Raw genomic sequence first — 57,671 nt, 5'->3', positions numbered from 1 at the left:
GATTGCATCTTGCCCAGCTTCTGCTGATTGACCTGTAGCTGGTCAAGGGAACGTGCGTCCGGGTGCAGAGGGCGCTGCTTCAGGAATCTCACGGTGCCGTCGAGGACGCGTGACATGATGCCCAGGCCGACTGCCGCCAGATTGAGCCGCCCGTAGAGGGTGCTGCTGGCCTGCGCGACGTGCATGCCCTGGCCTTCGGCGCCGATGAGGTTCAACGCAGGGACTTCGCAGTCTTCGAAGCCGACATCGCCGAACGAGAATCCGTCGATGACGCGGGGCTCGCCGAGCACCACCCCGGGGCGATCGGCCTCCACCAGTAATGCGGTGAGCCCGGCGATGCCCGAGGTCCCGGGTGTACGGGCGATCACCCCGTGCAGATCCGCACCGTTGTGGCTGCCACCCACGAACGTTTTGCAGGCCAGTCCGACCCCGTTGAGGACATAGGTGTCTCCGCGCCGCTCGGCTGTGGCGCGGGTCTGGCCGATGTTGCCGCCCGCCCCGGGTTCGGTGACGGCGATGGTCGGCAAGCAGTCACCTCGGGCGATGGCCGGCAGCCACCGTCCCTGCTGGACGTCGGTGCCGTGGTGCAGGATCTTCGCTACGCCGAGGTAGTAGGCCTGGAACAAGTACCCCATCGGCGGTGAGACCTGGGAAATGGCCTCCAGAACAGCGGTTTTGGCCACCTGTCCTGCACCGATGCCGTCGTAGCGCGTGGGAATGGTGAGTCCGAACCAGCCGTGCTTGCCGAAACTCCGGGCAAGGTCCAGTTCGGGGACCGTGCTGCCTTCCAGATCACTGCTGCGGGCAGTGATCTCGTCGTCGACGAACGTTCGTGCCTGTTCGCGGACCTCTAAGTCGCGGTTGGTCATGAATAGCTGCTCAATGAGATCCGGCATCAGCCCGCCCTGCTCCTCCACCGGTTTTGTGACCAAGGAGCAACCATACTGATGCGGCGGAAGCTCCGACAGATTGAAGGATCAGAAAGCCAGCGTGGCCATGTGATGATCCCGACCGAAGTTCACTTGTTTGGGGCTATGCGGGCTGTGCGGGCGCGATAGACGTCCCTGCGCCGCGGCTTTAGCTGTGGCCGTAGGTCGCGAAGTCACCGCGGCGGAGCCGGTCGAGCGCGGCAGCCGGAAGCCCAGCCACCACACCGGTGCGCGCTCGTGCAGAAGGTACGAGAAGAACACCGCCAGGTCGTGCGGCGGGACCTGCAGATCGCAGGAACGCAGAACGCACCACCAAACGGAGAGCGCAGGTCCGAGTTGCGCGATGAGGGACACCGGGATTCCGCTGGGATCCGTGGTGCGCAGACCCGCGATCTCGGCGATCTCAACGCGCGAGGGGGCGGTTCCCCGGCAGCCAAACCGCGCGAGTCCGGTGGCCAAGGCGTGCAGAGCCTCTTCCGTAGCCACCTCGAAGGAGAGGTGGTTCAAACCGACCCTGCCGGGGTCGAACTCCGCAGCCTCCCAAGCCGGTCTCAGCCCCAGGAGCAGGCCGGTGGGATGAGCCATCAGAACGCCGCCCAACAACAGCAGTGAACCCGCGGGGAGACCCACATGGCGGGCCCCGGTCATCGACATAGGCACATACCCGCTGAATGAACGCCCTGAGCGGCACACATTCAGCCAGTGATCAGGATGTGCGGTCGGGGCACCGAGTCCCTCGCCACCAGCTCAAGAACAGTGGCAAGCCGATCGTGCAACCCCTCTCCTGGACACAACGTGGACTCAGTCCCACGCCGACATCACGTGCTTGATGCGCGTGTAGTCCTCCAGACCGTGGTGGCCGAAATCCCGCGCCGACGCCGAATGTTTGAAACCCGAATGCGGCATCTCGGCCACCAACAGGTCGTGGGTGTTGATCCACACCGTGCCCGCCTGCAACCGCCGCGACATCCGCATCGCCCGACCGTGATCACGCGTCCACACGCTCGCCGTCAACCCGTAGCGCACACCGTTGGCCAACTCCACCGCCTCCTGCTCGCCGGCGAAGGACTGCACCGTCACCAACGGCCCCAGAATCTCGTGCTGCACCAGCTCATCGTCCTGCCCGCACCCGTCGACCACCGTGGCCTCCAGGAAGAAACCCCGCTCACCGCGCCGCCGACCACCCGCCACCACCCGCGCATGCCCCGGCAACCGCTCCAACCGGCCCAGCACCAGCTCCAACTGCCCCTCGCTGTTGAGCGGACCGAACGCCGCGTCCGCGTCCTGCGGAGGCCCCGGCCGCAACCGCCCGGCCCACTCCACCAACCGCCCCACCAGCTCCTCGCGCACCTCGTCGGCCACCAGCACCCGGCTCGCCGCCGTGCAGCTCTGCCCCGCGTTGCCGAACGCCGCCGCCGCGATCCCCTCCGCAGCCCGATCCAGATCCGCATCCGCGAACACCACCGCAGGTGCCTTACCACCCAGCTGCAGATGCGCCCGCTTCAAATCCGCCGCCGCCGACCCCGCGACCTCCATCCCCGACCGCACCGTCCCGGTGATCGAGAACATCCCCGGCACCTCGTGAGCCACCATCGCCCGACCGCTGTCCCGATCACCGCACACCACGTTCACCACACCCGGCGGCACGAACTCACCCACCAGCTCACCCAGCAACACCGCGCTCACCGGCGTGGTCTCCGCGGGCTTGAGCACCACCACGTTGCCCGCTGCCACCGCAGGACCGATCTTCGCCGCCGCCTGCACCAGCGGATGCGTCCACGACGTCACCGCCGCGCACACCCCGATCGGCTCCCGCCGCGTGAACGACGTGTGCCCCTCCCGGTACTCACCACCCGCAGTGGCACCCTCCACCCGGGCCGCACCCGCGTAGAACCGCAGCAGATCCACCGCCATCGGCAGCTCCTCCGCCCGCACCACCTCGAACGGCTTACCGGTGTTGCGGCACTCGGCCAGCACCAGCTCCTCGCTGCGCGCCTCCACCGCATCGGCGATGCCCAGCAACGCCTCCTGCCGACGCCTCGGCGTGGCCTGCGACCAGGACTCGAACGCCCCGGCCGCCACCGGCATCACCGCATCGACATCCGCCCAGCGCGTCAACGGCGCTGTCGCGTACTGCTCACCCGTGCTGGGATCCACCACCGGCAACGTCGCACCATCCAGCGCCGCCACCGACTCGCCACCGACCAGGTTGTGCAGTTCCACGCTCACGCCTCCAAGCCATGCCGGCCGCCGCTGGCCGACCACGCACCCGAGGCTAACGCCGCGCGCTCACCGCAGGGCGCGGTCCCGCGACCACCACTGCGACGCGGTACCGATCACCAGCAGCGCCAGCACCGGCGCGAACGCCCACCGGTACCCCACCGCCGGATCCCACTCCGACACCAGCTCCAGCACACCACCGACCAGCAGCTGGATCAGCACCGCAGCGCTGAAACCACCCATGTTCACCACACCCGTGGCAGTACCGGAGCGGTGCTCGGCGTTGGCCGTGCGCGCACCGTCGAAGGCCAGCATCGCCGCACCACCGGCCACACCGACCGCCAGCAACGCCACCACCAGCACCGGCATCGGCAGCGCACCCGGCCAGCCGACCATCACCGCCCACACGACCACGACCATCGAGGACAACCCGAACGTGTAGCGCTCCCGGCGGCGCGGACGCCCCGACACGTACTGCCCGGCCACCCACGACCCCGCGATGAACCCGGCCACGCTCACCAGCAGCAGCGACCCGACCTCCGACTGGCCGTGCCCCTGCGCCGCGCTGAGCCACGGCCCGCCCCACAACGTGGTGATCGCGACGAACTGCGCCATGAGCACGAAGTGCGTCCAGAACGCGTGCCGGGTGCCGCGCTGCGCGGCCACCGCCCGCAGGCTGTGCCGGATCCGCTCCGACACCGGCTCGGACTCGGCGACGCGGGTGCGCGCCGAGGAGTCCCGATCGCGGATGATCAGCGCGGCCGCCAGCCCCAGCGCCGCGGTCAGCGCCGCAGCGCCCAGGAACGTCGGCACCCACCCCAGCGAGTGCAGCGACAGGCTCAGCGGCAGCGTGGACACGACCTGCCCGAGCCCGCCGGCCAGACCGGTCAGCGCGGCGACCTTGCCGTAGCGGTGCGGTGGGAACCAGTGCGCGGCCAGCCGCAGCACGTTGGTGAACATGAACGCGTCACCGAAACCGATGAGCATCCGCCCGGTGATCCCGCCGACGATCGAACCGCTCAGCGCGAACACCGCCGAGCCGATCGCCAGTGCGATCATGCCGCCGGTGATGACCTTGCGCGGTCCGAGGCGGTCGGCCAGCAGCCCGGCCGGGATCTGCAGCACCAGGTAGACGCCCAGCTGCAGCGCGGAGAACAGCGCCAGCACGCCCGGACCGGCGTCGAAGCGCTGCACCGCCTCGGGTGCGGCGACGCCGAGCCCGGCGCGGTGGAACAGCGCCGCGCAGTAGCACAGCGCTCCCACGCCCCAGACCAGCCACGCCATGCGGCTACCGGATCCTCGCCGCTGGGCGCCCGCCTGCTGCGGTGGCGCTTCGACCGTCGTGGACAACTGCGACCCCTCCCTGAAAGACTTGTATCCATCATAGATACAAGAGGGGTGGAAGTAGGATGCTCACGTGTCGAGCGCAACAGCATCCGAGACGCCGGCGGCCGACCGCGCGTACCAGCACGTCAAGGCCGGACTCCTCGACGGCAGCTTCCCCGACGGAGAGCTGCTCAGCGAGGGAGAAGTGGCCAACGCCCTCCAGATGTCGCGCACACCCGTCCGCGAGGCGTTCCTGCGCCTGCAATCGGAGGGATTCCTCAAGCTCTACCCCAAGCGCGGCGCCCTGGTCGTGCCCGTCAGCGCCGCCGAAGCCCGCGCCGCGATCGAGGCCCGCCTGGCGCTGGAGAGCTTCGCCATCGACAAGCTCGCCATCGAAGGCCCCGAGGCGATGACCGCCATCGGCCGCGAACTCGCCGGCCACCCCGCCTGCGACGGCACCGACCTCAGCGACGCCGAGATGCACGTCGCCGACCGCGCCTTCCACGCCACCCTGGTCGGCGCCGCGGGCAACCCGGTCGTCACCGACCTCTACAACACCCTGCGCGACAAGCAGATGCGCATCACCTCCACCGCGCGCACCCACTCCACGCGCGAGCGCATCACCCACCAGCACGCCCAACTCGCCCACACCCTCGCCACCGGCGAGGCCGAGCTGGCCAAGAAGCAGCTCCGCGAGCACCTCCTGGGCACCGTCCGCGCCCTCGGCATCGCAGGCGGCTCCTACCTCGACCCGACCGACGACGCCTGAAGCCGGTCTTTCCCGGCGACAGTCGTGTGCGGAACGGTGCGATGCGAAGTATTGATTTCGGCCCGCACTGAAACCACAGAGGCATTTAATCATCAACAGTGTGTTCCAGAAGGCGCTGATCCTCATCCGGCCGCATCATCTGGCCATGAACGACACCGCACACCGCTCAGCCATGGTCATCGCCGACCCCAGCGGCACGATCGTGCACTTCAACGCCGACGCCGAAGCCCTCTTCGGCCACCCCGCCCGCGACGCCGTCGGCGCCACCCTGGACCTCATCGTGCCCGCCGAGCACCAGCAGGCGCACTGGGCCGGATTCCACCGCGCCATGCGCACCGCCCACGCCGACCTCGAAGGCAACCCCATCAACCTGCCGGTGGTCTGCCACGACGGCCGGATCCGGGTCTTCCCCGGCGTGTTCGGCGTGCTGCGCGACCCCTACGGCAACGCCCAGGGCGCCGTGGCCACCTACGCCCCCGCCCGCGAAGGCGCGCAGCCGTTCACCCCCATCACCGCACCCGCCCAACAAGTACGTCCCGGCGCCGGATGACCGGCACCGGGACGTCACGAGCGCTGCCTCAGCCCTGTTCCGGCGGCTGCGCCATGTTCGCCGGCGGAACCTCCTTGCGGGCCACCGCCTCCGCAGCACGCACCGCTTCGGCGACCTCGGGGTTGGTGGAGGTGTCGAACCACGCCTGCACCGACTCCTCCACCGCCTCGGCCGGCGGAGCGTCGCTGGTGTCCTGCGACGGCTCGTAGCGGAACACCCCGTCCTCGCCCGGCTCACCGAGCATGCGGGCGAAGCCCTCCAACGACTTGCCGAAGTCGCTGGGCACCACCCACACCTTGTTGGCATCGCCCTGCGCCATCTGCGGCAACGTCTGCAGGTACTGGTAGGCCAGCAGCTCCGGGGTCGGCTTGGCGCGCTTGACGGCCGCGAAGACCTTCTCGATCGCCTTGGCCTGCCCCTGCGACTGCAGGTACTGGCTGGCCCGCTCACCCTGCGCCCGCAGGATGCTCGACTGCCGGTCCGCCTCGGCCTCGAGGATGGCCGCCTGCTTCTGGCCTTCCGCCGCGAGGATCGCCGACTGCTTCTGCCCCTCGGCGGTCTTGATCGCCGACTCCCGGGTGCCCTCGGCGTTGAGGATCATCGCGCGCTTCTCCCGGTCGGCGCGCATCTGCTTCTCCATCGAGTCCTTGATCGACGGCGGCGGGTCGATCGCTTTGAGCTCCACCCGCGCCACCCGGATGCCCCACCGGCCGGTCTCGGTGTCCAGCACCCCGCGCAGCTGAGTGTTGATCGCGTCCCGCGAGGTCAGCGTCTCCTCCAGGCTCATCGCACCGACCACGTTGCGCAGCGTCGTGGTGGTCAGCTGCTCCACCGCCACGATGTAGTTGGAGATCTCGTAGACCGCCGCCCGCGCATCGGTGACCTGGAAGTACACCACCGTGTCGATCGAGACGGTCAGGTTGTCCTGGGTGATCACCGGCTGCGGCGGGAACGACACCACCTGCTCGCGCAGATCGATGCGCGCCCGAACCCGGTCGAAGAACGGCACCAGCATGTTCAACCCCGGCTCGGCCACGGTCCGGAACCGGCCCAGCCGCTCCACCACCGCCGACTGCGCCTGCGGCACGACCATCACGGACTTCACCGCGACGATCAGCACCAGCAGCACCACGACCACCAGCACGATCACTTCAGCCATCTCCACGAAGCCTCATCTCCCTCAGGGCTCGGCCCACACCACCGCTGTGGCACCCGCGATCTCGATGACGGTGACCGTGCGACCGGCCTCGACGACCTGCGTCTCGTCCAAGGCCCGCGCCGACCACAACTGGCCGTCGATGCGGACCTGACCCCCCTGCGCATCCACTGCGGACTCCACGCGCGCCTGCTTGCCCACCAAGGCGTCCACGTTGGTCTTGAGCTCGCGCTGCTCGGTCATGCGCCGCTTGAGCGCAGGCCGCGCCAGCACCACCAGGCCCAGGGCCAGGACCGCGAACACCGCGACGTCCACGCCCAAGGGCATGCCCAGCGCCGAACTACCGGCGGCCCCCAGAGCCGCGGCGCCGATCATGACCAGCACGAAATCTCCGGACAGGACCTCGGCGCCGATCAGCAGCACCCCGGCGATCAGCCACAGCAGCGCAGGAGTCATGCATCCATCGTGGCACGCCCACCCCAGGCGCCACTGGCATTTCAGCCCACGTGATCAACGCGTGACCGCCGGATCACCCCTCCGCGGTGACGAAGTCGATCAGCTGTTCCACCGCGGTCAGCAGCGGCGTCTCGACGTCGCGGAAGCCGGAGGCACCGGCCAGCACCCGCCGCCAGCCCTCCGCCGGCTCGCCCCAGCCCAGCCGCGAGCACACGCCCTGCTTCCAGTCCTGCCCGCGCGGCACCGTCGGCCACTCGCGAATCCCCACCGCGGCGGGCTTGACCGCCTCCCAGATGTCCACGTACGGGTGACCGGTGATCATCACGTGCTCGTCGGTGATGCCCTCCACCAACCGCGATTCCTTGCTGCCCGCCACCAGGTGGTCCACCAGCACACCGACCCGGCGACCCCGCTCCGGCCCGAACTCGGCCAGCAAACCCGGCAGGTCGTCCACGCCGTGCAGCGGCTCGACGACGACGCCTTCCACCCGCAGGTCGTGACCCCAGATCCGCTCGACCAGCTCGGCGTCGTGGATGCCCTCCACCCAGATCCGGCTGCCGCGCGCCGTGCGGGCCCGCAGACCCTCGACCTTCACCGAACCCGACGCCGACCGCGCCGGAGCCGCCGGAGCGCTCGTGCGCGCCGGCACCAGCGTCGCGGGCTTGCCCTCGAACAGGAACGCCGCCGGGCGCATCGGGAACAGGCGCTGCTTGCCGTGCCGGTCCTCCAGCACGACGTTGTCCTTCTCCACCCGCAGCACCGCACCGCAGAACCCGCTGGCCGGGTCCTCGACCACCAGACCCGGCTCAGCCGGGACCTCCGGCACCTTCTTGCGCCGCGAGCCCGACAGGATGTCCCGTCCATAATCAACCGACCGCACGAACGGACACGGTAATCCGATCGTGGCCGACCGTCGTGCCGCCACGCCGCGCAACCACCCCATGGGCGGAGTCACACCACACCTCCCCCCGGGCGCGGCAAGGGTTTTCGATCCGTACCCTCTACCGACGTGCCATGCCCAAGCGCCACTTTGGTTGTCTGGTCGTCCGCCTGGCTGCACGGTGCGGCCGCGTCGGACGACGTGCTCGATGCCCTGCAGACCTGGGGCGAGGTGCAGGAGTTCCGCGCCGCCGACGACGAGCTCGCCGCGCGCCTGGACCTGCCCGGCCCCCACGACACCCCCGCCGGCCCCGCCCTGCTGCTGGCCGCGCTGCGCAAGGCCGGTGCCTCCACCGGCGAACTGGCGCTGCCCGTGCCCGGTGACGCCCGCGGCCTCGGCGGAGCCACCCCGTTCTCCAAGCTCGCGATGCGCATCGGCGAAGCCGCCGTGCTGCCCGAAGCCGGACTGGGACTGGTCCCCGAGCGCATCGCCGAAGGCATCCTGCGCTGGACGGTGTTCGAAACCGGCGAACTCCCGCCCGCCGAGCACCTGCCGATCGGCGAAGCAGAGCACGGCATGGCCTCCGCCATGCGGGAAGCGGCCACCGCCCTCATCGAGCTCGGCGTCGCCAAGCAGCGCCCCGGCGTGCGCGAGGAGATCGCCCAGACCATCGCCGCCAAGCCCACCCCGGACTGGCCGGAGACCATCCCCCAGCGCACCCTGCGGATCCTCCAGCGCGCCACCGAGGTCGAAGCCATCCTGTGGGTGGCCACCGACGACGCCCCCGGCGGCGCCCTGTCGGCCTCGGCGATGCGCAGCCGCACCGACGCCCTGCGCCCGCTGTTCGACGCCGTGCGCGCCGCCCGCCGCGCCTCGGTCGCCGAGATGGTCCGCGTCCTGGCCGACCAAGCCGCCCGCTCCTGACCCACGCCGATGGGGGTGCCCGCTCGGTGGAGCGGACACCCCCATCACCAGCTGGAAACCCTCAGCAGCACCCGGGAGCGCACAGCGCCCCGTTGACCGTCGACCCCGCCATCCGCAGCTCCGAGAGCTTGCACACCGGAGCATCATCGGTGTGCTCGGCGATGAGGTCCACGATCATCTTCACGAACCGCGGATCGGTCCCCGCCGTGGCCGCACGCGCGAAACCCATGCCCAACCCGGCAGCCGCCTCCGCCGCCTCGTTGTCCAGGTCCCACACGACCTCGAGGTGATCGGAGACGAACCCGATCGGGCTGACCACCACCGAGCCGACGCCCTTGGCGTGCAGGTCCTCCAGGTGATCGCAGATGTCGGGCTCCAGCCACGGCACCTGCGGCGGACCCGAACGCGACTGCCACACCACGTCGTAGGACTCCGCACCCACCTGCTCGGCCACCAGCCGCGCGGCCTCGGCGACCTGCCGCGAGTACCACTGCGGCCGCCCGTCCGCGCCCGGCCGATCATCCGCCCGCAGCGGGATGGAGTGCGCGGTGAACACCAACCGCGCCTGCTCGTCCCGCTCCTCCAGCTCGGCGTAGGCGGCGCGCACGGCGTCGGCGTTGGCCTCGACGAACAGCGGGTGGTCGAAGAACTGACGCAGCTTCACCAGCTCCGGCGCCCGCGACCCGACCGACTCCCGCGCCCGCACGATGTCCTCGTGGTATTGCTTGCAGCCCGAGTAACCGCCCCACGCCGAGGTCGCGAACACCAGGGCCCGCCGCACCCCGTCATCGGCCATCCGCGCGACGGTGTCCTCGATCATCGGGTGCCAGTTGCGGTTGCCGAAGTAGATCGGCAGATCCCGGCCCTGAGCGTCCAGCTCGGATCGCAACGCGGCCATGATGTCCTCGTTGAGCCGGTTGATCGGCGACACGCCACCGAAGTGCAGGTAGTGCTCGGCCACCTCGTCGAGGCGCTCCGGCGGCACTCCCCTGCCCCGGGTCACGTTCTCCAGGAACGGCCGCACTTCCTCCGGGCCCTCCGGCCCACCGAACGACAAGAACAGCAACGCATCAAAGCTCACCGAACCATCATCGCGCCGCTGATTCATCCCCGCGCAACCGGGGCGCACCCGATGTGAACCACGAGATGCCGGAAACGACGAGGGGCGCCCCGGACCATCTCCAGGGCGCCCCTCCACAAGACCGATCACACCCCCAGGGAGTGCACACCACCGTCGACCATGATCATCGAACCGGTCGTGGCGGGCAGCCAGTCCGACAGCACCGCGCAGATCGACTTGGCCACCGGCGTCGGGTCGTTGACGTCCCAGCCCAGCGGAGCCCGGTCACCCCAGCCCGCTTCCAGGTCCGCGAAACCCGGGATCGACTTGGCCGCCATCGTCCGCACCGGACCCGCCGACACCAGGTTCACCCGCACGCCCTTGGGCCCCAGCTCACGCGCCAGGTACCGCGACGTCGACTCCAGCGCCGCCTTCGCCACGCCCATCCAGTCGTAGGCCGGCCACGCCACGCGCGCGTCGAAGTCCATGCCCACGATCGAGGAGCCCTCGCTCAGCAGCGGCAGCGTCGCGGTGCTCAACGACTTCAACGAGTACGCCGAGATCTGCACCGCGGTGGACACGTCCTCCCACGGAGCCTCCAGGAAGTCCCCGCCGAGGCACGACGCCGGCGCGTAGCCGATCGAGTGCAGCACCCCGTCCAGACCGCTGACGTGCTGGCGCACCCGCTCCGGCAGCGTCTCCAGGTGCTCGGCGTTGGTGACGTCCAGCTCCAGCACCGGCGCCGGCTTCGGCAGCCGGTTGGCGATCCGCTCCACCAGGCTCAACCGGCCGAAACCGGTCAGCACCACCTCGGCGCCCTGCTCCTGAGCGGCCTTGGCCGCGTGGAACGCGATCGACGCGTCGGTGATCACCCCGGTGACCAGGATCCGCTTGCCTTCGAGCAATCCGCTCACGAATAAACCCCTTCGAAATCACATGCCGGGCGCCACGCACCCGAGGTGGCCGGCACCAGCGCTGTGCCGGAAGTCCCTTCACCCGCCGCCGAGCGGGTCAGTGCCCCATCCCGAGGCCGCCGTCGACCGGGATCACCGCACCGGTGACGTACCCGGCCTCGTCCGAGGCCAGCCAGCGCACCGCACCCGCGACCTCCTCCGGATCGGCCATCCGCGACAGCGGAACCTGCCCGAGGATCTCCTTCTTGCGCTCCTCGGGCAGCTCGTCGGTCATCTCGGTCTTGACGTAACCCGGCGCCACGACGTTCGCCGTGATGCTGCGCGAACCCAGCTCACGTGCGATCGAACGCGCCATGCCCACCAGACCGGCCTTGCTCGCCGCGTAGTTGACCTGCCCCGGACCACCGGAGAGCCCCACCACCGACGAGATGAAGATCATCCGCCCGAACCGGTTGCGCAGCATGCTGCTCGCCGCGCGCTTGGCCACCCGGTACGAACCGGCCAGGTTCGCGTCGATGACCCGGCCGAACTGCTCCTCGCTCATCCGCAGCAGCAGCGTGTCGTCGGTGATGCCCGCGTTGGCCACCAGCACCTCGACCCGCCCGTGCGCGGCCTCCACCTCGTCGAAGGCCGCCGCGACCTGGTCCGAGTCGGTGACGTCGCACTGGACGCCGAACAGGCCCTCGGGCGCACCCGATCCGCGGTGCGTGACCGCGACCTTGTCCCCGGCCGCCTGGAACGCCCTCGCGATGGCCAGGCCGATGCCGCGGTTACCGCCGGTCACCAGTACGGACCGTGCCACTGTGGATCTCCCATCGAACGGCTCAAGATTCGTTTCAGACGCGACATTATCGGCTCAGCGAGCCACACCGCTCATCGACTCCTTACACAAAAAGGGCCCCTTTCTGGTGGCGTGCCTACACACCGGGCCACCCGCGCACGACAGACCGCACCCGCGGCCAGTACGGTGGCCCACCACGCTCGCACTGATCACCACGAGCGTGGTGCAACCGACATGAACCTGGGGGAATGCGCGGTCCCGCGGCCGGCGTTGCCCGAGTACCTGCCCCACCATCCGAAGAGGGATCCAATGGCCACGGTCGAACTGACCAAGGACAACTTCGACGAGGTCGTCAGCGACGACAAGTTCGTCATCATCGACTTCTGGGCTTCCTGGTGCGGCCCGTGCAAGCAGTTCGCCCCGGTCTTCGAGAAGGGCTCGGAGACCCACGACGACATCGTCTTCGCCAAGGTCGACACCGAGGACCAGCCCGAGCTCGCCGCCGCCTTCGACGTCCAGTCGATCCCGACGCTGGCGATCATCCGGGACAAGGTCCTGGTCTTCCAGCAGCCCGGCGCCCTGCCCGAGAACGTCTTCGAAGACCTCGTCGGACAGGCCCGCGACCTCGACATGGACCAGATCAAGAAAGAAGCGGAGTGATCCGCCGGTGCCGGGCCCACGACCGGGCCCGGCACCGCCTCAGAACCCGCCCTCGGCCGAATCACCGGCCGCCGCGTGCAGCACGCCCGGCAACTCGCTGATCTCCTCCACCAGCGCCGCCACCGGCGTCTTGCCGCGCAGCCGCAGCGCCACCACCGCCGTGCGCTGCTCGTCGTCGGAATCCTCCCGCTCGACCTGCAGGTCCAGCAGCGCCCAACCCCGGCTGGTGCACATCGTCAGCACGCTGCGCAGCACCCCGTAGCCGTCCAGGTAGCCCACCCGCATCACCTGCGGCTCCCGCAACGCCGGGCGCAACACCCGCAGCAAGTACGGGAAGCCGATCGCCACCAGGAAGTGCACACCGGTCGTGGCCGCCGCCAGCACCACCAGCCCACCACCGCAAGCCATCCCCACCGCGGCCACCAACCACACCGAGGCCGCCGTGGTCAGACCGCGCACGGCATCCCGGCGCACGAAGATCAACCCGCCGCCGATGAACCCGATGCCCGAGACGATCTGGGCCGCGACCCGCGACGGGTCCAGCGACACCCGGTCGAACACCAGCAGATCACCGAAGGCGTACTTGGACACCAGCATGAACAGCGCCGCGCCCACACCCACCAGCGCGTGCGTGCGCATCCCGGCGCTCTTGGCCCGGATCTCCCGCTCCAGCCCGATCAGGCTGGAGAACAGCAACGCCGTCCCCAGCTCGATCAGCAGCGGTAATTCGTCCAGCCCGGACACCACGGCATCAGCAGGCATCCCAGCAACGTAACACCGCCCACGGCGGCGCGCGGCTACGACGAACGCGGCCTGCGTGCCAGGTACACCACCGCGGGCGGCAGGTTGCGCCACACCGTGCGGCTGACCACCGTCTCCTCGAACGTCGCCTTGAGGTCCGCGTGCTGCTTGCGCGCCGGCGGCGCCCACCGCGTCCAGGTGTAGGCGAACTGCGTGAACACCCCGTCCGCAGCCATCACCGACGCCAGCAGCTCCACCAGCGGAACCCCGTCGACCGGCGCGTGCGCCACCCACGGCAACCCGCTGACCACCACGTCGGCCTGAGCCAGTCCGCGCTCGGCCAGCAGTCCCGGAACGCTGCGGGCGTTCCCGCACACCGAGTCCACACCCGGGAACCGGTGCCCCAGATCAGCGGCCCAACCCTCGTTGAGCTCCACCGCCAGGTGCGTGCCGCGCCCGCCCAGGCGGCGCTGGATCACCTCGGTGAACGCACCCGTGCCCGGACCCAGCTCCACCACCACCGGATCCCCGGTCAGCGGAATCGGCGCCACCATCTGCTCGGCCAGCGCCCGCGAACTCGGGCCCACCGCGGCGGTCGTGGTCGGCGACTTGACGAACTCCCACAAGAAACGAGCTGCCGTGTTCAAGGGGACGAGACTCCTGTCGTCGGCTACGGCAATCGCCGGCCGGCGAACAACGAGATCCCGGCCGCGATGATCGCGCAGAGAGTACCCAGCACCAGCCACGGTTTGCTGGCGTCTGTGTGCTTGGTCTCGTAGCCGATCTGCTCGCCCAGCGTCTCGTAGACCTCGCGCAACTGCTCCGCGCTGGCGGCCTTGTGGAACTCACCGCCGGACAGGCGCGCGATCTCCTGCATCGCGTCGTCGTCGACCTCGACCCACTCCTGCTCGCCCTCGATCTCGATCGAACCGTGCTTGGTGCCGAAGGAGATCGTGGAGATCGGAACGCCGCCCTTCTTCGCCTCCAGGGCCTTCGTGTACGCCCCGCGCGGCGCGTCCATCTCGCGCGGAATCGTCTGCCCACCGTCGGCCATCAGCACGATCCGCGCGGGCGGAGCACCCGCCGGACCGCCGACCATCTTCCCGAACGAGTCGATGGCCTGCATCGACGCGTTGATCCCGTCACCGGTCGCGGTCGCCTCGGCCAGCTTGAGGGTGTCGATCGCCTGCTTGACGCTCGAACGATCCGTCGTCGGCATGACCAGCACCGTCGCCGTCCCGGCGAACGACACCAAGCCCAGGTTGATGCCGGGCGTGAGCTTGTCGGCGAACTCCTTGGCCGCGACCTTCGCCGCCTCCAACCGGTTCGGCTCCACGTCGGTGGCCTTCATCGACAACGACACGTCGATGGTCAGCATGACCGTCGCCCGGTTGCGCGGAATCCGCTGCTCGGCCGTCGGACCCGACAGCGCCACCGTCAGCAGGATCAGCGCCACCCCCAGCAACGCCGGCGGCACGTGCTTCCACCAGCCCTGCCTGCCCGAGGCGACCCGGTCCAGCACCTCCAGGTTCGAGAACTTCAGCGAATCCCGCTGCCTGCGCCGCATCGCCCACACGTAACCGGCGACCAGGCCGGCGACCACGAACAGCAGCAGGAACCACCACGGCGCGGTGAACCCGGTCAGACTCAACATCACCCTGCTCCTCCGCCGGACCAGCCGCGCTTGCGCGCCATCACGAACCGCACGACATCGGCGATCCAGTCGGAATCGGTGCGCAGCACCAGGTGAGCGCACCCGGCCCTGCGCAGAACCCTTGCCACGTCCTCGCGGTGCGCGGCCGCCGCGGCGGCGAACTCCTTGCGCAGCACCGGCGTCGTGTGCACCTCGCGCCGCCTGCCCGTCTCCGGGTCCGACAGCAGCACCGTGCCCACGTCCGGCAGCTCCACGTCGCGAGGATCGATCACCTCGATGGCCAGCAGCGAGTGCCGGGCGCCCAGCCCGCGCAGCGCGCGCTGCCAGTCGGTGGACCCCAGGAAGTCGGAGACCACCACCGCCAGTCCCCTGCGACGCGGAGGCCGCCGCAACGACTCCAGGAGCCCGGACAGATCTCCCCGGGTGCCCTCCGGGGCGCGCGGGGTCTCGGCGACCTTCTTCAGCAGCGCCCGAGCGTGCGCGGCACCGCCGCGCGCCGGCAGCCGATGCTGCCCGGTGCCGTTGTCCACCACCGCACCGATGCGGTTGCCGCCGCCGCTGGTCAGGAACATGACGGCGGCCAGCGCCGCCACGGCCAGCTCCCGCTTGTCGCAGGCGGCCGTGCCGAAGTCCAGGCTCGGCGAGAGGTCCATCGCCACCCACGTCTCCAGCTCGCGGTCGGCGACGGTCTGCCGGATGTGCGGCTCGGCCATGCGAGCCGTGACAGCCCAGTCCATCCGCCGCACGTCATCACCGGGCTGGTAAGCGCGGGCCTCCCCCGGCTCGCTGCCCGGACCGGGCACGAGACCGAGGTGATTGCCCTGCAGGAGACCGTCGAGCCGGCCGCGCACGCTCAGCTCCAGAGCGCGCAGCGCGACCTCCATCCGCCCGGTCTCCAGGGCCGGTGGCGCCCAGGCCGGGCGGTCACCGCCGGAGTCCGCGGGTGCCGCCACGTCTGCCCCTCCCCTCACTGGTGCGGTGGCATCGGCGGCTGGCCGTAACCGGGCTGCACGGCCGGACCGACCGGCGCGGCCTGCTGCTGACCGCCTTGCGGGCGGGCCGAGACCTGCGGCAGCGGCACGGTCTGCAGCACCCGGCCGACGATGTGCTCCACCGGGATGCCGTCGGCCAGCGCGTCGTAGGACAGCACGAGCCGGTGGCGCAGCACGTCCGGCACGACGTCCACCACGTCCTGCGGCAGCACGTAGTCGCGACCGCGCACCAGCGCCAGGGCGCGCGCGGCGGCGATGATGCCGAGGCTGGCGCGCGGCGAGGCGCCGTAGGAGACCCAGCCCGCGATGTCGGACAGGCCGTGGTCGTTGGGCATCCGGGTGGCGACCACCAGCCGGACCACGTAGTCGACCAGCGCGTGGTGCACGAACACCCCAGCGGCGACGTTCTGCAGCCGGATCAGCTCCTCGGGGTTGAGCACCCCGTTGGGCTCGGGCGGGGTGACGCCCATCCGGTAGATGATCTCGCGCTCCTCCTCCGCGGTCGGGTACTCGACCGGGAGCTTGAACAGGAAGCGGTCGCGCTGCGCCTCGGGCAGCGGGTAGACGCCCTCGTTCTCGATGGGGTTCTGGGTGGCCAGCACCAGGAACGGCGCGGGCATCGGGAAGCTCTCGCCGCCGATGGACACGTGCCGCTCGGCCATGACCTCCAGCAGCGCCGACTGCACCTTGGCGGGCGCGCGGTTGATCTCGTCGGCGAGCACGAAGTTGGCCAGCACCGGGCCGAGCTCGACGTCGAAGCGCTCGCTGCCCTGCCGGTAGATGCGGGTGCCGAGGATGTCGGCGGGCACCAGGTCGGGGGTGAACTGGAGCCGCGAGAACGAGCCGCCGACGACGCGGGCGAAGGTCTCCACCGCGAGGGTCTTGGCGACACCGGGCACGCCTTCGAGCAGGATGTGACCCTTGGCCAGCAGGCCGGTCAGCATCCGCTCGACCAGGCGGTCCTGGCCGACGATCACGCGCTTGACTTCGAAGACGGTGCGTTCGAGCAGCTGCGCGTCGCGCGCGGGAGTGCTCGACGAACCCGCCTGACCCGCTGGACGCGCCGCAGCCGCTCCGGCGCCCCCGCTCTCACCGTTGCCGGCCTCGGTCACTTCTCCCAGCCTCCTCGTCGATGCGGCCGTTTCGGGCCGATCAAGATCCTGGCACGCCGCTCGCTCCTCGCGCACGAGGGGGCGCATCGAACGCCCACTCAACCCCATCGGCGGTATGACCGCTGTGAAGCCGAGCCGCGTTCATCGTCTCTGCGGGTTCTGGGTCTTGCTCGAAGAGCATTGATTTCACTTGACACTGAAGTCATAGATGCTGTTAACGCTTCGGTCCGGCGCTCCCCCGATTTCGGCGACACCAGAGGGATCAGCGTTCCGGCGTGCGAGCCCGGCGCAGGTCGTGCGGGGTGTCCACATCGGATACCTCAGCTGTGGTGGCCTCGATCCGAAGTGGATCCAACGGCGCGAGAATGGCTCGCACCGGCCGGTTCCGGGTTTCCGCGGGCATCGCCTCGCGCAGGGACCGCAGGCGCCAGAGGCCGACGAGCCACTGCGCGCGACCGCCGGGCTCGGACAGGACCGCTCCCCCGGCCTCGGGATCCTCGCGCAGCGCGGCGCGCAACCGGGCCAGCGTGTCCTGGGTGAGGTGCGGGTGGTCAGCGGCGAGGACCGCGACCAACCCGTCGGCGTCGTCGATCAGGCGCAGCCCGGCCTCCACGGCCGCGAGAGGTCCTCCCCCGGCAGGTTCCTCGACCGTCCAGCGGACGGGCGTGGCCGTGGGCCGTTCGGGACCCACCACCACGACGGGATCGGCGCCTGCCACGGCGTCGAGCGTGCGGTCCAGCAACGTCCGGCCGGCCACCGGCAGCATCACCTTGTCCACGCCGCCGAGCCGGCTCGCTCCCCCACCGGCCAGCACCACCGCCGCGAAATCCGCCACGCGGCAATGCTTGCAGCACCGCCGGTCCGAAGACCAGCCGGGCCGTCAGAGCACTCGCACCGCGTAGGGCGTGATGCCGCCGTAGCGGACCGAGGTGACGCGGACCCGGGAACCCGAGTACGGCGCTTCGACCATCTTGCCGTTGCCCAGGTAGAGGGCCACGTGGTGGATGGCGCCGCCGTCGTCCCAGAACAGCATGTCGCCGCGGCGCATCTGCGACAGCGGGACGCGCTTGCCCGACTGGGCCTGGTACCCGCTGTAGTGATCCAGCGAGACGCCCGCACCGGCGAAGGCGTAGATCATCAGCCCGGAGCAGTCGAAGCCCGTCTTGGCGTAGTCGCCGTAGGAGTCGGCCACTCCCCCGTCCCGGATGCCGCGCGTCGGCCCGCGCGAGTTGCCGCCGCCCCACGCGTAGGGCATCCCCAGCTGCGACAGCGCCCGGGAGACCACCGTTTCGACGTCGCCGGAGACGGCCGGTGCGGAGCTGCCCGCCTGGTCGTCGTCGTTGGCGGCCGGCTGGGCAGCAGCGGCGGCTTCGGCAGCGGCCTGCTCCTCGCGGGCCTTGTCCTCCTGCCACTCCTGGTAGTCGGCGCGCTGCGCCTGCAGCCCGGTGACGCGGGAGCGAGCGGCGTCGAGCTCGGCCTGCACCGAGTCGCGGTCGGCCTGCAGGCCCTGGGCCTGCGCGGCCTGCTGCGCGCGGGCCTGGATCGCCGTCTGCTGCGCGGCTTCGGCGGTGGCGCGCGCCTCGTCGGCGGAACGGCGCTTGGCCTCGGCCTCGTCGAGGGCGGCACGGGTCAGGGAGTCCTTGTTGACCTTCTCGATGCGGGCGCGTTCGAGGTCGTCGAGGACGTCGAGCTGGGAGTCGCTGATGGCGTCGAGCAGCGAGGCCCGTTCGAGCATCTCCTGCGGGTCGCGGGCCCCGGCGTAGGCGGTGATCGAGCCCAGCTTGCTGCCCTGCCGGTAGCTGCTGGCGGCGAACTCGTCGAGCCGGTGGCGCTGCGCCTCGATCCGGCCTGCCGCCGAGCGCGCTTCGGCGGCCGCCGCGTCGGCGGCGGTGCGGGCCTGGCCGTAGGCGGCCTCGGCGCGCTGGAGGTCGACGCGCGCCTTGTTCGCGTCCTCCATCTTGACCTCGACCTGCGACTGCAGACCGACGAGCCGGGACTCGGCCTCGGCGAGTCGGTTGGCCAGTTCACCGGCCTGGCCCGCCGTGCGCTGGGCATCGGCCTTGCCCGCCTGGAGCTCGGCGTCGCTGGGGTTGGGCGGGGGCGGGGGGACGGCCACGCCGGTGCCGGCAGGCGCCAGGCCGACCGCGCACAGCAGCACCAGCACGCCGATCCTGCGTGCGCCTCTCGTCGTCGACAACACCCGTCACCTCCAGCAGATGCACCCGTTCGGTACCGAAACTTAGGCCGAACGGAGTCACAATTAGCCGGAGTTTGGCACTCCTACCCCAGGCGCACCACACGAAACGGGCGCTTCGCTTGCAACGTCAACCACTCGTGTCACATCTGTTCCCACGTGGTGGGATCTCCCCAGGTGCGCAGCGGCTCGGCGGAGTCGATCAGCGGCGCCGCCGCGAGACCGGGCAGCACCTCGGTGAGCGGGCCGCGCAGGACCGCGTCGGCGATCTCGTCGTACGGGGTGGGCTCGGCGTTGCAGATGATCAGCTTCGCGCCGGCCTTGGCCGCGAGCTCCGCGAAGGCCGCCGCCGGGTAGACGGTCAGCGACGTGCCGGCGGCGACGAACAGGTCGCAGTCCAGCGACGCGCGCCTGGCCTCCCGCAGCACGTCGGCGTCCAGCGCCTGGCCGAAGAACACCGTCGCCGACTTGAGGATTCCGCCGCACGAGCGGCAGTCCGGGTCACGCTCGCCCTCGGCGAGGCGCTGCAGTGCGTCGGTCATGGCGCCCGTGGCGCCGCAGTGCACGCACACCGTGCGGCGCATGGTGCCGTGCAGTTCCAGCACCCGGTCGCGGGCCAGACCCGCGCGCTGGTGCAGCTCGTCGATGTTCTGGGTCAGCAGCGCGCCCAGGCGCCCGGAGGCGTCGAGGTCGACGAAGGCCCGGTGCGCGGTGTTGGGTTCGGCGTGCCAGGCGGGGTTCTCGGCGCGGGCGCGCCACGCCTGCGCGCGGACGTCCTCGTCGGCGAGGTAGCTGTCGATGTCGCTGAGCCGGGCGGCCTGCGGGTTGCGGGTCCAGACCCCGTCCGGGCCCCGGAAATCGGGAATGCCGGAGGCGGTGGACACGCCCGCGCCGGTGAGCGCGGTGATGCGCCGGGCGGCGCCGAACAGTTCGCGAGCGCGCTGCCAGGTCGCGCTGTCGTCGGCCTCCGAGGCTCGTTCCGTCACCTCCACAAGGTGCCACGGGCGTAGTCGCCCGCGGAGCACCGGGCTGCCGTGTGTTGCCGGTCACGGCCGTTCTGACCGGGGGCGCAGCGATCATGTGAAGACCGTTTTTCCTGGCGGTAACGCGCGGCAAGCACCGGGGAAACAGCCGATTCCTACCTTCGGAGCAACCCGTTGAGAGGAGCCGCGTTGACCACGAACGCACGGGCCCCGAGAGGCCGCTGGATCGAGGGCTGGGACCCCGAGAACGAGGACCTCTGGGAATCCACCGGCAAGCACGTCGCGCGCCGGAACCTGATCTTCTCGATCATCTCCGAGCACATCGGCTTCTCCATCTGGAGCATCTGGTCGGTCCTGGTGCTGTTCATGGGCCCGGACATCGGCCTGCCGTTCAGCGCCTCCGAGAAGTTCCTGCTGGTGATCACGCCGAACCTGGTGGGCGCGGTGCTGCGGCTGCCCTACGCGGCCGCGGTGACCCGCTTCGGCGGTCGCAACTGGACGATCGTCAGCTCGGTGGCGCTGCTGGTGCCCGCCGGACTGGCCTTCCACTTCGTGCAGCAGCCGGGAACTCCGCTGTGGGTGTTCCTGCTCATCGGTGCCGCGGCCGGTGTGGGCGGCGGCAACTTCGCCTCGTCGATGACCAACATCACGATCTTCTTCCCGCAGCGGTTGCAGGGCTGGGCGCTGGGGCTCAACGCCGGTGGCGGCAACATCGGCGTCGCCACCATCCAGGTGGTCGGGCTGCTGGTGATCGCCTTCGCGGGCAACGCGCACCCGTCGTACGTGGCGGCGATCTACCTGCCGCTGATCGCGGTGTCGGCGGTGTGCGCGGCCCTGTTCATGGACAACGTCGACGCCATCAAGGCCAAGCCGGGCGCGCTGCTGGAGGCGTGCGGCAGCAGGCACACGTGGTGGATCTCCTCGCTGTACGTGGGCACCTTCGGCTCGTTCATCGGCTACAGCTTCGCCTTCGGGCTGGTGCTGCAGACCGAGTTCGGCTTCACCCCGCTGCAGGCGGCGAGCTGGACCTTCCTGGGCCCGCTGATGGGTTCGCTGTCGCGGCCGCTGGGCGGCTGGCTGGCCGACCGGATCGGCGGGGCGCGGGTGACGGCGTGGAACTTCGTGCTGATGGCCGTCGGGGTCGCGGTGCTGCTGGTGGCCTCGGCGCAGGGCTCGTTCGCGCTGTACGTCACGGCGTTCATCGCGCTGTTCCTGCTGACCGGCCTCGGCAACGGCTCGACCTACAAGATGATCCCGGCGGTCTACGCCGCCGAGGCCGAGGACGAGGTCACCTCCGGCGGCGAGGCCGTGGCCGCCTTCGCCAAGGCGCGGCGGCTCTCCGGTGCGGTGATCGGCATCGCGGGGGCGATCGGCGCGCTCGGCGGGGTGGGCATCAACCTGGCGTTCCGCGCCTCCTACGGCGGCGCCACGGCCAGCGGTGACGCCGCGCTGGCGGTGTTCCTCGCCTACTACGTGGTGTGCGTCCTGGTGACCTGGGCGGTGTACCTGCGGGGTTCGCTCAAGCCCGGGCAGTCCCCGGTGCGGACGCCGGAGAAGCGGACTGCGGAGGCCGGCCGTGCCTGAGGTGCGCACCGTGGCCACCCACTGCCCGTACTGCGCTCTGCAGTGCGGCACCCGGCTCACGCGCGAGCGGCGCGGGGTGTCGGTCCGGCCCACGGACTTCCCGGTCAACCGCGGCGGGCTGTGCCAGAAGGGGTGGACGGCTCCGGCGCTGCTGGACGTCGCCGACCGGCTGCGCCACCCGCTGCTGCGCCGCGACGGCGAGCTGGTCCCGGTGTCCTGGGAGACCGCGCTGGACACCATCGCCGCGCGCCTCCACGCCATCCGGGCCGAGTCCGGTCCGGACGCGGTCGGGGTGTTCGGCGGCGGCGGGCTGACCAACGAGAAGGCCTACCTGCTGGGCAAGTTCGCGCGGCTGGCGCTGGGCACGAGCCAGATCGACTACAACGGCCGGTTCTGCATGTCCTCGGCCGCGGCGGCGGGGACGGCGGCGTTCGGGCTGGACCGGGGGCTGCCGTTTCCGGTCACCGATCTCGGTGGCGCGGACGTCGTGCTGCTGGCCGGGGCGAACCCGGCGGAGACGATGCCGCCGCTGATGCAGCACCTGCGCTCGCCGGATCTGATCGTCATCGATCCGCGCAGGACGGCCACGGCCGAGCAGGCGGCGCTGCACCTGCAGCCGCTGCCGGGCACGGATCTCGCGCTGGCGCTGGGACTGGTGCACATCGCCGTGACCGACGGCTTCAGCGACACCGCGTTCATCCGCGAGCGCACCCAGGACTTCGACGCCGCCTGGCAGCGCGCGATGTCCTGGTGGCCGGAGCGGGTCGAGCGCGTCACCGGAGTCCCGGTGTCCGAGCAGCGCCGGGCGGTGCGGATGCTCGCCGAGGCGGGCAGCGCCTACGTGCTCACCGGTCGCGGCGCCGAACAGCACAGCAAGGGCGCGGACACCGTTGCCGGGTTCATCAACCTCGCGCTGGCACTGGGACTTCCGGGGCGGGCGGGTGCCGGCTACGGATGCCTGACCGGCCAGGGCAACGGGCAGGGCGGCCGGGAGCACGGGCAGAAGGCCGACCAGCTGCCCGGCTACCGGATGATCACCGATCAGGCCGCGCGCGAGCACGTCGCCGAGGTCTGGGGCGTGCTGCCGGAGGTGCTGCCCGGTCCGGGCCGCTCGGCCTACGAGCTGCTCGACGCGCTGGGCACCTCGGACGGCCCGCGCGCGCTGCTGGTCTTCGGCTCCAACCCGGCCGTGTCGGCACCGCGCGCCGAGCACGTCGTGTCCCGGTTGACGTCCCTGGACCTTCTGGTGGTGGCCGATTTCGTCCCCTCCGAGACCGTCGAGCTGGCCGACGTGGTGCTGCCGGTGACCCAGTGGGCCGAGGAGGAGGGCACCATGACCAACCTGGAGGGCCGCGTCCTGCGGCGCCGCCGGTTGCAGGTGCCACCGGGTCACGCGCGCAGCGACCTGGAGGTGCTGCACGGCCTCGCGACCCGGCTGGGCGAGCCCGGCCACCGCTACCCCACCACCGCGCGCGAGGTCTTCGACGAGCTGCGCCGCGCTTCGGCCGGTGGCAAGGCCGACTACTCCGGCATCAGCTACCAGCGCCTCGACGCCGGTGAGGCGCTGCACTGGCCGTGCCCGGACGGCGAGCACCCCGGCACGCCGCGGCTGTTCCTCGACGGGTTCGCCCACGCCGACGGGCGGGCGAGGTTCGCGGCGGTCGAGCACCGCGACGCCGGGGACGTCCCGGCGGAGGAGTTCCCGCTGACCGCCACCACCGGGCGGGTGCTGGCGCAGTACCAGTCCGGTGCGCAGACGCGCCGCGTCGCCGAGCTCAACGACGCCGCTCCCGAGGTGTTCGTCGAGGTCCACCCCGACACCGCCGCTCGCGCCGGGCTCGCCGAAGGCGCGCTGGCCCGGGTCTCCTCCTCGCGCGGCAGCACGATCGCCGCGGTGCGGCTGGTGCCGACGATGCGCACCGACACGGTGTTCCTGCCGTTCCACTTCCCCGGCGACGGGCGCGCCAACCTGCTCACCGGCGACGCGCTGGACCCGCGCAGCCGGATGCCGGAGTTCAAGGTCAGCGCGGTGCGCATCGAACCCCACCGGGAGGTGGCGCCATGAGCACCGCACCGCCCCTCAACCGCGTCGCCGGGCGGGTGGTCGTGGTCGGCAACGGCCCAGCCTCCCACCGGCTGGTCGAGCGGCTGCGCGCGCTGGGCCACGACGGCCCGATCACCGTGCTCGGTGCCGAGGAGCGCGGCGCTTACCACCGGGTGCTGCTCGGCTCGGTCCTCGACGGTTCGCTGCCGGCAGCCGCGGTGACCCTGCCGGATCTCGACGCCGAGGTGCACCAGGGTGCCGCGGTGACCGACGTGGATCGCGCGCAGCGGTCGGTGCGCACCGCCGACGGCCGCGAGTTCGGCTACGACGCGCTGGTGCTGGCCACCGGTTCCCGACCGCTGGTGCCCGAGATCCTCGGATTGGACGCCGACCGGCTCACCGCGCTGCGCACCCTCGCCGACTGCGCTCGTCTGGAGGCCTCGGCGGGCCCGGTCGCGGTGCTCGGCGGCGGGGCGCTCGGGGTCGAGACCGCGCGGGCGCTGCTGGCCCGCGGCCGTCAGGTGACGCTGGTGCACCGCGAGCCGCACCTGATGGACCGCCGGCTCGACGAGGCCGGTGGCCGGATGCTGGCCGAACGGCTGCGCGCGCTGGGCATCGACGTCCGGACCGGCGTGAAGGCCGCGTCCTACCGATCCGGGACGCTGCTGCTCGGTGACGGTTCCGAGGCGCCCGCAGAACTGGTCGTGGCCTGCACCGGGGTGTGGCCGGAGGTGGCGCTCGCGCAGCGCGCCGGGGTGTCGGTCAACCGCGGCGTGGTCGTCGACGACCGGCTGCGCACCAGCGACCCGCACGTGCACGCCATCGGCGACTGCGCCGAGCACCGCGGCACCACACCCGGTCTGATGGCCTCGGCGTGGGAGCAGGCCGAGGTGCTGGCCGCGCACCTGACCGGGCGCGAGGCCACCTACGGCGGCACGCCGGTGGTGTCGCGGCTGAAGGCTCGCGGCATCGACCTGGCCTCGGTCGGATCGGTGCGCGCCTTGAGCTCCGGCGACGCCGAGATCGTCACGCTCTCGGACCCCGCGCGCGGCCGCTACGCCAAGCTCGCGCTGCACTCCGGGCGGATCTCCGGCGCGGTCCTGCTGGGCTTCCCGGCCGCGATCGCCGCGATCGGCCAGCTGCACGACCGCGACCTGCCGATGCCGGCCGACCGGCTGTCACTGCTGCTGGGCACCCCGCCCGCGGTGCCCGGCGCACCGGTGGAGCTGCCCGAGGACGCGGTGCTGTGCCGCTGCAACAACGTCACCAAGAAGTCCCTGATCAGCGCCTGGCACGCCGGCGCCCGCTCGGTCGCCGACCTGGCCAGGGCAACGCGGGCGACCACCGGGTGCGGTGGCTGCGTCGACGACGTCGGCCGGCTGTGCAGCTCGTTGGCGGATCGCATCGAAACAGAGAGGGAGGACGCGGCATGACCCGCACGCTCGTCGTCGTCGGCCACGGGATGGTCGGCCACCGGCTCGTTGACACGCTCCGCGAACGCGATGAGGCCGACACCTGGCGGATCGTCGTGCTCGGCGAGGAGCCCCGCCCCGCCTACGACCGGGTGGCGCTGTCGTCCTACCTGGACGGCAAGAGCGCCGAGGACCTCAGCCTGACCGGCCAGGACGTCGTCGACGACCCGATGGTCGAACTGCGGCTGAACACCGCGGTGACCGGGGTGGACACCGGCGCCCGCGCGGTGACGCTCGCCGACGGCGAGTCGCTGACCTACGACGCGCTGGTGCTGGCGACCGGGTCGAAGCCGTTCGTGCCGCCGGTGCCCGGTCACGAACTTCCCGGCACGTTCGTCTACCGCACCCTCGAAGACCTGGACGCCATCCGCGAGGCGGCCACCGAGGGCCGCGACGGCGTGGTCATCGGCGGCGGTCTGCTGGGTCTGGAAGCCGCGAACGCGTTGCGGCTGCTGGGAATGCGCCCGCACGTCGTGGAGATGGCCCCGAGGCTGATGCCGCTGCAGGTCGACGAGGGCGGCGGGCAGGTGCTGCGCGGTCTCGTCGAGGAGCTGGGCCTGACCGTCCACACCGGAGCCGCCACCGCGTCGATCGACGGCGAGGAGCACGTCACCGGCGTCACGCTCGCCGACGGCACCGTCATCGACACCGACCTGGTGGTGTTCTCCGCAGGGGTGCGGCCCCGCGACGAGCTCGCCGAGATCGCCGGTGCCGCGCGCGGTGAGCGCGGCGGTTTCCTGGTCGACGACGCGTGCCGCACCACCGTCGACGGGGTGTGGGCCATCGGTGAGTGCGCGGCGGTCGGCGGTCGCTGCTACGGCCTGGTCGCGCCTGGCTACGCCATGGCCGAGGGCGTCGCCGAACAGCTCCTGGAGCTGGGCGAGGGGACCTTCCCCGGTGCCGACATGTCGACGAAGCTCAAGCTCCTCGGCGTCGACGTGGCCAGCTTCGGTGACGCCCACGGCACCACCGAGGGCGCGCTGGAGGTCGTCTACGCCAACAACGCGGCCGGTACCTACGCCAAGCTGGTGCTCTCCGACGACGCCCGCGTGCTGCTGGGCGGTGTGCTGGTCGGTGACGCCGGCGCCTACGCGGTGCTGCGACCGCTGGTGGACCGCGAACTGCCCGCACCGCCCGAGCAGCTGCTGCTGCCCGCCGGGTCCGGTGTGGACTCCGGCGCGCTGCCCGACGACGCGACGGTGTGCTCCTGCAACAACGTCACCAAGGGGCAGATCACCTGCGCCATCGCCGAGCACGGGCTCACCGACGTCGGCGAGGTCAAGTCCTGCACCAAGGCCGGCACCAGCTGCGGGTCGTGCGTGCCGATGCTCAAGACGCTGCTGGGCGAGTGCGGCGTGGCGACCTCCAAGGCGCTGTGCGAGCACTTCGGCCAGTCGCGGGCGGAGCTGTTCGAGATCGCGCAGGCCACCGGCATCGGCTCGTTCTCCGAGCTGATCACCAAGCACGGGTCCGGGCGCGGTTGCGACATCTGCAAGCCCGCGGTCGCCTCGATCCTGGCCAGTCTCGGCAACGGTCACATCCTCGAAGGCGAGCAGGCCGCGCTGCAGGACACCAACGACCGGTTCCTGGCCAACATCCAGCGCAACGGCACCTACTCGGTGGTGCCGCGCATCCCCGGCGGGGAGATCACCCCGGACAAGCTCATCGTGCTCGGCGAGGTGGCCAAGGAGTTCGGGCTCTACACCAAGATCACCGGTGGCCAGCGCATCGACCTGTTCGGCGCGCGGGTGGAGCAGTTGCCGGAGGTCTGGAAGCGGCTGGTGGACGCGGGTTTCGAGTCCGGGCACGCCTACGGCAAGGCGCTGCGGACGGTGAAGTCCTGCGTCGGCAACGACTGGTGCCGCTACGGCGTGCAGGACTCGGTGAGCATGGCGATCCGGTTGGAGCTGCGCTACCGGGGCCTGCGCTCACCGCACAAGCTCAAGTCGGCGGTGTCGGGCTGCGCCCGCGAGTGCGCCGAGGCGCGCGGCAAGGACTTCGGCGTCATCGCCACCGACAAGGGCTGGAACCTCTACGTCGGCGGCAACGGCGGGTTCACCCCGCGCCACGCCGAACTGCTGGCCGCCGACCTCGACGACGAGCGGTTGATCCAGCTCATCGACCGGTTCTTGATGTTCTACGTGCGCACCGCCGATCGGTTGCAGCGCACCTCGGCGTGGCTGGAATCGCTCGACGGCGGCCTGGAGCACCTCAAGGAGGTCATCGTCGAGGACTCCCTCGGCATCGCCGACGAGCTGGAATCCGCGATGCAGCGCCACGTCGACACCTACTCCGACGAGTGGGCGGGGGTGCTCGCCGACCCGGGCAAGCTCTCCCGGTTCGTGTCCTTCGTCAACGCTCCGGGCGCCCCGGACCCCACCATCCGCTTCATCTCCGAGCGCGGTCAGGTCCGGCCGGGCCCGGTCGTCCTGCCGATGCCCGCCATCGGATCCCACACCCAGGAGGTGCGCTCGTGAACTGGCACCAGATCTGCGACATCGACCTGCTGCTGCCCGAGTACGGCGTCCCGGTGCTCGTCGGCGATCACCCGGTGGCGGTGTTCCGCACCCACGACGACCAGCTGTTCGCGGTGGGCAACGTCGACCCGTACTGCGGGGCCGGGGTGATCAGCCGCGGCATCGTCGGTGACCGGGCGGGCGAGCCCACCGTGGCCTCGCCGATGCTCAAGCAGGTGTTCTCGCTGCGCACCGGGCAGTGCCTGGACGATCCCGGCACGCGGCTGCCGGTGTTCCCGGTGCGGCGGCGCGAGGCGTTCGTGGAGGTCGCGCTCCCTTGAGCGAAGAACTCACCGGGTACACCGTCGCCGTCACCGCGGCCAGGCGGGCGGAGGAGCTCGGCACCCTGCTCGAACGACGTGGCGCCCGGGTCGTGCACGGCCCGGCGCTGCGGATCCTCCCGCTGTCCGACGACACCGAACTGCGGCGGGTCACCGACGCCTGCATCGCGCAACCGCCCGATGCCGTGGTCGCCACCACCGGCATCGGGTTCCGAGGCTGGGTGGAAGCCGCCGACGGCTGGGGCGTGGGCACCGAGCTGCTGGCGGCGCTGACCCCGGCGCGGCTGCTGGCCCGCGGCCCGAAGGCACGTGGCGCGGTGCGGGCGGCCGGGCTGCCCGACCCGTGGTCACCGGACTCGGAGTCCTCGGCGGAACTGCTGGAGCACCTGCTCGGCGGATCGCTGGAGGGCTCGCGGATCGCGGTGCAGCTGCACGGCCAGCCGTTGCCCGACTTCGTCGAGGCGCTGGAGTGCGCCGGGGCGAAGGTCATCGAGGTCCCGGTGTACCGGTGGACGGCGCCGGCCGACATCACCGCGCTGGAGAACCTGCTGTCAGCGGTGTGCGCGCGGCAGATCGACGCGGTGACCTTCACCAGCGCCCCCGCGGCGGCGAGCCTGCTGTCGCTGTCCGCTGAGCGCGGCTGCCACGACGAGCTGCTGACCGCGCTGCGCGGACCGGTGCTGGCGGCCTGCGTGGGTCCGGTGACGCACGCGCCGCTGGCCGATCACGGCGTGGCGGCGGTGATCCCGGAGCGATTTCGCATCGGGGCGCTCGTGCGCGCGCTGTGCGAGGCGCTGCCGAGGCGCTCGCCGACGCTGCCGGTGGCCGGGCACGACCTCCAGCTGCGCGGGCACGCCGCCCTCCTCGACGGCGAGGTCAAACAGCTGTCCCCGCAGGGCACGACGCTGCTGCGGGCGTTGGCCGAACGACCGGGCCGGGTGGTCTCGCGGCGCGCGCTGGCCGAGGCGCTGCACTGCTCCGGAGGTTCCGCCGACGAGCACGCGGTCGAGCAGGCCGTGGCCCGGCTGCGCTCGGCGCTGGGCGCGCCGCAGCTGGTGCAGACCGTGATCAAGCGCGGATACCGACTTCCGCTGGAACCGATGAGGGATTCCCCGCGATGCGCCGATCCCCTGTGAACCCACCGTTGCTGCTGGTCGCCCACGGAACCCGCGACCCCGGAGGTCCGCGGGTGGTCGAGCAGCTGGCCGAGGTCACCTCGGCGCGCCTGGACGTGCCCGTGCGCGTCGGCTACGTCGACGTGATCGGCCCGACCGTGGCCGAAGCGCTGGCGTCCGTCCCCGGCCCGGTCGTGGCGCTGCCCGCGTTCCTGGCCGCCGGGTACCACGTGCGCGTCGACCTGCCCGAGCAGATCGAGGCCACCGGTCGCGAGGACGTGACGATCACCGAGCCGCTGGGCCCGGCACCGGAGATCACCGAAGCGCTGCTGGACCGGCTGCGCGCGACCGGGTGGCGACCGGGCGATCGGGTGCTGTTCTCGGCTGCGGGTTCCTCCGACGAGCGCGCGCTGTCGGACGTGCGCACCGCCGCGCGGCTGCTGGGCCGACGCTGCGGGCAGTGGCTCACGCCCAGCTACATCACCACGGCGAGCCCGGCGACCGAAGCGGTCTGCGGCCCGGGCGATTTCGTCGCGCCCTACCTGCTGGCACCGGGGCTGTTCCACCGCCGCCTCGCCGAACTCCCGGTCGCCGGGGTCGCCGACCCGATCGGTGTCCACCCGGCGGTGATCGACCTCGTCGCCCAGCGCTACCGTTCCGCCGTGCGCGGCGACGCCTTCGCGGCCTGATCACCCGAGACGGCTCCGGGTAGTCCGTTCATCCGACGTCCATGCTCCGTTCGTCGTAGTATTGGTGGGTTGTCGCTTCCGCTAGGAGGTCTTCGCCATGGCCAGCACCACCACCGGATCCGCGCAGCGTGGCCGGAGGCAACCGACGTCGAAGCAGGGTCGTTCGTCGGCGTCCCAGTCGAAGAAGACGTCCTCGCCGGCCAGGACGTCCGCGCGCGCCGAGTCGACCTCGCAGCAGTCCTCGGGTGCCTCGATCCCCGTGCCGTACGTGACCGCCCAGCTGCACACCACGCACATCCCGCTGCCCGAGATCCCCGGGCGCAACGAGGTCGCCTCGACGGTGACCGCCGTGCGCGGGGCGCTGCCCTCCCGCGACCAGCTGCTGTTCTACAGCGGGCTGACGGCCGCGGCGGCGCTCAGCGTCATCGAGTGGCCCGTCGCCGCCGCGATCGGCATCGGAGCAGCCGTGGTGCAGCGCAACGCGCACCAGGGCGACGAGTCGGCCTGATCGCGCAGGGGATGCCGATGCTGCGCTGGCTGCTGTCGCAAGCCGCCGAAGTCGCCGCACCGGTGTTGCAGGCTGCCCGCACGGCCACCACCTCCCCCGGCGACCGCCGCGTCTGGCGCGGGCGCGAGCGCAGCCACCTGGAGATGCGGGGCGCCCACCTGCCCGGCAACGACGACGCCGTCCGCGAGGTGCAGCGCCGGTTGAACGAGCTCGCCGGGGTGCGCAGCGCCGAGGTCAACGGCGTGCTCGGGCGGGTGGTCGTCGAGCACGACCCCGAACTGCCCGACCTCACCGAGCCCTCGCGGATCATCGGCGAGGTCGAGACCGGTTTCGGGCTGGGAGACCAGGACGTGGCGCCGCGCAGCCCGCGGCACCCGGGCAACGCCGAGGCCGTGCTGCGCGACGCCGGCGCGTTGGCCGTGAGCGCGCTGGGCCTGGGCTACGCGGGATTGGGCGCGCTGCTGCCCGGGAGGTTGGTCTCGCCGCTGGTGCCCGCCGCGGTGTCGCTGGTCGACTCGGTGCCGTGGATGCGCGGTGGCCTGCAGCGCGTGATCGGGCGCGGACCGCTGGACCTGGCGCTGGCGCTGGGCGGAGCCGCCGGGCAGGGCTTGTCCGGCCGTCCGCTGGGTGCGCTGACCGATCTGTGCGGGCGCTTCTGCTCCGCGCGGGAGACGCTCGCGCGGCACCAGGCCTGGCAGCACTGGGAGGACGCGCTGCCGCACGCCTGCCCCGCGCTCGCGCACCGACCTCGTCCCCGCCCGGTTCCCGACGGGCCCGTGGAACGGGTCGCCAACGCCTCGGGTGGTGCGGCGCTGGGCGGTGCGGTCACCGTCTACGCGCTCTCGCGCGCTCCGCAGCGCGCGCTGGCCGCACTGCTGGCCGCGGTGCCCAAGCCCGCCGCCGGTGGGCGCGAGGCGTTCGCGACGACCTTGAGCACGTCGCTGGCCTCGCGGGGCGCGCTCGTGCTCGAACCGGACGCGCTGCGGCTGCTGGACCGCGTGGACACGATCGTCTTCGACGCCCCCGCCCTGCTGACCGGCCGGCGCGCGGTCGACTCGGTGATCCCGCTGGACGACGACGCCGACTCGGCGGAGCTGTTCACCCGCGCGGGCGAGCTCGTCGACCCCGCCGATCCCACCGCGCACCGCAGCAGCGGGAGCTGGTCGGTCGCTCCACTGGACACCTCGGCCCAACCGCCTCAGGTCCGGCGCGCAGCGAAGGCCGAAATCGCCTGCGGGGCGACGGTTCTCGATCTGGTCCACGATGGACGGACGGTGGCGCTCGTGGTGGTGGTCGACGAGCTCGACCCGCTCGCCGAGGCCCTGATCGACACCGCGCGATCGGTCGCCTCCGACGTGCTCGTGACCGGGTTCGGCCTGGAGCGCAGGCTGCCCGTCGACGGCGCGGTGCCGGGCGGTGCGGAGCTGGTCGACTCGGTGCGGGCGCTGCAGGACGACGGCGCCGTCGTCGCGGTGGTCTCACATCTCGACGGAGACGGTTTGTCCGCCGCGGACCTGGGCATCGGCCTGTCCACTTCGGACCCGGCGGCCTGGGCGGCGGACGTGATCTGCCCGGGCGCAGCGGTTCTCGACCTGCTGCTGGGCTCCGCCGGGGAGGCCCGGTCGGCGAGCAGGTACGCAGCGGGCATCTCGGCGGCGGGCGCGCTGCTGGGCGCGCTGTTCGCCGCGTTCGGCCCGGCCGACGGCGCCCCCGCCCGCGCTTCGATGCCGGTGCACGCCGCGACCTTGGCGGCCTACGGAACCGGCGCCTGGGTCGCCCTGCGCGTCACCACCAGACCGCCGCCGCTCCCCCGCGAGCGCACGCCGTGGCACGCGATGCCCGCCGCGACCGTGCTGTCCACGCTGGACACCTCCGAGCGGGGGCTCTCCGCGTCCTCGGCCGCCGAGCGGCACCGCCCCTCCGACGACGGGCACGCCCCGGTCGGCGTGTTCGCGGCGACGATCGAGGGGTTGATCACCCCGATCACGCCCGTGCTCGGCGCGGGGGCGGTGATCTCCGCAGGTCTCGGGTCGGTCGTGGACGCCGGGCTGATCTGCGGAGTGCTGCTGGCCAGCGCGCTCATCGACGGCGTCCAGCGCGCCGCCACCGACCGCGAGCTCAGCAAGCTGCTGGCCTCCGGCCGGACACCGGCGCGACGACGCCGAGGGGGCACCACCGACATCGTCTCGTCCGACGAGCTCGTCCCCGGCGATGTCGTCGAGCTGCGCGCCGGTGACGGCGTTCCGGCGGACTGCCGGTTGCTGTCGGTGGAGTCGCTGGAGGTCGACGAGTCCGGACTGACCGGCGAATCCCACCTCGTCGCCAAGACCGCCGCTCCCACCACCGCGCCCGCGGTCGCCGACCGCACCTGCATGCTCTACCAGGGCACCGTCATCGCCAGCGGCACCGGCGTCGCGGTGGCCGTCGCAGTCGGTTCGCACACCGAGCTCGGCCGCACCACCGCTCAGGTCACCGGCACCGACGACGCCACCGGTGTCGAAGCGAGGCTGGCGGAGCTGACCAAGAAGGTGCTGCCGGTCTCCGTCGGCGCGGGCGCGCTGCTGTTCGCCTCCGACCTGCTGCGCGGCGTGCCGATGGGGCAGACCGTGGCCCGCTCGGTCGGGCTGGCGGTGGCCGCCGTGCCGGAGGGCTTGCCGTTCGTGGCGACCCTCGCCGAGCTCGCCGCCGCGCGCCGGATGTCCAAGCGCGGCGTGCTGGTGCGCAGCCCCGCCACCATCGAGGCGCTCGGCAGGGTCGACGCGCTGTGCTTCGACAAGACCGGCACGCTCACCCAGGGCCGGATCGCGCTCGGCGAGGTCTCCGACGGTCGCGGATCCCGGGGGGTGCACGAGCTGCAGGACGCGCACCGGGAGGTCGTGGCCGCCGCCCTGCGCGCCACCCCGCGCCCGCAGGACGACCACCCGCTGCCGCACCTGACCGACCGCGCGGTGCTCGACGGCGCCTGCGAGATCGGGCTGACCGCCGACGGAGAGGTGCTGGCCGAGCTGCCCTTCGAACCGTCGCGCGGTTTCCACGCGGTGCACACCGACCGGCTGCTGTCGGTCAAGGGCGCCCCGGAGGTGGTGCTGGACAAGTGCGCGAGCTGGCGGGGTCACGGGTCGTTCGACGCGGAGGCGCGCGCCGACGTCGAGGCCGAGGTCGAACGCCTGGCGCTGCGCGGTTTCCGGCTGCTGGCCGTAGCCGAGCGCCGGGTGGTCGAGGACTACGAGCTCACCGAATCCGATGTGGACGAGCTCGAACTCGTCGGCCTGCTCGGCCTGGCCGATCCCGTGCACGCCACCGCTGCGGATGCCGTGGAACAGCTGGGGCGATCGGGTGTGGACGTCATCATGATCACCGGCGATCACCCGAGCACCGCCGAGGCCATCGCCGCTGAGCTGGGGATGCTCGGCGACAAGCGGGTGCTGTCGGGAGCCGAGCTCGACGAGCTCGACGACGAGCAGCTGGCCGGCGAGGCGCCCAAGATCGCGGTGTTCGCGCGGGTCACCCCGGCGCAGAAGGCCCGCATCGTGCGCTGCCTGCGCGACGCCGGACGGGTGGTGGCCATGACCGGCGACGGCGCCAACGACGTGCCCGCGATCAACCTCGCGCACGTCGGGATCGCTTTCGGTTCGCGCGCCACGGCGGCGGCCCGGGACGCTGCCGACCTGGTGGTCGCCGACGACCGCATCGAAACGCTCACCGACGGCATCGTCGAGGGCCGCGGCATGTGGACCTCGGTGCGCGAAGCCCTCGCGGTGCTGCTCGGTGGCAACCTCGGCGAGATCGGCTACGCGCTGGGCACCGGGCTGATCAGCCCGTCGGCCGCGCTCAACGCCCGGCAGCTGCTGGTGGTCAACATGCTCACCGACGTGCTGCCCACGATCGCCATCGCGGTGCGGCCACCCGCCGATCGGACCCCGGAGAAGCTGCTGGCCGAGGGACCGGAGGCATCGCTGGGCTCCGCGCTGGCGCGCGAGGTCGGCGCGCGGGCCGTGGCCACCGCCTCGGCGGCGGGGCTGGCCTGGACGCTGACCCGGCCGCTGGCCACCGCCGCGCAAGCCCGCACGGCCGGGCTGGTCGCGCTGGTGTCGGCCCAGCTGGCGCAGACGCTGACCTCGCGCGGGCGCACGCCGCTGGTGGTGCTGGCGGCGGCGGGCTCGGTGCTGGTGCTGTTCGCGCTGGTGCAGCTCCCCGGCGTCAGCCAGTTCTTCGGCAGCAGCCCGCTGCTGCCGCACCAGTGGGCCATCGCGCTCGGCGTCTCGGTGGCCGTCGCCGTGGCGATGCGGGTGTGGCAGATGTGGCCTGTGGGGCGTTCGCTGCTGCTCCGACCTGCGGAATTGGGCGCGGGTTCACCCGACGGCCACCTGGCTTCCGAACCGGGCTAACCCGCCTGCCCCACAGTCGGAGGCGTCGAAGCACCACCGAACGGGACGAGGACGCCACCGATGCCTGCATTCCTGACCCACATCCTCACCGCAGCGGCCATCGCGGTGATCGAGACGCTGGTCGTGCACCTGGTGAAGTCGGCGCTGCGCACCGCCTGAGTCACGGCGCAGGCGAACCGACCGGGCCGGTCACCGCACCCGCGTCGCGGTCCGACGGCGCCGCGCGTTGCGCGACGTAGGCGCCGAGGAGGATCAGCGCTCCGCCGACCAGTTGCGGGGTTCCCAGCGCCTCCGCCAGCAGCACCCACGCCAGCAGCGTGGCCACCACCGGTTCGAGGAAAGCCACGCCGCCGGCGACCTGCGGGGACAGCAGGCGCACGGCGACGATCCCGGTGAGGTAGGCCAGCACCGTGGACCCGACGACGACCCACCCGACGGCGGCCATCGCCGGGACGGGGTGCCCGGCCAGCTCCACCTGACCCGCCAGCAGTCCGAAGTCCATCTCCCACGGCCTCGCGATCGCGGTGACCACCACGGCTCCCAGCAGCAGGCCGAAACCGGCCAGCGCGAACGGGTCGACGTCCGCCGTCGAATCCGAGAGCAGGAAGTAGGTGGCCTGGCACGCAGCGGCTCCCAGGCTCAGCAGCAGGCCCAGCGGGTTGAAGCTCAGCCCCGAGAACAGCTCGACCACGCACGCCAGGCCGACCACCGCCAGCAGCACGCCGATCACCGCGGAGCGGCTCACCGGTGCGCGGCGGACGAACCGGATCCAGCCCAGCACCAGCACCGGACCCAGGAACTCGATCAGCAGCGCCACGCCGACCGGGATGGTCGCGATCGCGGCGAAGTAGCAGACCTGCACCCCGGCGACGGAGAACAAGCCGTAGCCGAGGATCAGGCGCGGGGCGCGGCGCAGCACCGGCAGGTGGCGCAGCAGCACCGGCAGCAGGAGCAGCGCTCCCCCGGCCAGCCGCAACCAGGCCACGTGCAGCGGGCTCAGCCCCGCGTTGATCAGCGGTTTGGCGAACGGTCCCGATCCGCCGAAGAAGATCGCGGATGCGACGGCCACCGGCAGGCCGATGGCGCGGGGATCATGAGTCGGTGAGCGCACGGGCACATCGAAGCACGCCGAACCGCAACTCCGGTACTGGCGTGCCACACCGCCGGAAGGCGCCACTTTCGTGCCCCTGAGGCCCGTTGATCGGAACATTCGGCCTCCCCGGTGTTCCAGAACCGAAAACACCGCGTCCCGGGGCGGAAACACTCGCGCTTTTTGACGAAACGCGCATAAGTGATCGACAGTCAGGTCACCCTTTGTTGAGCGGCTTTATAGGACACGCGTACTGTTAGCGGTGAAGAGCGCGAGTCCCCGCGCACGCTCAGCTGACGTGCGCGAGACTCGCAATCGTTCCCGAACTTGCGCCCGTCGCGAGATGGAGTTGAACGTGACTGCACCTGCGAGCAAGGACAGCTTCGGCGCACGCGGCACGCTGAACGTCGGCGACGCCTCTTACGAGGTGTTCCGGCTCAGCGCCGTCGAAGGTGCCGAGCGGCTGCCCTACAGCCTCAAGATCCTCCTGGAGAACCTGCTGCGCACCGAAGACGGTGCCAACATCACCGCCGACCACGTGCGCGCGCTGGCCGGCTGGGACTCCAAGGCGGAACCCGCCACCGAAATCCAGTTCACCCCCGCCCGGGTGATCATGCAGGACTTCACCGGCGTTCCCTGCGTCGTTGACCTCGCCACCATGCGTGAGGCCGTCGCCGACCTCGGCGGCGACACCTCCAAGGTCAACCCGCTGGCGCCGGCCGAGCTGGTCATCGACCACTCGGTGATCATCGACGTGTTCGGCAGGCCCGACGCCTTCGAGCGCAACGTCGAGTTCGAGTACGGCCGCAACAAGGAGCGCTACCAGTTCCTGCGCTGGGGCCAGGGCGCCTTCGACGAGTTCAAGGTCGTCCCCCCGGGCACCGGCATCGTGCACCAGGTCAACATCGAGCACCTGGCCCGCACCGTGATGTCGCGCAACGGCCAGGCCTACCCCGACTCCTGCGTCGGCACCGACTCCCACACCACCATGGTCAACGGCCTGGGCGTGCTGGGCTGGGGCGTCGGCGGCATCGAGGCCGAGGCCGCGATGCTCGGCCAGCCCGTGTCGATGCTCATCCCGCGCGTGGTCGGCTTCAAGCTCACCGGTGAGATCCCCGCCGGTGCCACCGCCACCGACGTCGTCCTCACGATCACCGAGATGCTGCGCAAGCACGGCGTCGTCGGCAAGTTCGTCGAGTTCTACGGCTCGGGTGTGGCCTCGGTGCCGCTGGCCAACCGCGCCACCATCGGCAACATGAGCCCGGAGTTCGGCTCCACCGCCGCGATCTTCCCGATCGACGACGAGACCGTGCGCTACCTCAAGCTCACCGGCCGGCCCGCCGACCAGGTCGCCCTGGTCGAGGCCTACGCCAAGGAGCAGGGCCTGTGGCACGACGCCGACCACGAGCCGGAGTACTCCGAGTACCTCGAGCTGGACCTGTCCACCGTGGTCCCGTCGATCGCCGGCCCGAAGCGCCCGCAGGACCGCATCGTGGTCTCCGAGGCCAAGCAGTCGTTCCGCACCGCGCTGACCGACTACACCGCCGCGCCCACCGATGACGCGGCCCTCGACGAGGCCGGCGAGGAGTCCTTCCCCGCCAGCGACCCGACGTCGATCAGCCCGCACGCCAAGCCGGAGCTGGTCTCCGCGGCCAACGGCTCCAACGGCCGGATCTCCAAGCCGGTCAAGATCGCCTCCGAGGAGCTGGGCGAGTTCGAGCTCGACCACGGTGCCGTGGTGATCGCCTCGATCACCTCCTGCACCAACACCTCGAACCCCTCGGTGATGCTCGGTGCCGCGCTGCTCGCGCAGAAGGCCGTCGACAAGGGCCTGACCCGCAAGCCGTGGGTCAAGACCTCCATGGCCCCTGGCTCGCAGGTCGTCACCGACTACTACGAGAGGGCCGGCCTGTGGCCGTACCTGGAGAAGCTGGGCTTCCACCTGGTCGGTTACGGCTGCACCACCTGCATCGGCAACTCCGGCCCGCTGCCGGAGGAGATCTCCGCCGCCGTGCAGGACAACGACCTCACCGTCACCTCGGTGCTGTCGGGCAACCGGAACTTCGAGGGCCGGATCAACCCCGACGTCAAGATGAACTACCTGGCCTCGCCGCCGCTGGTCATCGCCTACGCCCTCGCGGGCACGATGGACTTCGACTTCGAGAGCGACCCGCTGGGCAACGACACCGAGGGCAACCCGGTGTACCTGCGCGACATCTGGCCGTCGCCGCAGGAGGTCCAGAAGACCATCGACTCGGCGATCACCAACGAGATGTTCACGTCCTCCTACCAGGACGTGTTCAAGGGTGACGAGCGCTGGCGCGCGCTGCCCACCCCGGAGGGCGAGACCTTCGAGTGGGACGCGCAGAGCACCTACGTCCGCAAGCCCCCGTACTTCGAGGGCATGCAGATGGACCCGGCCCCGGTCACCGACATCTCCGGTGCCCGCGTGCTGGCGCTGCTGGGCGACTCGGTCACCACCGACCACATCTCCCCGGCCGGTGCCATCAAGCCGGACTCCCCCGCGGGCCAGTACCTGTCGGAGCACGGCATCGACCGAAAGGACTTCAACTCCTACGGTTCCCGACGGGGCAACCACGAGGTGATGATCCGCGGCACCTTCGCCAACATCCGGCTGCGCAACCTGCTGCTGGACGACGTGCAGGGCGGCTACACCCGGGACTTCACCCAGGAAGGCGCTCCGCAGGCGTTCATCTACGACGCCGCGCAGAACTACGCCGCGCAGGACACCCCGCTGGTCGTGCTGGGCGGCAAGGAGTACGGCTCCGGTTCGTCCCGCGACTGGGCCGCCAAGGGCACCCGCCTGCTGGGCGTGCGCGCCGTCATCGCCGAGTCCTTCGAGCGCATCCACCGCTCGAACCTCATCGGCATGGGCGTCATCCCGCTGCAGTTCCCGGAGGGCTCCTCGGCCAAGTCGCTGGGCCTGGACGGCACCGAGACCTTCGACTTCTCCGGCATCACCAAGCTCAACGACGGTGAGACCCCGGAGACCGTGAAGGTCACCGCCACCAAGGCCGACGGCTCCCAGGTGGAGTTCGACGCCAAGGTCCGCATCGACACCCCCGGTGAGGCGGACTACTACCGCAACGGCGGCATCCTGCAGTACGTCCTCCGCAAGATGATCCGCTCCTGATCCCCTGCTTTATCCTGGCAGGACAGTGAAGAACGGGCCCGGCTGGAGTCACAAGCTCCAGCCGGGCCCGTTCTTTCGTTCACTGACAAGACTCTGTGGTCGTGTTGCTTGGCGGTGCGGGTAGCGGAACCTGACACGCCTTCTGGCTCCGGGAGCCGAGGCTTATGTATGCCAATACACGACACATCGGCTGTCCTCACCAGAAGACGTGTTAGAACCCGCGGCGGTACCGGTTGCTCAGGTGGGGTACCGAGAAAGCACCTTCGGTGCTTGCCTGACGGTGGTTTGTCTTAGGGGAGGTTCGGCCTGCGGCAGACGTAGGTCCTTGCTGGGGGCATGTTGCGCCAGACCGTTCGGGAGGTGATGACCTCGTCGAAACTGACGTCGAGGCGGCGGCGGAACTGGCGGGCGCCGGACATGCCCAGGGCGTGCAGGTAGGCGAAGGTCGTGAACGCGCCGCCGGGGGTGAGCACCGAGCCAACCTGCTGCAGGATGTCGTGCTGCAGCTTGGCCGGGAAGATCGACCACGGCAGGCCGCTGACCACGGCGTCGACCCGGTCGATGCCCGCGGCCGACAGCAGCGCTCCCAGGTGCGAGGCGTCGCCCTGGATGACCTCCAGCCACGGCAGTGCGCGGTTGAGGTGCTCGACCATGCCCGAGTCCAGCTCGATCGCCACGTGCCGGCCACCCGCGGGAAGCCGGTTGGCGATGGCGGCGCTCAGGGCACCTGTGCCGGGCCCGAGCTCGACGACCACGGGACTACCGGTGCGCGGCACCACGGAGGCGATCTCGCGCGCCAGGTGCGGCGAGCTGGGCGCCACGGCACCGACCTGGCCGGGCTTGCTCACCGCGCGCTGCAGGAAGGTCCGGTAGTTCTGCAGCACCGACGCGCCCCCTCGTCCGCTCCCCGGCCCCGCAACGGGCGTCGTCGGGGTGTCCGGGCTGCTGGGCGTGTGTGGAGAGGTCACGGATGCCTTCCCGATCGGTGAAGCCGGTCGTTGGTGCTCACCAGCCTATCGGGCGATCTGCGACCGGGCGCACAGCAGTGCCGCACACCACGGGGCGCGAGGAGGAGATCAAGAATTCCGCAATTCACCGGGAGGTGCTCGACCGGTCGCGGAAAGAAGACGCGGAATTGCGCCGAAACCTGTAACGAACTGCGTTCCAAGAACGATGGGAAAGCTTCACGGGCTTGTCCCGAGCGGGAGCAAGCCCGTGCGCGCGCTTACCTCAGGCGATCTGCCCGGCGGGCTCGATGACCTGGTCCGGGGTCTCGTCCGAACGCCTGACCCAGCTGGTCAGCGCTCCGGCCGCACCCAGAAGAACGATCGCCTCGGCCGCCAGGGCCACCCACACCGTTGCCACTTACTTGCCTCCCTTCTACTGTCCGCCCCGCCTTCCGAACGCGCGCACGCACATACCCGCCCAAGCGGGTCGATCGGAAGAAGGTTTGGGTAATAACCCGGTACACACCAATCCTACGGCCGTGTTTCGGGACTTCCCAAACCAGGCAGATGTAATGTGCACGACACTCGAACAGTCGATCACCGCAGCCGCCGAGTCAGTCACGTTCGGGTGAACGTCGCAGGTAGTGCGATCGTTCGCCCCGCAAAGCAAAATGGACGTCGCTCATCCCCTTAACGGAGTACCCGGCATGCGACAATCCGCCCGAAGCACAACAGGGCCGAATCGAGGATCATGACCACCGAAACGACGCCGCGACTGCGCGCAGACGCACGCCGAAACCGGGACCGGATCATCACCGCCGCCCAGGCCGTGTTCACCGAACGCGGTACCGAGGTACCCATGGAGGAGGTCGCCCGAACCGCCGGTGTCGGGGTCGGCACCCTCTACCGCCGCTTCCCCGATCGGGACTCGCTGATCCGGGCCGTCGCCCACGACGCCTTCAGCTCCGTGCTGGAGGACACCCGCGCGACCATCGAGCAGGAGCCCGACGCGTGGCGCGCGCTCAGCCAGATCCTGCACCGCGGCATGGCGCTGCGCACCGTGGTCCGGTTGACCGTCCTGTCCTCCAGGGCGCGGGCGCTCATCAACGCCGACCCCAACACCGAGGCCGTGAACAACGAGTTCATGGCGCTGGTCGACGACCTGGTCAAGCGGGCCCAGGCCGACGGGACGCTGCGCGACGACATCAGCACCGGCGACATCGCCGTGCTGAGCTCGCTGGCGCTGCAGGGCGTGCAGGCGCTGCCCGAGGAGCTGCGCACGGTGGCCCCGGCCCGCTACATCGCGGTGCTGCTCGACGGGTTGCGCGCCGACAACAGCCGCCCGCTCCCCGGCCGCCCGATCTCCGCGCAGGAAGTCGTGGTGCGCACCCCGGAAGTGGACGTCTAGTTCCTGCGGGTCACGCCCGCGCGCAGCAGGTGGTAGCCGACCAGCGTCACCACGGTGCCCAGGGCGATGCCGCTGAACTCGAACGACGGGGTGATCTGCAACGACACCCCGCCGATGCCGGCGACCAGTCCGGCGGCCAGGGGCAGGAGGTTGACCGGGTCGGCGAAGTCCACCCGGTTCTCCACCCAGATCTTGGCGCCGAGCAGGCCGATCATCCCGTAGAGCACCACGGTGATGCCGCCGAGCACGCCACCGGGTGTGGCGGCGATGACCGCGCCGAACTTCGGGCACAGCCCGAAGGCGACGGCCACGATCGCCGCCACCCAGTAGGCAGCGGTCGAGTACACGCGGGTGGCGGCCATGACGCCGATGTTCTCCGCGTAGGTGGTGGTCGGCGGGCCGCCGACGGCGCTGGACAGGGCGCTGGCGAACCCGTCGGCGAAGATCGCGCGGCCGAGGCTGCCGTCCAGCCTGCTGCCGGTCATCTGCTCGACGGCCTTGACGTGCCCGGTGTTCTCGGCGATGAGCGCGATGACGGCCGGGAGCACGACGATGATCGCGGCCAGGTCGAACGAGGGCGCGTGGAACTGCGGCAGCCCGAACCAGGGCGCGTCGGCCACGCCGCTGAGGTCCAGCCTCGGGTGGGTGCTGACGTTGCCGTCCGCGTCGGGCGCGGTGATCGGTCCGAAGACCGCGTCGAACGCCCACGACAACGCGTACCCGCCGACCAGGCCGAGGAAGACGGCGACGCGACCCCAGAAGCCGCGCAGCAGCACGCTGGCCGCCAGCACGATCACCATCGTGATCAGCGCGACCCACTGGTCCTGCGGCCAGTAGGTCTCGGCGACCACGGGAGCGAGGTTGAAGCCGATCAGCATGACCACCGCACCGGAGACCGCCGGCGGCAGCATCCGGTGGATCGCCGCCGCCCCAGCGAAGTGCACGATCACCCCGACCGCACCCAGCACGAGCGCGCAGATCAGGATCGCGCCGGTGACCGCCGAGCTGTCCCCGCCTCCGGCGCGGATGACGGTCACGGCCCCGACGAACGAGGCGCTGGAGCCGAGGTAGCTGGGGATCTTGCCCTGCACGATGAGCAGGAACAGGATCGTGGCCACGCCCGAGACCATGATCGCCAGGTTCGGGTCGAGTCCCATGAGGACCGGGAAGACGAAGGTGGCGCCGAACATCGCCACCACGTGCTGGGCACCGAGCCCGATCGTCCGGCCCCACGAGAGCCGTTCGTCCGGCGCGACGGCTTCACCCGGGCGCGGTGTTCCGCCGTCGCCGTGGAGTCGCCAGCCGATGCCCAGCTTCGAGCCCAGTCCCTGCCGCATGGCGAGCCTTCCTGTTCCGCCCGCAGCGCGGGACCGCTAGATCGAGCGGAACTCTACAAACCGGCACCCGTGTGACTGCCGCCGCAGCCGGGCAACCGCGCGGATCAGGTCATCCGAAGACGGGGATGATCTTCTCGCCGTAGGCGCGCACGGTGTCGTCGATCGCGTCGTGCATGGCGTACACGGCGAACTGGTCCACGCCGATCTCGCGGAGTTCGGCGAGCCGGTCCACGTGCGCGGAGGCCGGGCCGAGCAGGCAGAACCGATCGACGATCTCGTCGGGGACGAACTCGGTGCTCTGGTTGCCCGCACGGCCGTGGTGCGAGTAGTCGTAGCCGCCGCGGTTCTTCACGTAGTCGGTGAGCGCTGCCGGCACGGCGTCCCCGGTGTCGCCGTAGCGGGCGACGAGGTCGGCGACGTGGTTGCCGACCATGCCGCCGAACCACCGGCACTGCTCGCGCGCGTGCGCGAGGTCGTCACCGACGTAGGCCGGAGCCGCCACGCACACGGTGACCTCCCCCGGATCTCGCCCGGCCCGCTCCGCCGCGTCGCGGACGTGCTCGACCATCCAGCGGGTCAGGTACGGGTCGGCGAGTTGCAGGATGAACCCGTCGGCCTGGCGCCCGGCCAGTTCCAGGGCTTTCGGCCCGTAGGCGCCCATCCACACCGGCAGCCGCCCGTCGCGGACCCACGGAAGCTGCACCGGGGTGTCGTTCAGCAACGCCTCGCGGCCTTCGGCGAGGTCCTTGATCACCGCCATCGCCTCGCCGAGGGTGGCCAGGGTGGTGGGTTTCCCGCCGGTGACGCGCACAGCCGAGTCGCCGCGGCCGATGCCGCAGACGGTGCGCGGCCCGAACATGTCGTTGAGGGTGGCGAACAGCGAGGCGGTCACCGTCCAGTCCCGGGTGCTGGGGTTGGTCACCATCGTGCCGACTCGCAGCCGCCGGGTGGCGGCGAGAATCCGGCTGTAGATGACGAACGGTTCCTGCCACAGCACGCAGGAGTCGAACGTCCAGCCGTGGGTGAACCCCAGGTCCTCCGCCTGCCGCATCCGGTCGACCAGCACCGATGCGGGCGGGTCGGTCTGCAGCACGAGTCCGAAGTCCATTGCCGCGCTCCTCAGCTCAGGTATCCGCAGGATTCACGGCGCAGGAAGCGGCCCCGGCCGGGCCGGCCGTGGTACTCGCCGTCGCGCACGATGGCCTCGCCCCGGGACAGCACCGTGCGCACCCGGCCGGTGATCCGCCTGCCCTCGTAGGCGTTGTAGTCCACGTTCATGTGGTGCGTTTCGGCCGAGAGCACCTGCTCGGCGCCGGGGTCGTAGATGACGATGTCGGCGTCGGCGCCCGGGGCGATGGTGCCCTTGCGCGGGTGCAACCCGAACATCCGCGCCGGGGCCGTGCTGGCCAGTTCGACCCACCGGCGACGGCTGATCCGGCCCGCGACCACGGCGTCGTGCAGCAGGTCCAGGCGGTTCTCCACCCCCGGGATGCCGTTGGGGATCTTGGAGAAGTCGTCGCGCCCGAGCTCCTTCTGGTCGGCGAAGCAGAACGGGCAGTGATCGGTGGAGACCACCGACAGGTCGTCGGTGCGCAGCGCCCGCCACAGCGACTCCTGGTGGTCGGCCGGGCGCAGCGGCGTCGAGCAGACGTACTTGGCGCCTTCGAACCCGGGCGCGGCGAGTTCGTCGACGGTGAGGAACAGGTACTGCGGGCAGGTCTCGCCGAAGACGGGCAAACCCTCGTGGCGGGCCCTGGTGATCTCGGCGACGGCCTCGGTGGCCGACACGTGCACCACGTACAGCGGTGAACCGGCCACTGTGGACAGCCTGATGGCGCGGTGCGTGGCCTCGGCTTCCAGCAGCGGGTGGCGGACGCGGCCGTGGTACTTCGGATCGGTGCGGCCGGCGTCGAGCGCCTGGCGGACCAGGACGTCGATGGCGATGCCGTTCTCGGCGTGCATCATGATCAGCGCGCCGTTGTCGCCCGCCTGCTGCATGGCGCGCAGGATCTGCCCGTCGTCGCTGTAGAACACGCCCGGGTAGGCCATGAACATCTTGAAGCTGGTGATGCCCTCGTCCACCAGCGCGTCCATCTCCTTGAGCACGCCGTCGCCGACGTCGGAGAGGATGCCGTGGAACCCGTAGTCGATGGCGCAGTTGTCGTCGGCCTTGGCGTGCCAGGCCTCCACGCCTTCGCGCAGCGTGCGGCCGACGGGCTGGATGGCGAAGTCGATGATGGTGGTCGTGCCGCCCCACGCCGCTGCGCGGGTGCCGGTTTCGAAGGTGTCGGCGGCGAAGGTGCCGCCGAAGGGCATCTCCATGTGCGTGTGGGCGTCCACGCCCCCGGGGATGACGTAGTGGCCGGTGGCGTCGAGCACCACGTCGGCGGTCCAGTCCTGCGCCACGCCTGGCGTGGCGATGGCGGCGACCGTGTCGTCCTCGACCAGGACGTCGGCTTCGATCTCCTCGGTCGCGGTGATCACCAGGCCACCGCGGATGACGGTTCTGCTCATCGCGGTCTCCCTCAGGGCTGGGTCAGCGGGCCGTAGGCGTCCGGGCGGCGGTCGCGGTAGAAGGCCCACTTGCGCCGGACCTCCTCGACGAGGTCCAGGTCGAGGTCGCGGACCAGGAGTTCTTCGTCGGTGTCGCTGGCGGGTTCGCCGACGAACTGACCGTAGGGGTCGACGAAGTAGCTGGTGCCGTAGAAGTCGTTGTCGCCGTACTCCTCGACGCCGACGCGGTTGATCGCGGCGACGAAGTACTCGTTGGCCACGGCGGCGGCCGGTTGTTCGAGCTTCCACAGGTAGGACGACAGGCCCCGGCTGGTGGCCGACGGGTTGTAGACGATCTGGGCGCCCGCCAGGCCCAGCGCTCGCCAGCCCTCCGGGAAGTGCCGGTCGTAGCAGATGTAGACGCCGACGCGTCCGACCGCGGTGTCGAAGACCGGCCAGCCGAGGTTGCCTGGCCGGAAGTAGAACTTCTCCCAGAACCCGGGCAGGTGCGGCAGGTGGTGCTTGCGGTACTTGCCGAGGTAGGTGCCGTCCGCGTCGATCACCGCGGCGGTGTTGTAGCGGAAGCCGGGCCCGTCGACCTCGAAGACCGGGACGACGACGACCATCGACAGCTCGCGGGCCAGCGCGCACATGCGCTGCACGGTCGGGCCGTCGGGCACCTCCTCCGCCCAGCGGTGGTGCTCGTCCTCCTGGACCTGGCAGAAGTAGGGGGCGTTGAACACTTCCTGGAAGCCGATGATCCGCGCTCCCTGCGCGGCCGCGGCTCTGGCGTGCTGCTCGTGCGCGTCGACCATGCTCGCGGTGTCACCGGTCCACTTGGCCTGCACGAGTGCTGCGCGAACGACGTTGGGCATCGACGAGGCCCCTCCCGCTCGGACTTCCCGCCGGATCTCGGGCGGATGAAACCGAACGTAGGCCCACAGGTGAACACCCGCAATGACCGAGCGATCACGCAAAGTGACGAATTGTTGCCACGGCAGAAGCCGGGTCACTCCCACCAGGGGCGGTAGCCGACGCCGTGCTTGTTGGCGCGATCGACGTCGCGGCGCATGGTGCGGGTGTCACGGGCGACGCCGGGCGGGAAGCCGTGCTTGATGGCGCGGTGCTCACCGGTCTCACCCATGTAGCAGACCGAGTAGAACAGCCCGACCAGCAGGCCGAGGGCCAGCGAGCTCAACCGGATCCACGCCGGACCGGGTAACAGCATCAGCACGGCGCAGAACGGGGCGAGCTGGGTCAGGGCGCGGGCGAGGTGCCGCCACACCCAGGTGCGGCAGGTGACGTCGTGCAGCACCCACTCGGCGCACCGGTCCGGCAGCTTGCCGCCGAAGGCGTACCAGACCCATTGCGCCGGGTTGGGTCGTGATGACGGCGCGGGCGGGGTGGTCGCCATGGCTCCAGGTTAGTCCTCGTCGCAGTGCTTCGGGACCGTCCGCTCGGCCCTCGGCGCCGATCCTATGCACCCGTCGCCGGACGCCATGACGGCACCACCGACAGCGACTTGCGTCACATTCGGGTGATTTGGCGCCACGCCGGCGGGTGAAGCGCGTCCCAGTAGTAACGAGGGATTGCGGGAGCTCGATACCGCAGTCGGAAAGGGGAGGAAAAGTGTTCGTCGTCGTCGTGGCAATGCTGCTGGTTCTGGTTCTGGGGTTCGTGATGTTCACCGACGCGCTGGAGGGCACCGGGTCGATGAGCACCCGGCGGGGGCTCCGCGACGTGGCCGCTCAGGTGAAGCGCAGCGCGCGCCTGTCCGACCACAACTGAGCGATCACCGGCCCACCTTCACGGGCCGGTGACGCTCTCTCCAGGGGGCCAGAAGGGGGTTAGAGCAGTCCGCGGTGGACCAGGTTGGCGAGCAGGGAGCGCACGCCGAAGGTCCACTGCGGACACCGCTCGCTGCGGTTGACCCGGTTGGCGAGGGTGCCGAGCTTCGGGGTGGAGATCCGCACCACATCGCCGACCTGGTGGGTGAAGCCCTTCCCCGGCGCTCCCCGGTCCTCGGTGGGCGCGAAGAGGGTGCCGGTGTAGAGGATCAGCCCGTCCGGGTACTGGTGGTGCGGTCCCAGCGCGGACGCGGCCAGCTCCTCGGGGTCCCGGCTGATCTCGCGCATCGAGCTGTGCCCGTCGAGGACGAACCCGTCCTCACCCCGAACTTCCAGCCGCACGTCCAGGTTCCGCACGTCGTCCAGGCCGAACCCGTCGTCGAACAGGCGCAGGAACGGCCCCAGCGATGCCGAGGCGTTGTTGTCCTTGGCCTTGGGCAGCAGCAGGGCGCTGCGGCCCTCGACGTCACGCAGGTTGACGTCGTTGCCCAGCGTCGCGGCCACGATCCGGCCGTCGCCGCGGATCGCCAGCGCCACCTCGGGTTCCGGGTTGTTCCAGTCCGATCCCTCCGCGATGCCGATCTCGGCACCCGCGCCCACCGCCGCCAGCAGCGGCGCCTTGGTGAAGATCTCCGGGTCCGGGCCGAGCCCGACCTCCAGGTACTGCGACCAGAGCCCGTCGCGCACCAGCACTTCCTTGACCGCGCGGGCTTCCTCCGAGCCCGGCCGGATCGCGGCGAGGGTGCCGCCGATCGCGGACTCCACCTGCTCGCGGATCTCCGCCGACCGGGTCACATCGCCCGCGGCGCGTTCCTCGATGACCCGCTCCAGCATGCTCTTGACGAAGGTGACCCCGGCCGCCTTGAGCACCTGCAGGTCCGCCGGCGCCAGCAACCTCGGCCCCGGCCCGCCGTCGATCGTCGCGGCGAGCGCGCTCGCCAGCGGCCAGCTCTTGCGCGGTGCGGCGGTGCGGGCGAGCTCCACGGGATCGCGGTGCTCCAGCAGGTCGGTCAGCGTCGGGACGGTGTCGGTGAGGTCGACGAGCTGGTCGCCGCGCACGGCGACCACGGCCGGGCCGGACTCCTGCGGGTCGTGCACGCGGCCGACCAGCGTGGCCGCGTCGCGGTCGGTGGGCAGCACGTCACTGACGTCGTCGAGCAGCTTCACGTCGCACCTCTCGTTCGGCTCGACGGCAACATAGCGCCCCGAACACCGCGCGCCCCGCTGCTTTCCGAGTGCCCGCCATCCGGAGGAGAGCGCGCCTCGTCCCGCGTCCGGGAGGAATCAGGACGGAGCTGGCGAACGGGCGCGATGGTGACGTAAGGTTCGATCGACTCTCACTCGTTCGGGTGAGAGTCTTTGGGCGGAACGGATCAACCGGCAGTGGGGTGAGTGGCAGTGGGCAGGTCGTCGTTGGCGCGATCCGGGCGAGGACGCCACCGGCGTGGCGCCGCGTGGCGGTACACCGCACCGGTGCTCGGTTACACGACCGCGGCGGTGCTCGCCGTCATCGCCGCCACCAGCGCGCACTACTCGCAGACGCGCGCGGACGAGGTGGCGATGCCCGAGCCGGCCAACGCCGCGCGGGCCCAGGCCTCAGCGCCGTCCCGGCAGTACCTGCCGCAGCTGATGACGCCCGAGGCGAACCCCGGCACTCCCCCGGTCGTCCCGATCGTGCCGCCGCCGGCACCGACCGCACCGGCGATGGCAGGACCGAAGCCCGCCGCGCCGACATCGGAGACCTCCGAGGAGACCACCGCGCGCAGCTCCGCGCCGTCGACCACGACCGACCCGACGAGCACCCCGTCGGCGACCAGCGAGCCGACGCCGACGTCCGAACCGACGCCGACGTCGGAGCCGACGCAGACCTCCGAGCCCACTCAGCCCTCGGAGCCGACCGAGACCTCCCAGCCGACTCAGCCTTCCGAGCCGAGCCAGACCACGGAGCCGTCCCAGCCCAGCCCGACGTCCGAGCCGAAGCCGGGTCTGCTGCCGCTGGTCGGGGGCGTCGTCGACGGCCTCGCCGGTCCGCTGCTGGGGAGCTGACGCCGCTCGCGGAGGCCGCGCACCAGTGGGATCGTCGATCCCGGGAGGTGCCGGCCCATGGAAACGGTCGCGATCACCGGTGGCACCGGTCATCTGGGACGTCAACTGGTTCGCCTGCTCAAGCCGACGCACAAGGTCCGGGTGCTCACCCGCCACCCGGGCACGGACGCCGACGTCGAATGGGTGCCCGGTGATCTGGCCGTCGGCACGGGCATCGAGGAGCTCGTCGCCGGGGCGAGCACCGTGGTGCACGCGGCGACCTGGTCGCCGGGCGCGCAGCGCGGGTACCTGCTGCCGGTGGACTTCTGGCGCAGCCCACCGGACGTCGACGTCGACGGCACCTCGCGGCTGATCGAAGCCGCCGCGGCCGCGGGAGTCGGCCACTTCGTCCACGTCTCGATCGTCGGCGTCGACCGACCGGCGCTGCCCTACCTGCGGCTCAAGCACACCGCCGAGGAGCTGGTCAGCGTCTCGGACGTGCCGTGGTCGATCGCGCGGGCCACCCAGTTCCACTGGCTGCTGGACCGGATGTTCGGTCGCGCCGCACGGCTTCCCGTCATCCCGCTGCCCGGTGAGCTGCGCACGCAGCCGGTCGACGAGCGCGACTTCGCCGACTACCTCGCGGGATGCGTGACCGAGGGGCCGTCGGGGCGGCGTCCGGACTTCGGCGGTCCCGAGGTGCTCACGCTGAAGCAGGCGCTGACGGCCTGGCAAGAGGCGCGCGGGAGGAAGCCGCGCGTGCTCGATGTTCCCGCTCCCAAGCGCCTGCGGCGCATCGCGTCGGACTGGACGTGCCCGAACGACCGGCACGGCCGGACCACCTGGGCGGAGTGGCTGCGCAACCACCCCGCCCAGTGAGCTGATCAGGCGATCTTCACCAGCATCTTGCCGGTGTTGTCGCCGCGCATCAGGCCCAGGAACGCGTCGGGGGCGTTGCGCAGGCCCTCCACGACCGTCTCGCGGTAGTTGATCTTGCCCTCGGCCAGCCAGCCGCCGACCTCGTTGACGAACGCGTCCTGGAGGTGGGCGTGGTCGTTGACGATGAAGCCCCGCAGCTTCAGGCGCTTCTGCACGATCATCATCATGTTGCGCGGGCCGGGCTGCGGGGTCTCGTTGTTGTACTGCGAGATCATCCCGCACTCGGCGGCGCGGCCGAAGTCGTTGAACGCCGAGATCGCGGCTTCGAGGTGCTCACCGCCGACGTTGTCGAAGTACACGTCGATGCCCTCGGGCGCGGCTTCCTTGAGCTGCTTGCGGACGGGTCCGTCGTGGTAGTCGAACGCCGCGTCGAAGCCGACCTCGTCGAGCAGGTACTTGACCTTCTCCGGGGAACCGGCGCTGCCGATGACCTTCTTGGCGCCGCGCAGCTTGGCGATCTGGCCGGCCAACGAGCCCACCGCGCCCGCCGCGCCCGAGACGAACACGACGTCGCCCTCCTTCTGCTCGGCGACCTCGACGAGACCCGCGTAGGCGGTCATGCCGGGCATGCCGAGCACGTAGAGGTAGGCGCTCGGCGGCGCGACGTTCGCGTCGACCTTGGTGGCGTGCTTGACGGGCACGACGGCGTAGTCGCGCCAGCCCAGCATGTGCAGCACGAGGTCGCCGGGCTCGTAGCCCTCGGCGTTGCTGCTCACGACCTCACCGACGGCACCGCCCTGGAGGGCCTCGCCGACCTCGAAGGGCGGCACGTAGGACTTGCCCTCGTTCATCCGTCCCCGCATGTACGGGTCGACGCTCATGACCAGGTTGCGGACCAGCACTTCCCCGTCACCCGGCTGCGGAGCCTCCACCTCGACGAAGTCGAAGTTGTCCATCGTCGGCAACCCCTGCGGACGGGACGCGAGGCGGATCTCCAGGCCCTTGCTCATTCAACTGCTCCTTTCATCAGAACACTTTCCCCGGACTCTACGCGGTGGCACGGGCCGGTCGCCGGGGGACGATCAAGATCGATCTCGGACCCGCCCGCGCGCCCGCAACGCCGCGTTGGGCAGCTCCGGAGCGGGCAGCGCGGGCGCGGCGTATCCGCGCACGACACCGAAACGCCCTCGCTCGTCGGAGGTTTCGCGGCCCTGCTCCCACTCGGCCCTGGCCTGGGCGACCTCGTCGTGGGTGCGGCCGACGAAGTTCCACCACATGACGATCTCCTCCTCGAACGGCACGCCGCCGAGCAGCATCGCCCGACCGGGGCCGCCTGTCTCGATCGTCACGTCGCCGCCGCCCTGCCCCACGTAGAGCATCTCGCCGGTGCGCACCTCCCGGCCGTCGACCACCAGGTCCGACAGCGCCAGCACCGCGTGCTCGAAGTCCTGCTCGACCGGGAGGCGCATGGTCGCACCGGGGTTGATGGTCAGCTCCGCGCCGACCAGCGGGGTGTAGGTCTTGGCCGGCGACGTCGCGCCGAGCAGCGAACCCATCAGCACCATCACCGAGCCCTCCGGCGTGGTGATCACCGGCAGGTCGCCGTGGTGCTCGAAGTGCGGGGCCACGCCCCGCTCGTCGGCGGGCAACGCGACCCAGAGCTGCACGCCGTGCAGGATCGCCGAGTGATCCGCCGGGGACTCCTCGGAGTGCGAGATGCCCCGACCGGCGGTCATCAGGTTCAGCTGCCCCGGCTCGACGAGCTGCGTGTTGCCCACGCTGTCCCGGTGCAGGACCTGCCCGTCGAGCAGCCAGCTGACGGTCTGCAGGCCGGTGTGCGGGTGCGGCGGGACCTGCATCCCCGCCTGGCCCGAGATGTCCGCCGGACCGTAGAAGTCGGCGAAGCACCAGGCCCCGACCATCCGGCGGTCGCGGTTGGGCAGCGTCCGGCCGACCAGCATCGCGCGCGGGCCGCCGAGCGGAACCTCGCGCGGTCGCAGCAGTTCGGGTTGCGCGGCAGCGGTGGCCACGCCTCCGCAGCGCAGCTCGTCGGGGTCGTTCTCGACATTGCTCACGTCCTCAGCCTCCTCCAGCCGACTCAAGCATGCACAATCATTGTTGAACCATCATCCAACGACGGGAGAGCAGCGGTGAGCACCGAGCCCGAGATCAAGGACAACCCCGACGCGAACCGCTTCGAGGTCCGCGTCGGCGGGGAGCTGGCCGGCTTCGCCGAGTACAAGCTCAAGCCCGGGCAGATCTCGTTCACCCACACCGAGATCGACGACGGCTTCAGCGGTCAGGGCCTGGCGAGCAAGCTGGTGCGCGCCGCGCTGGACGAGGTCCGGGGGCGCGAGCTGGCCGTGCTGCCGTTCTGCCCGTACGTGCGCGGCTGGATCGCCAAGCACCCCGACTACGTCGACCTGGTCCCCGCCGAGCGCCGCGCCGGTTTCGAGCTGTGACACCACGTCCCAGATTGTGAGCCCCGCTAACCACCGGGGCTAGGCTGGCGATCACCACCACCTACGCGATCAGGAGCCGATCCGTGTCCGACATTCCCCCACGTCGCCGACTCGGCCGCAACGGTCCCGAGGTCAGCGCCATCGGCTACGGCGCGATGGGCCTGTCCGGCGTCTACGGCACCGCCGACGACGCCGAATCGGCGAAGCTGCTCAACGAGCTGCTCGACCTCGGGGTGAACTTCCTCGACACCGCCGACGTCTACGGCGACGGCCACAACGAGCAGCTCATCAGCGGACTGCTGGCCGACCGCCGCGACGAGGTCGTGCTGGCCACCAAGTTCGGCGCCAACAAGGAGACCGGCGGCGGCAAGCCCGAGTACGTCCGGCAGGCCGTGGACGCCAGCCTGTCCCGGCTGGGCACCGACCACATCGACCTCTACTACCTGCACCGGCTGGACCGCACCACGCCCATCGAGGACACCGTCGGAGCGATGGCCGAGCTGGTCGCCGAGGGCAAGATCGGCCACATCGGGCTCTCGGAGATCAGCGCCGCGACGTTGCGCCGCGCGCACCAGGTGCACCCGATCACCGCGGTGCAGCAGGAGTACTCGCTGTTCACCCGCGACCCGGAGGCCGAGCTGCTGCCGGCGACCCGCGAGCTGGGCGTGAGCCTGGTGGCCTACTCGCCGCTGGGACGCGGGGTGCTCACCGGCTCGTTCACCAACGCCTCCGACGTGGAGAACCTGGAGGTCCGCAAGAAGCGCTACCCGCGGTTCCAGGAGGAGAGCCTGCAGCGCAACATCGAGCTGACCCGGCCGCTGCGCGAGCACGCGGATCGCCTCGGGATCACCCCGGCGCAGTTGGCGCTGGCGTGGCTGCTGGCCCGGGGCGAGGACGTCCTGCCGATCCCGGGCAGCCGCCGCATCGCGCGCGTGGAGGCCAACGTCCAGGCGGCCCACGTCACCCTCAGCCCGGAGCTCGTCGCGGAGCTGTCCGAGCAGTTCCCGCCCGGCACCGCCGCAGGCGAGCGCTACCACCCGGACGGGATGTCCCGCCTCGACCGCTGACCACCCCGGCCGTGGTGGACGGGCTCACCGGTCCGTCGACCACGGCCGTCACGCGGGCTTGCGCCCCCTCACCGACACCATCGTCGGCCCGTGCACGACGAGCCGGCAGCTCTCGTCGTCGAAGCCGGCGATGACCTCGTCGATCTGCTCGGGCGTGACCAGCCCGGTCGCGATGAGCGGTTCGCGGATTTCGACGATCTGCGTCCGCCAGGCGGGAATCTCCGGGATCCGCCGGGGAAACCCGACCGCCTCGGCATCGACGTCGACCAACCCCGCGGTCTCGAGCAGTCCCGGAAGCCTGATCCCCAGATGGGCGTCGAGCCCGCTCTTCTCCAAGAACTCGACGGAGGCTCCGCCGACCGAGCGCCACGTGTCGTCCGGCGGCGAGCAGGCCGGCAAGGTCCGCATGTCGTACTCCTCGACGAGCAGCGACCCGCCCGGCACCAGTGCCTTGACCAGCTTGTCCAGCACCGCCTGCTCATCAGGCTGGTGGACGAGCACCAACCGCAGATTGATCAGGTCGTAGACCGAGTCACCGAGCGAGCCGGTGCTGATCTCGTGCTCGCGGACCTCGACGTTGGACGCCTCGATCGCTCGCAGCCACGTCGTCTCGAGATCGGTCGCCACCACGTGCCCGGTCGGCCCGACGCGGTCGGCGAGCCATCGCACCACCGTTCCGCTCCCCGCACCGACCTCCAGGCATCGCCAGCCCTCGCCGACGCCGATCTCACCAAGCCTGCGGAACGTCAGCCGGTCCCACACCTGAGCCTGTTCGAGCAGACGCCGATGCTCCCCCGCCTCTGCCGTGTTGAAGATGTATCGCTGAGCAGCCATGCCGCCACGATCCAACCGCCACCTTTCACGGCACCTGCGTCGGTCAGCCGACGGTGGCTCCGAAGAGGACGCCGAGCAGGTAGGTGACCGCTGCGGCTCCCAGGCCGATGGCCAGTTGCCGGAGGGCTCGGGGCAGCGGGGCGGCTCCGGACAGGACGCCGACCGTGGCGCCGGTGAGCATCAGCGCGAGTCCCACCAGCACGACCGAGGCCACGATCGCCACCGCTCCGGTCAGGCCCACGGCGAAGGGCAAGACAGGGATCAGCGCACCGGAGGCGAAGAACGCGAAGCTCGACACGGCCGCCTTCGCACCCGAGCCGACCACCTCGTGGTCGTCCGAGGCCTCCGACGACGCCTCAGCGCCTCGGCCGGTCTCAGGCGTGACGTCGGATTCCTGGTGGGCGTGCGGCAGCGTCGATCGCAACTGCCGCAGCAGGGCGTCGGCGCGGCGCTGCGCCTCGGCCTCCTCCATGCCCCTGGCCCGGTAGACCAGGGCGAGCTCGTTGGCGTCGACGTCGAGGTGCGGGACGACCGCGCGGGCCTGCGGGTCCGGGGTGGCCGCGGCGAGGAGTTCCCGCTGGGAGCGGACCGAGATGTACTCGCCGGCACCCATCGACAGCGCTCCGGCCAGCAGGCCCGCGAACCCGGTCAGCAGCACGACCTCGGACGACAGGTTGCCGCCGATCACGCCCAGGACCAGCGCGAGGTTGCTGACCAGACCGTCGTTGGCGCCGAAGACCGCCGCGCGGAACGACCCCGACACCCGGGCGCGACCGCGCGCGGCCAGGGCGCGCACGACCTCCTCGTGGATCCGCTCGTCGGCCGCCATCGAAGCGGGCACGTCCTGGTCGTAGTGGTACGGCGAGCGGCTTTCGGCGCGCTGGGCCAGCGCGAGGACGAACACCGAGCCGAAGCGGCGCGCCAAGGCGACCAGGAAGCGCATCCGGAACTGGCCGCGCCGCTGCGGGCCGATCTCGTCGCCGAGCAGGTCCTCCCAGTACCGGGCGTGCCGCTCCTCGGCCTCGGCCAGACCGAGCAGGATCTCCCGCTCCTCGCCGCTGCGGCGGGCGGCCAGGCTCCGGTAGACGCGGGCCTCCTCGCGCTCGTCGGCGAGCCGTCGCCGCCAGCGTCGGATCGAACGGCCGTCACTGATCTTGTCCTGCACGCGTGCAGCCTCCCAGCGCCGACACGCGGTCACCACTCGACTCGCCGCTCACCCGTTCCAGGGACGAGCGGCGGAGTCCCCGCGTGGTTGAAACTTCTACGGCATAGTCGGTGGTGTCCGAACCCCCGTGGGAAGACCAGGGAGCGACCACCCATGAGCGAAGCCACCGACCTCGGAAAGCTCACCGGCGACTACACCATCGACCCGGCGCACTCCCGGCTGGGATTCGTCGCCCGGCACGCGATGGTGACCAAGGTGCGCGGGCAGTTCCTCGACGTCGAGGGCGAGATCCGCATCGACGCCGACGACCCGGCCAACTCCACCGGGACCGCGCGGATGAAGACCTCCAGCATCAGCACCGGCCAGGAGCAGCGCGACGAGCACCTGCGCACCGCCGACTTCTTCGACATCGACAACCACCCGGAGATCGTGTTCACCTCCACCGGGGTGCGGCCGCAGGGCGAGAACACCTTCCGCGTCACCGGCGACCTCACGATCAAGGGCACCACCAAGCCGGTCGAGTTCGACCTGGAGTGCACCGGCCAGGCCAAGGACCCCTTCGGCGACGTCCGCGTCGGCTTCGAGGGCGGGCTGCAGGTCAACCGCAAGGACTGGGGCCTGACCTGGAACGCCGCGCTGGAGACCGGCGGCTGGCTGGTCAGCGAGAAGATCACCGTCGAGCTCGACATCTCCGCGGTCAAGAAGGCCTGACGGCACCCGCCGGCGCCGCTGCGGCACACCCGTCCCAGACGTGACACGCGTGACGCCGTCGCGTGACGGCTGGGACGGGTGTGCAAGGTAGGGTTCCTGCGGCGCCGGGCGGACCGACGGAGGCTGATCGCATGAACCGCAAAGCCGTGACCGTGATCGTGATTCTCGTGGTGCTGGTGTGCGGCTCCCTGCTCGTGCGCGATCCCGTCTCGGCCGCTGAGGCGGTCCGCAACGCGGTCACCACCATCGTCGGCGCGGTGACCACCGTCATCGGCTCGCTGACCACCTTCTTCGAGGCCCTCTTCCACTCGAAGTAGCACGAACTCGGCTGCTCGGCACCGCCGAAAGCAGTAGTCTGGGTCGGCAATGTCGTGAATCCGGGACACCTGGGGTCGACATGAGCAAGCTGACCCAGCCGACGAAGCCCGAGAGCAAGCTGTCCCGCTCGGTGGCCGAGGGAGCCGACGAGCTGGACCAGCGGTTCCGCGCGGCACCGGGGATGAGGCGCCAGCTCAACAAGGTCTTCCCCACCAACTGGGGATTCCTGCTCGGCGAGATCGCCCTCTACAGCTTCATCGTCCTGCTGCTGACCGGCACCTACCTCGCGTACTTCTTCGACCCCTCGATGGCCGAGGTGACCTACGACGGCCGGTACACCAACCTGCGCGGCGTCGAGATGTCCCGGGCGTTCGAGAGCACGCTCGACATCTCCTTCGAGGTCAGGGGCGGGATGTTCGCCCGGCAGCTGCACCACTGGGGCGCGCTGATCTTCATGGCCGCGATCGTGGCGCACATGTTCCGGATCTTCTTCACCGGCGCGTTCCGCCGCCCGCGCGAGACGAACTGGCTCATCGGCGTCAGCCTGTTCGTGCTGGGCATGTTCGAGGGCTTCATCGGCTACTCGCTGCCCGACGACCTGCTCTCCGGCACCGGCCTCCGGATCGCCTCCGGCATCCTGCTGTCCATCCCGGTCATCGGCACGTGGCTGCACTGGCTGCTGTTCGGCGCGGAGTTCCCCGGCACCGAGATCATCCCGCGCTTCTACCTGTTCCACGTGTTCCTGCTGCCCGGGATCATCCTCGCGCTCGTGGCGGTCCACTTGGCGATCGTGTGGTACCAGAAGCACACCCAGTACCCGGGCCCCAAGCGCACCGAGTCCAACGTGGTGGGCGTGCGGATCATGCCGGTGTTCGCGGTGAAGGCGACCGGGTTCTTCCTCATCGTCACCGGCGTGCTGGCGGTCATGAGCGGCATCTTCCAGATCAACGCGATCTGGAACTTCGGCCCTTACGTCGCGTCGAAGGTCTCCTCGGCCTCCCAGCCGGACTGGTACATGATGTGGACCGACGGGATG

54 protein-coding genes (2 of these 54 cut by a window edge) are annotated in these 57,671 nt (G+C 71.0%); 23 read left to right on the top strand and 31 right to left on the bottom strand.

The window, feature by feature from the left end; all coding sequences use genetic code 11:
• From KBO27_RS08930 to KBO27_RS08915, 4 genes are all read right to left on the bottom strand, one after another.
• Nucleotides 1–932, bottom strand: the 5' portion of a protein-coding gene (locus KBO27_RS08930) for an acyl-CoA dehydrogenase family protein (RefSeq protein ID WP_210969497.1). 334 nt of this gene lie to the left of the window's left edge; the window shows 932 of its 1,266 coding nt (coding positions 1–932); the start codon lies at nt 930–932; the stop codon falls past the left edge of the window.
• 45 nt (nt 933–977) lie between these two features.
• Nucleotides 978–1,529: a VOC family protein gene (locus tag KBO27_RS08925; RefSeq protein WP_210969496.1), complete on the bottom strand. Its 552-nt coding sequence runs from the start codon at nt 1,527–1,529 to the stop codon at nt 978–980.
• Between the two features lie 201 nt (nt 1,530–1,730).
• Nucleotides 1,731–3,152 carry an aldehyde dehydrogenase family protein gene (locus tag KBO27_RS08920; RefSeq protein WP_372448835.1) on the bottom strand — a complete coding sequence of 474 codons (1,422 nt, stop codon included), beginning with the start codon at nt 3,150–3,152 and terminating at the stop codon, nt 1,731–1,733.
• A gap of 66 nt (nt 3,153–3,218) precedes the next feature.
• Nucleotides 3,219–4,499 carry an MFS transporter gene (locus KBO27_RS08915; protein WP_246536607.1) on the bottom strand — a complete coding sequence of 427 codons (1,281 nt, stop codon included), beginning with the start codon at nt 4,497–4,499 and terminating at the stop codon, nt 3,219–3,221.
• A gap of 67 nt (nt 4,500–4,566) precedes the next feature.
• Here KBO27_RS08915 and KBO27_RS08910 point away from each other — a divergent pair, with 67 nt between their 5' ends.
• Nucleotides 4,567–5,244, top strand: a complete 678-nt coding sequence (locus KBO27_RS08910; protein ID WP_210969494.1) for a GntR family transcriptional regulator — start codon at nt 4,567–4,569, stop codon at nt 5,242–5,244.
• Between the two features lie 145 nt (nt 5,245–5,389).
• Nucleotides 5,390–5,794, top strand: coding sequence for a PAS domain S-box protein (locus KBO27_RS08905; protein WP_210969493.1), 405 nt, complete (start codon nt 5,390–5,392; stop codon nt 5,792–5,794).
• A 28-nt stretch (nt 5,795–5,822) separates the two neighbouring features.
• Here the strand turns inward: KBO27_RS08905 and KBO27_RS08900 are convergent, their stop codons facing one another.
• From KBO27_RS08900 to KBO27_RS08890, 3 genes are all read right to left on the bottom strand, one after another.
• Nucleotides 5,823–6,953, bottom strand: a complete 1,131-nt coding sequence (locus KBO27_RS08900; RefSeq protein ID WP_210969492.1) for an SPFH domain-containing protein — start codon at nt 6,951–6,953, stop codon at nt 5,823–5,825.
• Nucleotides 6,954–6,974: 21 nt separating this feature from the next.
• On the bottom strand, nt 6,975–7,406 hold the full coding sequence (locus KBO27_RS08895; protein WP_210969491.1) for an NfeD family protein: 432 nt from the start codon (nt 7,404–7,406) through the stop codon (nt 6,975–6,977).
• A 73-nt stretch (nt 7,407–7,479) separates the two neighbouring features.
• Nucleotides 7,480–8,286 carry a DUF3097 domain-containing protein gene (locus tag KBO27_RS08890; RefSeq protein ID WP_307870302.1) on the bottom strand — a complete coding sequence of 269 codons (807 nt, stop codon included), beginning with the start codon at nt 8,284–8,286 and terminating at the stop codon, nt 7,480–7,482.
• A gap of 129 nt (nt 8,287–8,415) precedes the next feature.
• On the opposite strand from KBO27_RS08890, the gene KBO27_RS08885 reads away from it, so the two are divergent.
• Nucleotides 8,416–9,210, top strand: a complete 795-nt coding sequence (locus KBO27_RS08885) for an Rv1486c family protein (RefSeq protein WP_210969490.1) — start codon at nt 8,416–8,418, stop codon at nt 9,208–9,210.
• 61 nt (nt 9,211–9,271) lie between these two features.
• Here the strand turns inward: KBO27_RS08885 and KBO27_RS08880 are convergent, their stop codons facing one another.
• The 3 genes from KBO27_RS08880 to fabG all read right to left on the bottom strand — a co-directional run bounded on the left by KBO27_RS08880 (nt 9,272) and on the right by fabG (nt 11,986).
• Nucleotides 9,272–10,291, bottom strand: a complete 1,020-nt coding sequence (locus KBO27_RS08880; protein WP_210969489.1) for a ferrochelatase — start codon at nt 10,289–10,291, stop codon at nt 9,272–9,274.
• 125 nt (nt 10,292–10,416) lie between these two features.
• Nucleotides 10,417–11,184, bottom strand: coding sequence for an enoyl-ACP reductase FabI (fabI, locus tag KBO27_RS08875; RefSeq protein ID WP_132679804.1), 768 nt, complete (start codon nt 11,182–11,184; stop codon nt 10,417–10,419).
• Between the two features lie 97 nt (nt 11,185–11,281).
• Nucleotides 11,282–11,986 (bottom strand): beta-ketoacyl-ACP reductase, encoded by a 705-nt coding sequence (gene fabG / locus KBO27_RS08870; RefSeq protein WP_210969488.1) that lies wholly within the window; start codon nt 11,984–11,986, stop codon nt 11,282–11,284.
• A gap of 288 nt (nt 11,987–12,274) precedes the next feature.
• On the opposite strand from fabG, the gene trxA reads away from it, so the two are divergent.
• On the top strand, nt 12,275–12,625 hold the full coding sequence (gene trxA / locus KBO27_RS08865) for a thioredoxin (RefSeq protein ID WP_210969487.1): 351 nt from the start codon (nt 12,275–12,277) through the stop codon (nt 12,623–12,625).
• A gap of 39 nt (nt 12,626–12,664) precedes the next feature.
• On the opposite strand, the gene KBO27_RS08860 is transcribed toward trxA, so the two are convergent.
• From KBO27_RS08860 to KBO27_RS08825, 8 genes are all read right to left on the bottom strand, one after another.
• Nucleotides 12,665–13,387: an MgtC/SapB family protein gene (locus tag KBO27_RS08860; RefSeq protein ID WP_210969486.1), complete on the bottom strand. Its 723-nt coding sequence runs from the start codon at nt 13,385–13,387 to the stop codon at nt 12,665–12,667.
• 35 nt (nt 13,388–13,422) lie between these two features.
• The gene (locus KBO27_RS08855; RefSeq protein ID WP_210969485.1) at nt 13,423–14,013 is read right to left on the bottom strand and encodes a class I SAM-dependent methyltransferase; all 591 of its coding nucleotides are present in this window, start codon (nt 14,011–14,013) and stop codon (nt 13,423–13,425) included.
• Nucleotides 14,014–14,036: 23 nt separating this feature from the next.
• Nucleotides 14,037–15,017 (bottom strand): VWA domain-containing protein, encoded by a 981-nt coding sequence (locus tag KBO27_RS08850; RefSeq protein ID WP_207918659.1) that lies wholly within the window; start codon nt 15,015–15,017, stop codon nt 14,037–14,039.
• A 2-nt stretch (nt 15,018–15,019) separates the two neighbouring features.
• Nucleotides 15,020–15,904 carry a DUF58 domain-containing protein gene (locus KBO27_RS08845; protein ID WP_132679814.1) on the bottom strand — a complete coding sequence of 295 codons (885 nt, stop codon included), beginning with the start codon at nt 15,902–15,904 and terminating at the stop codon, nt 15,020–15,022.
• Nucleotides 15,905–15,987: 83 nt separating this feature from the next.
• Entirely contained in the window at nt 15,988–17,124 is a 1,137-nt protein-coding gene (locus KBO27_RS08840; protein ID WP_210969484.1) for an AAA family ATPase, read from the bottom strand.
• A 262-nt stretch (nt 17,125–17,386) separates the two neighbouring features.
• Entirely contained in the window at nt 17,387–17,959 is a 573-nt protein-coding gene (gene mobA / locus KBO27_RS08835; RefSeq protein WP_210969483.1) for a molybdenum cofactor guanylyltransferase, read from the bottom strand.
• A gap of 45 nt (nt 17,960–18,004) precedes the next feature.
• Entirely contained in the window at nt 18,005–19,324 is a 1,320-nt protein-coding gene (locus KBO27_RS08830; RefSeq protein WP_372448834.1) for an NlpC/P60 family protein, read from the bottom strand.
• 137 nt (nt 19,325–19,461) lie between these two features.
• Complete coding sequence (locus KBO27_RS08825; RefSeq protein WP_372448833.1) at nt 19,462–20,304, bottom strand: SIR2 family NAD-dependent protein deacylase; 843 nt, start codon at nt 20,302–20,304, stop codon at nt 19,462–19,464.
• 186 nt (nt 20,305–20,490) lie between these two features.
• Between KBO27_RS08825 and KBO27_RS08820 the strand changes: the two genes are divergently transcribed.
• The 9 genes from KBO27_RS08820 (at nt 20,491) to KBO27_RS08780 (ending at nt 34,898) form a co-directional block, all read left to right on the top strand.
• Nucleotides 20,491–21,885, top strand: a complete 1,395-nt coding sequence (locus tag KBO27_RS08820) for a nitrate/nitrite transporter (RefSeq protein WP_210969481.1) — start codon at nt 20,491–20,493, stop codon at nt 21,883–21,885.
• Nucleotides 21,878–23,950 carry a molybdopterin oxidoreductase family protein gene (locus KBO27_RS08815; protein ID WP_372448832.1) on the top strand — a complete coding sequence of 691 codons (2,073 nt, stop codon included), beginning with the start codon at nt 21,878–21,880 and terminating at the stop codon, nt 23,948–23,950. Before KBO27_RS08820 ends, KBO27_RS08815 begins: the two co-directional genes overlap by 8 nt.
• Nucleotides 23,947–25,362: an FAD-dependent oxidoreductase gene (locus tag KBO27_RS08810; protein ID WP_210969480.1), complete on the top strand. Its 1,416-nt coding sequence runs from the start codon at nt 23,947–23,949 to the stop codon at nt 25,360–25,362. Before KBO27_RS08815 ends, KBO27_RS08810 begins: the two co-directional genes overlap by 4 nt.
• Nucleotides 25,359–27,878: a nitrite reductase large subunit NirB gene (nirB, locus tag KBO27_RS08805; RefSeq protein ID WP_210969479.1), complete on the top strand. Its 2,520-nt coding sequence runs from the start codon at nt 25,359–25,361 to the stop codon at nt 27,876–27,878. The genes KBO27_RS08810 and nirB overlap by 4 nt, the downstream gene beginning before the upstream one ends.
• Entirely contained in the window at nt 27,875–28,198 is a 324-nt protein-coding gene (nirD, locus tag KBO27_RS08800; protein WP_132674242.1) for a nitrite reductase small subunit NirD, read from the top strand. The genes nirB and nirD overlap by 4 nt, the downstream gene beginning before the upstream one ends.
• The gene (locus KBO27_RS08795) at nt 28,195–29,334 is read left to right on the top strand and encodes a uroporphyrinogen-III synthase (RefSeq protein WP_210969478.1); all 1,140 of its coding nucleotides are present in this window, start codon (nt 28,195–28,197) and stop codon (nt 29,332–29,334) included. Before nirD ends, KBO27_RS08795 begins: the two co-directional genes overlap by 4 nt.
• Entirely contained in the window at nt 29,316–30,002 is a 687-nt protein-coding gene (locus KBO27_RS08790; protein WP_210969477.1) for a sirohydrochlorin chelatase, read from the top strand. The genes KBO27_RS08795 and KBO27_RS08790 overlap by 19 nt, the downstream gene beginning before the upstream one ends.
• A 97-nt stretch (nt 30,003–30,099) precedes the next feature.
• Nucleotides 30,100–30,510 (top strand): hypothetical protein, encoded by a 411-nt coding sequence (locus KBO27_RS33510; protein ID WP_246536602.1) that lies wholly within the window; start codon nt 30,100–30,102, stop codon nt 30,508–30,510.
• A gap of 17 nt (nt 30,511–30,527) precedes the next feature.
• Nucleotides 30,528–34,898 carry a cation-translocating P-type ATPase gene (locus KBO27_RS08780; RefSeq protein WP_210969476.1) on the top strand — a complete coding sequence of 1,457 codons (4,371 nt, stop codon included), beginning with the start codon at nt 30,528–30,530 and terminating at the stop codon, nt 34,896–34,898.
• A 160-nt stretch (nt 34,899–35,058) separates the two neighbouring features.
• Here the strand turns inward: KBO27_RS08780 and KBO27_RS08775 are convergent, their stop codons facing one another.
• Nucleotides 35,059–36,009, bottom strand: coding sequence for an EamA family transporter (locus KBO27_RS08775; RefSeq protein WP_307870300.1), 951 nt, complete (start codon nt 36,007–36,009; stop codon nt 35,059–35,061).
• 334 nt (nt 36,010–36,343) lie between these two features.
• On the opposite strand from KBO27_RS08775, the gene acnA reads away from it, so the two are divergent.
• Nucleotides 36,344–39,142, top strand: coding sequence for an aconitate hydratase AcnA (gene acnA / locus KBO27_RS08770; RefSeq protein ID WP_307870299.1), 2,799 nt, complete (start codon nt 36,344–36,346; stop codon nt 39,140–39,142).
• Nucleotides 39,143–39,432: 290 nt separating this feature from the next.
• Here acnA and KBO27_RS08765 read toward each other — a convergent pair whose 3' ends face one another.
• Both KBO27_RS08765 and KBO27_RS34175 read right to left on the bottom strand, forming a co-directional pair.
• Nucleotides 39,433–39,990 carry a class I SAM-dependent methyltransferase gene (locus tag KBO27_RS08765; protein WP_132674265.1) on the bottom strand — a complete coding sequence of 186 codons (558 nt, stop codon included), beginning with the start codon at nt 39,988–39,990 and terminating at the stop codon, nt 39,433–39,435.
• 382 nt (nt 39,991–40,372) lie between these two features.
• Complete coding sequence (locus tag KBO27_RS34175; RefSeq protein WP_268952329.1) at nt 40,373–40,507, bottom strand: hypothetical protein; 135 nt, start codon at nt 40,505–40,507, stop codon at nt 40,373–40,375.
• A gap of 333 nt (nt 40,508–40,840) precedes the next feature.
• Here KBO27_RS34175 and KBO27_RS08760 point away from each other — a divergent pair, with 333 nt between their 5' ends.
• A complete protein-coding gene (locus tag KBO27_RS08760; protein ID WP_132674232.1) occupies nt 40,841–41,497 on the top strand; it encodes a TetR/AcrR family transcriptional regulator in 657 nt (218 codons plus the stop codon).
• Here KBO27_RS08760 and KBO27_RS08755 read toward each other — a convergent pair.
• From KBO27_RS08755 to KBO27_RS08735, 5 genes are all read right to left on the bottom strand, one after another.
• Nucleotides 41,494–42,834, bottom strand: coding sequence for a uracil-xanthine permease family protein (locus tag KBO27_RS08755; RefSeq protein WP_210969473.1), 1,341 nt, complete (start codon nt 42,832–42,834; stop codon nt 41,494–41,496). The genes KBO27_RS08760 and KBO27_RS08755 overlap by 4 nt on opposite strands.
• A gap of 109 nt (nt 42,835–42,943) precedes the next feature.
• Nucleotides 42,944–43,942 carry a TIGR03842 family LLM class F420-dependent oxidoreductase gene (locus KBO27_RS08750; protein WP_210969472.1) on the bottom strand — a complete coding sequence of 333 codons (999 nt, stop codon included), beginning with the start codon at nt 43,940–43,942 and terminating at the stop codon, nt 42,944–42,946.
• An 11-nt stretch (nt 43,943–43,953) separates the two neighbouring features.
• Nucleotides 43,954–45,348 (bottom strand): dihydropyrimidinase, encoded by a 1,395-nt coding sequence (hydA, locus tag KBO27_RS08745; protein ID WP_210969471.1) that lies wholly within the window; start codon nt 45,346–45,348, stop codon nt 43,954–43,956.
• A gap of 11 nt (nt 45,349–45,359) precedes the next feature.
• Nucleotides 45,360–46,202: a nitrilase-related carbon-nitrogen hydrolase gene (locus KBO27_RS08740; RefSeq protein WP_210969470.1), complete on the bottom strand. Its 843-nt coding sequence runs from the start codon at nt 46,200–46,202 to the stop codon at nt 45,360–45,362.
• A gap of 134 nt (nt 46,203–46,336) precedes the next feature.
• Nucleotides 46,337–46,741, bottom strand: a complete 405-nt coding sequence (locus KBO27_RS08735) for a DUF5313 family protein (protein WP_210969469.1) — start codon at nt 46,739–46,741, stop codon at nt 46,337–46,339.
• 215 nt (nt 46,742–46,956) lie between these two features.
• On the opposite strand from KBO27_RS08735, the gene KBO27_RS08730 reads away from it, so the two are divergent.
• Entirely contained in the window at nt 46,957–47,115 is a 159-nt protein-coding gene (locus KBO27_RS08730; RefSeq protein ID WP_165943868.1) for a hypothetical protein, read from the top strand.
• 59 nt (nt 47,116–47,174) lie between these two features.
• Here KBO27_RS08730 and KBO27_RS08725 read toward each other — a convergent pair whose 3' ends face one another.
• Nucleotides 47,175–48,341 carry a fumarylacetoacetate hydrolase family protein gene (locus tag KBO27_RS08725; protein ID WP_210969468.1) on the bottom strand — a complete coding sequence of 389 codons (1,167 nt, stop codon included), beginning with the start codon at nt 48,339–48,341 and terminating at the stop codon, nt 47,175–47,177.
• 306 nt (nt 48,342–48,647) lie between these two features.
• On the opposite strand from KBO27_RS08725, the gene KBO27_RS08720 reads away from it, so the two are divergent.
• Both KBO27_RS08720 and KBO27_RS08715 read left to right on the top strand, forming a co-directional pair.
• Nucleotides 48,648–49,220 (top strand): hypothetical protein, encoded by a 573-nt coding sequence (locus KBO27_RS08720; RefSeq protein ID WP_210969467.1) that lies wholly within the window; start codon nt 48,648–48,650, stop codon nt 49,218–49,220.
• Nucleotides 49,221–49,277: 57 nt separating this feature from the next.
• A complete protein-coding gene (locus tag KBO27_RS08715; RefSeq protein ID WP_210969466.1) occupies nt 49,278–50,078 on the top strand; it encodes an SDR family oxidoreductase in 801 nt (266 codons plus the stop codon).
• A gap of 5 nt (nt 50,079–50,083) precedes the next feature.
• Here KBO27_RS08715 and KBO27_RS08710 read toward each other — a convergent pair whose 3' ends face one another.
• Together KBO27_RS08710 and KBO27_RS08705 are read right to left on the bottom strand one after the other, a co-directional pair.
• Nucleotides 50,084–51,088: an NADP-dependent oxidoreductase gene (locus KBO27_RS08710; protein WP_210969465.1), complete on the bottom strand. Its 1,005-nt coding sequence runs from the start codon at nt 51,086–51,088 to the stop codon at nt 50,084–50,086.
• Nucleotides 51,089–51,160: 72 nt separating this feature from the next.
• Nucleotides 51,161–52,153 carry a pirin family protein gene (locus tag KBO27_RS08705; RefSeq protein WP_210969464.1) on the bottom strand — a complete coding sequence of 331 codons (993 nt, stop codon included), beginning with the start codon at nt 52,151–52,153 and terminating at the stop codon, nt 51,161–51,163.
• A gap of 75 nt (nt 52,154–52,228) precedes the next feature.
• On the opposite strand from KBO27_RS08705, the gene KBO27_RS34170 reads away from it, so the two are divergent.
• Together KBO27_RS34170 and KBO27_RS08695 are read left to right on the top strand one after the other, a co-directional pair.
• Nucleotides 52,229–52,540: a GNAT family N-acetyltransferase gene (locus KBO27_RS34170; RefSeq protein WP_210969463.1), complete on the top strand. Its 312-nt coding sequence runs from the start codon at nt 52,229–52,231 to the stop codon at nt 52,538–52,540.
• Nucleotides 52,541–52,623: 83 nt separating this feature from the next.
• Nucleotides 52,624–53,607: an aldo/keto reductase gene (locus KBO27_RS08695; RefSeq protein ID WP_307870298.1), complete on the top strand. Its 984-nt coding sequence runs from the start codon at nt 52,624–52,626 to the stop codon at nt 53,605–53,607.
• A gap of 48 nt (nt 53,608–53,655) precedes the next feature.
• Here the strand turns inward: KBO27_RS08695 and KBO27_RS08690 are convergent, their stop codons facing one another.
• A complete protein-coding gene (locus KBO27_RS08690; protein ID WP_210969462.1) occupies nt 53,656–54,441 on the bottom strand; it encodes a methyltransferase in 786 nt (261 codons plus the stop codon).
• Nucleotides 54,442–54,484: 43 nt separating this feature from the next.
• Nucleotides 54,485–55,606, bottom strand: coding sequence for a VIT1/CCC1 transporter family protein (locus tag KBO27_RS08685; RefSeq protein ID WP_210969461.1), 1,122 nt, complete (start codon nt 55,604–55,606; stop codon nt 54,485–54,487).
• 153 nt (nt 55,607–55,759) lie between these two features.
• On the opposite strand from KBO27_RS08685, the gene KBO27_RS08680 reads away from it, so the two are divergent.
• The 3 genes from KBO27_RS08680 to qcrB form a co-directional block, all read left to right on the top strand.
• The gene (locus tag KBO27_RS08680) at nt 55,760–56,317 is read left to right on the top strand and encodes a YceI family protein (protein ID WP_210969460.1); all 558 of its coding nucleotides are present in this window, start codon (nt 55,760–55,762) and stop codon (nt 56,315–56,317) included.
• Between the two features lie 131 nt (nt 56,318–56,448).
• Complete coding sequence (locus tag KBO27_RS08675) at nt 56,449–56,634, top strand: hypothetical protein (RefSeq protein ID WP_210969459.1); 186 nt, start codon at nt 56,449–56,451, stop codon at nt 56,632–56,634.
• 80 nt (nt 56,635–56,714) lie between these two features.
• On the top strand, nt 56,715–57,671 hold the 5' portion of the coding sequence (gene qcrB, locus KBO27_RS08670) for a cytochrome bc1 complex cytochrome b subunit (protein WP_210969458.1). 681 nt of this gene lie beyond the right edge of the window; the window shows 957 of its 1,638 coding nt (coding positions 1–957); the start codon lies at nt 56,715–56,717; its stop codon lies beyond the right edge, outside the window.

Origin of the sequence: Saccharopolyspora endophytica, from assembly GCF_018070075.1 — a bacterium.
In the GTDB taxonomy this organism is placed as follows: Bacteria; Actinomycetota; Actinomycetes; order Mycobacteriales; family Pseudonocardiaceae; genus Saccharopolyspora; species Saccharopolyspora endophytica.
The sequence above is the reverse complement of the archived record's forward strand: the minus strand, read 5'-3'. Positions and strand labels throughout refer to the sequence as shown.

Bases quoted from the DNA above. Each gene is read 5' to 3' on its own strand.
- KBO27_RS08905 (WP_210969493.1), top strand. From the start codon at position 5,390: ATGAACGACACCGCACACCGCTCAGCCATGGTCATCGCCGACCCCAGC.
- KBO27_RS08900 (WP_210969492.1), bottom strand. From the start codon at position 6,953: ATGGCTGAAGTGATCGTGCTGGTGGTCGTGGTGCTGCTGGTGCTGATC.
- KBO27_RS08895 (WP_210969491.1), bottom strand. From the start codon at position 7,406: ATGACTCCTGCGCTGCTGTGGCTGATCGCCGGGGTGCTGCTGATCGGC.
- trxA (WP_210969487.1), top strand. From the start codon at position 12,275: ATGGCCACGGTCGAACTGACCAAGGACAACTTCGACGAGGTCGTCAGC.
- KBO27_RS08860 (WP_210969486.1), bottom strand. From the start codon at position 13,387: ATGCCTGCTGATGCCGTGGTGTCCGGGCTGGACGAATTACCGCTGCTG.
- KBO27_RS08845 (WP_132679814.1), bottom strand. From the start codon at position 15,904: ATGGAGGTCGCGCTGCGCGCTCTGGAGCTGAGCGTGCGCGGCCGGCTC.
- KBO27_RS08810 (WP_210969480.1), top strand. From the start codon at position 23,947: ATGAGCACCGCACCGCCCCTCAACCGCGTCGCCGGGCGGGTGGTCGTG.
- nirB (WP_210969479.1), top strand. From the start codon at position 25,359: ATGACCCGCACGCTCGTCGTCGTCGGCCACGGGATGGTCGGCCACCGG.
- KBO27_RS08790 (WP_210969477.1), top strand. From the start codon at position 29,316: ATGCGCCGATCCCCTGTGAACCCACCGTTGCTGCTGGTCGCCCACGGA.
- KBO27_RS33510 (WP_246536602.1), top strand. From the start codon at position 30,100: ATGGCCAGCACCACCACCGGATCCGCGCAGCGTGGCCGGAGGCAACCG.
- KBO27_RS08780 (WP_210969476.1), top strand. From the start codon at position 30,528: ATGCTGCGCTGGCTGCTGTCGCAAGCCGCCGAAGTCGCCGCACCGGTG.
- KBO27_RS08760 (WP_132674232.1), top strand. From the start codon at position 40,841: ATGACCACCGAAACGACGCCGCGACTGCGCGCAGACGCACGCCGAAAC.
- KBO27_RS08755 (WP_210969473.1), bottom strand. From the start codon at position 42,834: ATGCGGCAGGGACTGGGCTCGAAGCTGGGCATCGGCTGGCGACTCCAC.
- KBO27_RS08750 (WP_210969472.1), bottom strand. From the start codon at position 43,942: ATGGACTTCGGACTCGTGCTGCAGACCGACCCGCCCGCATCGGTGCTG.
- hydA (WP_210969471.1), bottom strand. From the start codon at position 45,348: ATGAGCAGAACCGTCATCCGCGGTGGCCTGGTGATCACCGCGACCGAG.
- KBO27_RS08740 (WP_210969470.1), bottom strand. From the start codon at position 46,202: ATGCCCAACGTCGTTCGCGCAGCACTCGTGCAGGCCAAGTGGACCGGT.
- KBO27_RS08735 (WP_210969469.1), bottom strand. From the start codon at position 46,741: ATGGCGACCACCCCGCCCGCGCCGTCATCACGACCCAACCCGGCGCAA.
- KBO27_RS08715 (WP_210969466.1), top strand. From the start codon at position 49,278: ATGGAAACGGTCGCGATCACCGGTGGCACCGGTCATCTGGGACGTCAA.
- KBO27_RS08710 (WP_210969465.1), bottom strand. From the start codon at position 51,088: ATGAGCAAGGGCCTGGAGATCCGCCTCGCGTCCCGTCCGCAGGGGTTG.
- KBO27_RS08690 (WP_210969462.1), bottom strand. From the start codon at position 54,441: ATGGCTGCTCAGCGATACATCTTCAACACGGCAGAGGCGGGGGAGCAT.
- KBO27_RS08680 (WP_210969460.1), top strand. From the start codon at position 55,760: ATGAGCGAAGCCACCGACCTCGGAAAGCTCACCGGCGACTACACCATC.
- KBO27_RS08675 (WP_210969459.1), top strand. From the start codon at position 56,449: ATGAACCGCAAAGCCGTGACCGTGATCGTGATTCTCGTGGTGCTGGTG.